General features: G+C 58.9%; 55 protein-coding genes. 30 read left to right on the forward strand and 25 right to left on the reverse strand.

The window, feature by feature from the left end; genetic code table 11:
• Positions 1–135: 135 nt before the first annotated feature.
• On the forward strand, positions 136–1227 hold the full coding sequence (locus AC1DSG_RS02795) for an aminopeptidase (RefSeq protein WP_477789485.1): 1092 nt from the start codon (positions 136–138) through the stop codon (positions 1225–1227).
• 107 nt (positions 1228–1334) lie between these two features.
• On the opposite strand, the gene AC1DSG_RS02800 is transcribed toward AC1DSG_RS02795, so the two are convergent.
• Complete coding sequence (locus AC1DSG_RS02800; protein WP_477789486.1) at positions 1335–1985, reverse strand: HAD family hydrolase; 651 nt, start codon at positions 1983–1985, stop codon at positions 1335–1337.
• Positions 1986–2010: 25 nt separating this feature from the next.
• Positions 2011–2556: a gamma carbonic anhydrase family protein gene (locus AC1DSG_RS02805; protein ID WP_477789487.1), complete on the reverse strand. Its 546-nt coding sequence runs from the start codon at positions 2554–2556 to the stop codon at positions 2011–2013.
• Positions 2557–2618: 62 nt separating this feature from the next.
• On the opposite strand from AC1DSG_RS02805, the gene prlC reads away from it, so the two are divergent.
• Together prlC and AC1DSG_RS02815 are read left to right on the forward strand one after the other, a co-directional pair.
• Positions 2619–4697: an oligopeptidase A gene (gene prlC / locus AC1DSG_RS02810; protein WP_477789488.1), complete on the forward strand. Its 2079-nt coding sequence runs from the start codon at positions 2619–2621 to the stop codon at positions 4695–4697.
• Positions 4694–4981 carry a YheV family putative zinc ribbon protein gene (locus AC1DSG_RS02815; protein WP_007947910.1) on the forward strand — a complete coding sequence of 96 codons (288 nt, stop codon included), beginning with the start codon at positions 4694–4696 and terminating at the stop codon, positions 4979–4981. The genes prlC and AC1DSG_RS02815 overlap by 4 nt, the downstream gene beginning before the upstream one ends.
• A gap of 55 nt (positions 4982–5036) precedes the next feature.
• Here AC1DSG_RS02815 and AC1DSG_RS02820 read toward each other — a convergent pair whose 3' ends face one another.
• Both AC1DSG_RS02820 and AC1DSG_RS02825 read right to left on the reverse strand, forming a co-directional pair.
• Entirely contained in the window at positions 5037–5684 is a 648-nt protein-coding gene (locus tag AC1DSG_RS02820; protein ID WP_477789489.1) for a dual specificity protein phosphatase family protein, read from the reverse strand.
• Between the two features lie 216 nt (positions 5685–5900).
• Complete coding sequence (locus AC1DSG_RS02825; RefSeq protein ID WP_223520545.1) at positions 5901–6203, reverse strand: hypothetical protein; 303 nt, start codon at positions 6201–6203, stop codon at positions 5901–5903.
• A 193-nt stretch (positions 6204–6396) separates the two neighbouring features.
• Here AC1DSG_RS02825 and AC1DSG_RS02830 point away from each other — a divergent pair, with 193 nt between their 5' ends.
• From AC1DSG_RS02830 to AC1DSG_RS02840, 3 genes are all read left to right on the forward strand, one after another.
• On the forward strand, positions 6397–7455 hold the full coding sequence (locus tag AC1DSG_RS02830) for a PA0069 family radical SAM protein (RefSeq protein ID WP_477789490.1): 1059 nt from the start codon (positions 6397–6399) through the stop codon (positions 7453–7455).
• A gap of 242 nt (positions 7456–7697) precedes the next feature.
• The gene (locus tag AC1DSG_RS02835) at positions 7698–8429 is read left to right on the forward strand and encodes a carbonic anhydrase (RefSeq protein WP_477789491.1); all 732 of its coding nucleotides are present in this window, start codon (positions 7698–7700) and stop codon (positions 8427–8429) included.
• Between the two features lie 93 nt (positions 8430–8522).
• A complete protein-coding gene (locus AC1DSG_RS02840; protein WP_477789492.1) occupies positions 8523–10049 on the forward strand; it encodes a SulP family inorganic anion transporter in 1527 nt (508 codons plus the stop codon).
• Positions 10050–10171: 122 nt separating this feature from the next.
• Here AC1DSG_RS02840 and AC1DSG_RS02845 read toward each other — a convergent pair whose 3' ends face one another.
• Positions 10172–10822, reverse strand: coding sequence for a hypothetical protein (locus tag AC1DSG_RS02845; protein ID WP_477789493.1), 651 nt, complete (start codon positions 10820–10822; stop codon positions 10172–10174).
• Positions 10823–11193: 371 nt separating this feature from the next.
• Between AC1DSG_RS02845 and coxB the strand changes: the two genes are divergently transcribed.
• From coxB to AC1DSG_RS02865, 4 genes are all read left to right on the forward strand, one after another.
• Positions 11194–12321, forward strand: coding sequence for a cytochrome c oxidase subunit II (gene coxB / locus AC1DSG_RS02850; protein ID WP_477789494.1), 1128 nt, complete (start codon positions 11194–11196; stop codon positions 12319–12321).
• Between the two features lie 82 nt (positions 12322–12403).
• Entirely contained in the window at positions 12404–13996 is a 1593-nt protein-coding gene (gene ctaD / locus AC1DSG_RS02855) for a cytochrome c oxidase subunit I (protein WP_477789495.1), read from the forward strand.
• A 117-nt stretch (positions 13997–14113) separates the two neighbouring features.
• On the forward strand, positions 14114–14665 hold the full coding sequence (locus tag AC1DSG_RS02860) for a cytochrome c oxidase assembly protein (protein ID WP_477789496.1): 552 nt from the start codon (positions 14114–14116) through the stop codon (positions 14663–14665).
• A gap of 25 nt (positions 14666–14690) precedes the next feature.
• A complete protein-coding gene (locus AC1DSG_RS02865) occupies positions 14691–15578 on the forward strand; it encodes a cytochrome c oxidase subunit 3 (RefSeq protein WP_477789497.1) in 888 nt (295 codons plus the stop codon).
• A gap of 57 nt (positions 15579–15635) precedes the next feature.
• On the opposite strand, the gene AC1DSG_RS02870 is transcribed toward AC1DSG_RS02865, so the two are convergent.
• Positions 15636–15839: a twin transmembrane helix small protein gene (locus tag AC1DSG_RS02870; RefSeq protein ID WP_007940724.1), complete on the reverse strand. Its 204-nt coding sequence runs from the start codon at positions 15837–15839 to the stop codon at positions 15636–15638.
• A gap of 70 nt (positions 15840–15909) precedes the next feature.
• Here AC1DSG_RS02870 and AC1DSG_RS02875 point away from each other — a divergent pair, with 70 nt between their 5' ends.
• Genes AC1DSG_RS02875 through AC1DSG_RS02895 form a run of 5 tightly spaced genes read left to right on the forward strand, consistent with a single transcriptional unit; the run spans position 15910 to position 19818 of the window.
• The gene (locus AC1DSG_RS02875) at positions 15910–16650 is read left to right on the forward strand and encodes an SURF1 family protein (RefSeq protein ID WP_477789498.1); all 741 of its coding nucleotides are present in this window, start codon (positions 15910–15912) and stop codon (positions 16648–16650) included.
• Positions 16616–17209, forward strand: coding sequence for a hypothetical protein (locus tag AC1DSG_RS02880; RefSeq protein ID WP_477789499.1), 594 nt, complete (start codon positions 16616–16618; stop codon positions 17207–17209). The genes AC1DSG_RS02875 and AC1DSG_RS02880 overlap by 35 nt, the downstream gene beginning before the upstream one ends.
• A 10-nt stretch (positions 17210–17219) precedes the next feature.
• Positions 17220–18299 (forward strand): COX15/CtaA family protein, encoded by a 1080-nt coding sequence (locus AC1DSG_RS02885; RefSeq protein ID WP_477789500.1) that lies wholly within the window; start codon positions 17220–17222, stop codon positions 18297–18299.
• A complete protein-coding gene (cyoE, locus tag AC1DSG_RS02890; protein ID WP_059181881.1) occupies positions 18287–19186 on the forward strand; it encodes a heme o synthase in 900 nt (299 codons plus the stop codon). The genes AC1DSG_RS02885 and cyoE overlap by 13 nt, the downstream gene beginning before the upstream one ends.
• Positions 19183–19818 (forward strand): SCO family protein, encoded by a 636-nt coding sequence (locus AC1DSG_RS02895; protein WP_477789501.1) that lies wholly within the window; start codon positions 19183–19185, stop codon positions 19816–19818. The genes cyoE and AC1DSG_RS02895 overlap by 4 nt, the downstream gene beginning before the upstream one ends.
• A 189-nt stretch (positions 19819–20007) precedes the next feature.
• On the opposite strand, the gene AC1DSG_RS02900 is transcribed toward AC1DSG_RS02895, so the two are convergent.
• The 3 genes from AC1DSG_RS02900 to AC1DSG_RS02910 are packed head-to-tail and all read right to left on the reverse strand — an operon-like array spanning position 20008 to position 22520.
• The gene (locus AC1DSG_RS02900; RefSeq protein WP_477789502.1) at positions 20008–20778 is read right to left on the reverse strand and encodes a MetQ/NlpA family ABC transporter substrate-binding protein; all 771 of its coding nucleotides are present in this window, start codon (positions 20776–20778) and stop codon (positions 20008–20010) included.
• Between the two features lie 60 nt (positions 20779–20838).
• Complete coding sequence (locus AC1DSG_RS02905) at positions 20839–21513, reverse strand: methionine ABC transporter permease (RefSeq protein WP_477789503.1); 675 nt, start codon at positions 21511–21513, stop codon at positions 20839–20841.
• The gene (locus tag AC1DSG_RS02910) at positions 21513–22520 is read right to left on the reverse strand and encodes a methionine ABC transporter ATP-binding protein (protein WP_477789504.1); all 1008 of its coding nucleotides are present in this window, start codon (positions 22518–22520) and stop codon (positions 21513–21515) included. The genes AC1DSG_RS02905 and AC1DSG_RS02910 overlap by 1 nt, the downstream gene beginning before the upstream one ends.
• Positions 22521–22732: 212 nt before the next feature.
• Between AC1DSG_RS02910 and katE the strand changes: the two genes are divergently transcribed.
• Complete coding sequence (katE, locus tag AC1DSG_RS02915; RefSeq protein ID WP_477789505.1) at positions 22733–24922, forward strand: catalase HPII; 2190 nt, start codon at positions 22733–22735, stop codon at positions 24920–24922.
• A gap of 106 nt (positions 24923–25028) precedes the next feature.
• On the opposite strand, the gene AC1DSG_RS02920 is transcribed toward katE, so the two are convergent.
• Genes AC1DSG_RS02920 through zur form a run of 4 tightly spaced genes read right to left on the reverse strand, consistent with a single transcriptional unit; the run spans position 25029 to position 27831 of the window.
• Positions 25029–25745 (reverse strand): PA5502 family lipoprotein, encoded by a 717-nt coding sequence (locus AC1DSG_RS02920; RefSeq protein ID WP_477789506.1) that lies wholly within the window; start codon positions 25743–25745, stop codon positions 25029–25031.
• Positions 25746–25782: 37 nt separating this feature from the next.
• A complete protein-coding gene (znuB, locus tag AC1DSG_RS02925) occupies positions 25783–26571 on the reverse strand; it encodes a zinc ABC transporter permease subunit ZnuB (protein ID WP_477789507.1) in 789 nt (262 codons plus the stop codon).
• Entirely contained in the window at positions 26564–27349 is a 786-nt protein-coding gene (znuC, locus tag AC1DSG_RS02930) for a zinc ABC transporter ATP-binding protein ZnuC (protein WP_310333288.1), read from the reverse strand. The genes znuB and znuC overlap by 8 nt, the downstream gene beginning before the upstream one ends.
• A complete protein-coding gene (gene zur / locus AC1DSG_RS02935; RefSeq protein WP_477789508.1) occupies positions 27349–27831 on the reverse strand; it encodes a zinc uptake transcriptional repressor Zur in 483 nt (160 codons plus the stop codon). The genes znuC and zur overlap by 1 nt, the downstream gene beginning before the upstream one ends.
• Positions 27832–27897: 66 nt before the next feature.
• Between zur and AC1DSG_RS02940 the strand changes: the two genes are divergently transcribed.
• Entirely contained in the window at positions 27898–28818 is a 921-nt protein-coding gene (locus AC1DSG_RS02940) for a zinc ABC transporter substrate-binding protein (protein ID WP_477789509.1), read from the forward strand.
• Between the two features lie 115 nt (positions 28819–28933).
• On the opposite strand, the gene AC1DSG_RS02945 is transcribed toward AC1DSG_RS02940, so the two are convergent.
• A complete protein-coding gene (locus AC1DSG_RS02945) occupies positions 28934–29884 on the reverse strand; it encodes a homoserine kinase (RefSeq protein ID WP_477789510.1) in 951 nt (316 codons plus the stop codon).
• Between the two features lie 58 nt (positions 29885–29942).
• The gene (locus tag AC1DSG_RS02950) at positions 29943–30233 is read right to left on the reverse strand and encodes a DUF2782 domain-containing protein (protein WP_007947945.1); all 291 of its coding nucleotides are present in this window, start codon (positions 30231–30233) and stop codon (positions 29943–29945) included.
• Between the two features lie 74 nt (positions 30234–30307).
• On the opposite strand from AC1DSG_RS02950, the gene polA reads away from it, so the two are divergent.
• A complete protein-coding gene (polA, locus tag AC1DSG_RS02955; protein ID WP_477789511.1) occupies positions 30308–33079 on the forward strand; it encodes a DNA polymerase I in 2772 nt (923 codons plus the stop codon).
• 300 nt (positions 33080–33379) lie between these two features.
• On the opposite strand, the gene yihA is transcribed toward polA, so the two are convergent.
• Positions 33380–34021: a ribosome biogenesis GTP-binding protein YihA/YsxC gene (yihA, locus tag AC1DSG_RS02960; RefSeq protein WP_033049579.1), complete on the reverse strand. Its 642-nt coding sequence runs from the start codon at positions 34019–34021 to the stop codon at positions 33380–33382.
• A gap of 191 nt (positions 34022–34212) precedes the next feature.
• Between yihA and AC1DSG_RS02965 the strand changes: the two genes are divergently transcribed.
• The 7 genes from AC1DSG_RS02965 to AC1DSG_RS02995 all read left to right on the forward strand — a co-directional run bounded on the left by AC1DSG_RS02965 (position 34213) and on the right by AC1DSG_RS02995 (position 41427).
• Positions 34213–34503: a c-type cytochrome gene (locus AC1DSG_RS02965; protein WP_007947948.1), complete on the forward strand. Its 291-nt coding sequence runs from the start codon at positions 34213–34215 to the stop codon at positions 34501–34503.
• 46 nt (positions 34504–34549) lie between these two features.
• Complete coding sequence (locus AC1DSG_RS02970; protein WP_477789512.1) at positions 34550–35161, forward strand: c-type cytochrome; 612 nt, start codon at positions 34550–34552, stop codon at positions 35159–35161.
• Between the two features lie 200 nt (positions 35162–35361).
• Positions 35362–36003 carry a thiol:disulfide interchange protein DsbA/DsbL gene (locus tag AC1DSG_RS02975; protein WP_477789513.1) on the forward strand — a complete coding sequence of 214 codons (642 nt, stop codon included), beginning with the start codon at positions 35362–35364 and terminating at the stop codon, positions 36001–36003.
• Positions 36004–36017: 14 nt separating this feature from the next.
• Positions 36018–36896, forward strand: a complete 879-nt coding sequence (locus AC1DSG_RS02980; RefSeq protein WP_477789514.1) for an endonuclease/exonuclease/phosphatase family protein — start codon at positions 36018–36020, stop codon at positions 36894–36896.
• On the forward strand, positions 36893–38854 hold the full coding sequence (locus AC1DSG_RS02985; protein ID WP_477789515.1) for a GGDEF domain-containing protein: 1962 nt from the start codon (positions 36893–36895) through the stop codon (positions 38852–38854). The genes AC1DSG_RS02980 and AC1DSG_RS02985 overlap by 4 nt, the downstream gene beginning before the upstream one ends.
• A 104-nt stretch (positions 38855–38958) precedes the next feature.
• The gene (locus AC1DSG_RS02990) at positions 38959–39738 is read left to right on the forward strand and encodes an N-acetylmuramoyl-L-alanine amidase (protein WP_477789516.1); all 780 of its coding nucleotides are present in this window, start codon (positions 38959–38961) and stop codon (positions 39736–39738) included.
• Between the two features lie 75 nt (positions 39739–39813).
• On the forward strand, positions 39814–41427 hold the full coding sequence (locus tag AC1DSG_RS02995; protein WP_477789517.1) for an EAL domain-containing protein: 1614 nt from the start codon (positions 39814–39816) through the stop codon (positions 41425–41427).
• A gap of 7 nt (positions 41428–41434) precedes the next feature.
• Here AC1DSG_RS02995 and AC1DSG_RS03000 read toward each other — a convergent pair whose 3' ends face one another.
• Both AC1DSG_RS03000 and algB read right to left on the reverse strand, forming a co-directional pair.
• Complete coding sequence (locus AC1DSG_RS03000; protein ID WP_477789518.1) at positions 41435–43225, reverse strand: KinB sensor domain-containing domain; 1791 nt, start codon at positions 43223–43225, stop codon at positions 41435–41437.
• Between the two features lie 10 nt (positions 43226–43235).
• The gene (algB, locus tag AC1DSG_RS03005) at positions 43236–44582 is read right to left on the reverse strand and encodes a sigma-54-dependent response regulator transcription factor AlgB (RefSeq protein WP_477789519.1); all 1347 of its coding nucleotides are present in this window, start codon (positions 44580–44582) and stop codon (positions 43236–43238) included.
• Between the two features lie 441 nt (positions 44583–45023).
• Between algB and AC1DSG_RS03010 the strand changes: the two genes are divergently transcribed.
• The 5 genes from AC1DSG_RS03010 (at position 45024) to AC1DSG_RS03030 (ending at position 49181) form a co-directional block, all read left to right on the forward strand.
• Positions 45024–45311 (forward strand): hypothetical protein, encoded by a 288-nt coding sequence (locus tag AC1DSG_RS03010; protein WP_477789520.1) that lies wholly within the window; start codon positions 45024–45026, stop codon positions 45309–45311.
• Positions 45312–45394: 83 nt separating this feature from the next.
• On the forward strand, positions 45395–45559 hold the full coding sequence (locus AC1DSG_RS03015; protein ID WP_003177151.1) for a DUF1328 domain-containing protein: 165 nt from the start codon (positions 45395–45397) through the stop codon (positions 45557–45559).
• Positions 45560–45561: 2 nt separating this feature from the next.
• Complete coding sequence (locus AC1DSG_RS03020; protein WP_477789521.1) at positions 45562–45696, forward strand: hypothetical protein; 135 nt, start codon at positions 45562–45564, stop codon at positions 45694–45696.
• Positions 45697–46398: 702 nt separating this feature from the next.
• On the forward strand, positions 46399–47730 hold the full coding sequence (gene gltP / locus AC1DSG_RS03025) for a glutamate/aspartate:proton symporter GltP (protein ID WP_477789522.1): 1332 nt from the start codon (positions 46399–46401) through the stop codon (positions 47728–47730).
• Between the two features lie 221 nt (positions 47731–47951).
• Positions 47952–49181 (forward strand): nucleoside recognition domain-containing protein, encoded by a 1230-nt coding sequence (locus tag AC1DSG_RS03030; RefSeq protein WP_477789523.1) that lies wholly within the window; start codon positions 47952–47954, stop codon positions 49179–49181.
• A 117-nt stretch (positions 49182–49298) separates the two neighbouring features.
• On the opposite strand, the gene AC1DSG_RS03035 is transcribed toward AC1DSG_RS03030, so the two are convergent.
• The 7 genes from AC1DSG_RS03035 to AC1DSG_RS03065 form a co-directional block, all read right to left on the reverse strand.
• Positions 49299–49925 carry an ABC-type transport auxiliary lipoprotein family protein gene (locus AC1DSG_RS03035; RefSeq protein ID WP_477789524.1) on the reverse strand — a complete coding sequence of 209 codons (627 nt, stop codon included), beginning with the start codon at positions 49923–49925 and terminating at the stop codon, positions 49299–49301.
• On the reverse strand, positions 49922–50860 hold the full coding sequence (locus AC1DSG_RS03040; RefSeq protein ID WP_477789525.1) for an MlaD family protein: 939 nt from the start codon (positions 50858–50860) through the stop codon (positions 49922–49924). The genes AC1DSG_RS03035 and AC1DSG_RS03040 overlap by 4 nt, the downstream gene beginning before the upstream one ends.
• Before the next feature lies 1 nt (position 50861).
• Positions 50862–51665, reverse strand: coding sequence for an ABC transporter ATP-binding protein (locus AC1DSG_RS03045; RefSeq protein ID WP_477789526.1), 804 nt, complete (start codon positions 51663–51665; stop codon positions 50862–50864).
• Positions 51662–52810 carry an ABC transporter permease gene (locus AC1DSG_RS03050; RefSeq protein ID WP_477789527.1) on the reverse strand — a complete coding sequence of 383 codons (1149 nt, stop codon included), beginning with the start codon at positions 52808–52810 and terminating at the stop codon, positions 51662–51664. Before AC1DSG_RS03050 ends, AC1DSG_RS03045 begins: the two co-directional genes overlap by 4 nt.
• Before the next feature lie 54 nt (positions 52811–52864).
• Positions 52865–53893 (reverse strand): DUF5924 family protein, encoded by a 1029-nt coding sequence (locus tag AC1DSG_RS03055; protein ID WP_477789530.1) that lies wholly within the window; start codon positions 53891–53893, stop codon positions 52865–52867.
• 219 nt (positions 53894–54112) lie between these two features.
• A complete protein-coding gene (locus AC1DSG_RS03060; RefSeq protein WP_477789528.1) occupies positions 54113–55501 on the reverse strand; it encodes a M16 family metallopeptidase in 1389 nt (462 codons plus the stop codon).
• A gap of 157 nt (positions 55502–55658) precedes the next feature.
• Positions 55659–57317: a Na/Pi cotransporter family protein gene (locus tag AC1DSG_RS03065; RefSeq protein ID WP_477789529.1), complete on the reverse strand. Its 1659-nt coding sequence runs from the start codon at positions 57315–57317 to the stop codon at positions 55659–55661.
• Positions 57318–57570: the final 253 nt, after the last annotated feature.

The raw sequence follows: 57570 nt of genomic DNA on the forward strand, positions 1-57570 counted from the left end.
GGTCATGGTAGGGCAGTCCAAATCCAGCACAGCCCGTCAGCATCAACAGGGCCCCCGTCAGCATCAACTTGTGCATAGCGCAGCTCCGGTCAGGCGGGATAGTCTTGCGGAAGACTTTCCAAGGATGATTTTATTTTGATCAGGCCGTTTCCAAGCCTTGGCTTACTTGATCGCGTTTTCCGCGTTTTGTTTCCGGGTGTGTTGCTTTTGTTACTCAACGGTTGCGCCAGCGTCAGCTATTACGGCCAGTTGGCCAGTGGTCAACTGCAACTGCTGCGGGCTCGTGAGCCGGTGTCCGAGGTGGTTGCCGATCCCTCCCGCGATCAGAAGCTGCGCGCGCATCTGGCGCAGTCACAAAAAGCCCGGACATTCGCCAGCGAGCATCTGCACCTGCCAGACAACCAAAGCTATCGGCTGTATGCCGACATTGGCCGGCCGTATGTAGTCTGGAACGTCTTCGTCACGCCGGAGTTTTCCCTGACGCCACGGAACCATTGCTTCCCGATCGCTGGTTGCGTCGCCTATCGCGGTTACTACAACCAGAGCGCCGCCCGCGGCGAGGCAGCCGTGCAGCGCCTGCAAGGAATGGATGTATCGATTGGCGGCGTCGAGGCTTACTCGACGCTTGGCTGGTTCAACGATCCGATCATCAGCTCGATGATGGGCTGGGGCGACGAACGGCTGGCGGCGCTGATTTTCCATGAGCTGGCGCATCAACGTATTTATGTAAAGGACGACACTGAGTTCAACGAATCTTTCGCCACCTTCGTCGAACAGGAAGGCACGCGCCAATGGCGTGCGTCCCGCAGCCTGGCGCCAGACAACGGCGCACAGGCACAGCGACGGGATCAATTCACGCAACTGGTGCTGGATACCCGCACGCGCCTTGAAAAGCTTTACGCCCAGCCATTGCCGGCGGATCAAATGCGCCAGCGCAAGGCCGCCGAGTTTGAGCGACTGCGCAGCGAATACCGGCAGTTACGCGATAGCCAATGGGCCGGGGACAAACGCTATGACGCCTGGGTCAACGCGCCGATGAACAATGCCCGGCTGTTGCCGTTTGGGTTGTATGACCAATGGGTGCCGGCGTTTGCCATGCTGTACAGGCAAGAGGGAGGGGATTGGGTGAGGTTTTATGCGGCGGTCGAGAAGTTGGGGGCATTGCCGGTTGGAGAGCGCAAGGCAGCGTTGAAGGCTTTGGCAGAATCTGGAGCTTTCGCTGGCTGAGCGGGCCTCATCGTCGGAACGCCGCCCGGAGCCGGCTCGCTCCCACATTGGATCTGCGGCGTACAACGATCCCTGTGGGAGCGAGCCTGCTCGCGATGGCGATCTGACTAACGCCGCAAAAACGCCTGATGCATCTCATCCAGCGTTTCAAAGTGATAGGTCGGCGCTTCAGCACTCAACTCTTCCCGGCTGCCGAAACCATAACCCACCGCCGCCGCATCCAACCCATTACTACGCGCACCGATCAGGTCATGTTTGCGGTCGCCGATCATCAAGGTGCTAGCAGGATCGAGACCTTCTTCAGCCATCAGATGCGCAATCAACTCAACCTTATTCGTACGCGTGCCATCTAGCTCACTGCCGTAAATCACTTTGAAATGTTTGGCGAAGTCAAAATGTCGGGCGATTTCCCGGGCGAACACCCATGGCTTGGACGTCGCGATGTACAACTGCCGCCCTTGCCCGCCCAAGGTTTCCAACAGCGGGGTCACGCCGTCGAACACGCGGTTCTCGTACAGACCAGTGACCTTGAAACGTTCGCGATAGAAATTCACCGCTTCCCAGGCCTTGGGCTCATCGAATTCGTAAAACTGCATGAACGCCTGCAACAGCGGCGGGCCGATGAAGTGTTCCAACTTTGTCAGATCGGGTTCATCGATGCCCAGTTTGCTCAGGGCGAACTGGATCGAACGCGTGATGCCTTCGCGCGGGTCGGTCAACGTGCCATCGAGGTCGAATAAAACGGTTTGGTAATGCATGACTATTCCTGAGCAGGGGACGGGGTCAGAGCTGGTCGTAACCTTGCGCCAGATGCAGATCCTTGAGTTTCACGTAATTCGCCGCGCTGTAGGTGAAAAAGGCGTTTTCCTTGTCAGTCAGCGGGCGGATCTGTTTCACCGGGCTGCCCACATAGAGGAAGCCGCTTTCCAGGCGTTTGCCCGGCGGCACCAGACTGCCAGCGCCGATGATCACCTCATCCTCGACCACAGCACCGTCCATGACGATGCTGCCCATGCCGATCAGAACCCGGCTGCCCACGCTACAACCGTGAAGCATGACTTTATGCGCGATGGTCACATCGTCGCCGATCAGCAACGGAAAACCGTCGGGGTTGAACGGGCCGGCATGGGTGATGTGCAACACACAGCCGTCCTGAACACTGGTGCGCGCGCCGATGCGGATGCGGTGCATGTCGCCGCGGATTACCGTCAGCGGCCAAACCGAGCTGTCTTCACCGACTTCAACGTCGCCGATTACCACTGCCGAGCCGTCGACAAAAGCGCCTTTGCCCAGCAGCGGCGTGTGGTTCTGATACTTGCGAAGGGTCACGATAGGGTTTCTCTCTGTTGCTGATAGCTGCGGTGAGCGTCGATTGTAATTAAGATGGCCGCATGTTTCTTCCAGCCAAGGTGCCAACCGTGAGCGTGAACAACCCTCTTTTGCAGTCCTACGACCTGCCGCCGTTCTCGGCGATCCGTGCCGAACACGTGCAACCGGCCATTGAACAGATCCTGGCTGACAACCGCGCCGCCATTATCGAGATCCTCAAGACCCAGGGCAAACAACCGACCTGGGCCGGCCTCGTACTGGCGATGGATGAGCTCAATGATCGCCTGGGCGCTGCCTGGAGCCCGGTCAGTCACCTGAATGCCGTATGCAACAGCGCCGAATTGCGTGAAGCCTACGAATCCTGCCTGCCGGCCTTGAGCGCCTATTCCACCGAACTGGGCCAGAACCGCGAATTGTTCGAAGCCTTCGAAGCCTTGGCCAACAGCCCGGAAGCCGCCGGTTTCGATGTGGCGCAGAAAACTATCCTGGAACACTCCCTGCGTGACTTCCGTCTGTCGGGTATTGACCTGCCAGAGGCCGAGCAAAAGCGTTACGCCGAAGTGCAGAGCAAGCTCTCGGAACTGGGCAGCCGCTTCTCCAATCAGCTGCTCGACGCCACCCAGGCCTGGACCAGGCATGTCACCGATGAAGCCACCCTCGCCGGCCTGACCGATTCGGCCAAGGCGCAAATGGCTGCCGCCGCACAGGCCAAAGGCCTGGAAGGTTTTCTGATTACCCTGGAATTCCCGAGCTACTACGCGGTGATGACCTACGCCCACGACCGCGCCCTGCGCGAAGAAGTCTACGCCGCCTACTGCACCCGTGCGTCGGACCAGGGCCCGAATGCCGGGCAGAACGATAACGGTCCGGTGATGGAAGAAATCCTCGACCTGCGTCAGGAACTGGCCAAGCTGTTGGGTTTCACCAGTTTCTCCGAATTGAGCCTGGCCACCAAAATGGCCGAGTCCAGCGATCAGGTGCTGAGTTTCCTGCGCGACCTGGCCAAGCGCAGCAAGCCGTTTGCCGCGCAGGACCTGGAACAGCTCAAAGCCTATGCCGCCGAGCAAGGCTGCCCGGACCTGCAAAGCTGGGACAGCGGATTCTACGGTGAGAAACTTCGCGAACAACGCTACAGCGTGGCTCAGGAAGCCCTGCGCGCCTACTTCCCGATCGACAAGGTGTTGGGTGGCTTGTTCGCCATCGTCCAGCGTCTGTACGGTATCGAAATCGCCGAGCAGAAAGGCTTCGATACCTGGCACCCGGATGTTCGCCTGTTCGAAATCAAGGAAAACGGCCAGCACGTCGGCCGTTTCTTCTTCGACCTTTATGCCCGCGCCAACAAGCGCGGCGGTGCGTGGATGGACGGCGCTCGCGACCGTCGCCGCACAGCTGGAGGCTCGTTGCAAAACCCGGTGGCCAATCTGGTGTGCAACTTCACACCGGCCGACAGCGGCAAGCCTGCGCTGCTGACCCACGATGAAGTCACCACCCTGTTCCACGAGTTCGGTCACGGCCTGCATCACCTGCTGACCCGCGTCGAACACGCTGGCGTCTCCGGCATCAACGGCGTGGCATGGGATGCGGTCGAGTTACCGAGCCAGTTCATGGAAAACTGGTGCTGGGAGCCGGAAGGCCTGGCGCTGATCTCCGGTCATTACGAAACCGGCGAGCCACTGCCTCAAGACCTGCTGCAGAAAATRCTCGCGGCGAAAAACTTTCAGTCCGGCCTGATGATGGTGCGTCAACTGGAGTTCTCGCTGTTCGACTTCGAGCTGCACGCCACCCACGGCGATGGCCGTARCGTGGCACAGGTGCTTGAAGGCGTGCGTGACGAGGTATCGGTCATGCGTCCACCGGCCTACAACCGTTTCCCGAACAGCTTTGCGCACATCTTCGCCGGCGGTTACGCGGCGGGTTACTACAGCTACAAATGGGCCGAAGTGCTGTCAGCCGATGCGTTTTCGAAGTTCGAAGAAGACGGCGTGCTCAATGCCGAGACCGGTCGCGCGTTCCGTGAAGCCATTCTGGCGCGCGGTGGCTCCCAGGAACCGATGGTGCTGTTCGTCGACTTCCGTGGCCGTGAACCCTCGATTGACGCACTCTTGCGCCACAGCGGCCTGAGTGAGGACGCGGCAGCATGAGCGAGGGGCCTGTGATTACCAAAAAACGCTTTATCGCCGGGGCGGTCTGCCCGGCGTGCAGCGAGCCGGACAAATTGATGATGTGGAACGAAGACGAAGTCCCACACCGCGAGTGCGTGGCCTGCGGTTATTCCGACACATTGAATGAACAAGGTCTGTCCGTGCCCAAGGAGTTGGGCACGCGGGTCAATACTTCGGCGCTGAAAGTGCCGGACGCCAAGATTCAGGCTGTACAGTTTTTCCCCAACCCGAAGCTGAAGAAAAAGCCAGACGAGCAACACTGAGTGACCACCACCTTGCGCCTTTGAACCGGGTTCAAGGTGGTGCCCTCCCCCCTGTTTATTCAACGTGAGCGGATTTCAACCAGCTCTTCATCGAACATGCGGCGAACGGGGTGGTGCTGCAATCGCCATTGGCCAACGCGGTGCGAAGTTTGTCGACATCGGCCTGCATCATGTAGCGCACGCCATCCTTGAAATGAGTACTGTCACCAAAGCCGCCCCGCGTCATTTCGTCCAGGGCGTCTTCCTTGCTCCAACCCTGGATCACGACCCGATACATGGCCGCCATCAAGCCCGTGCGATCCGACCCGTGTTTGCAGTGCATCAACACTGGGCCATGGAACTCGGCAGTCTGAATGGCACGAAGGGCTTTAAGGACATCCTCGTCATCTACGTGATTGGTGCGATAGGGCAACTGGACCTGAGTGATACCCGGCGTAGACAACCAGCTTGAATCCGTCTCGGGCAGGAAATTGATGACGGTTTTCACCTTGAGTTTTTCCAGCAACGCAATGACGCCACGGTCAGGCAAGGCGCTGCGGTAGAGCGTCGGGGACATTTGAAAGAGGTTGTATTGCATTTCCACCGGTTGAGCCCATTCCGCCGGACGAGGGGACGTGCTGTCATCCGCATGGACCAGAGTCAGGTTGAAAAATGCGGCCAGTGATATCAGAAACGTCGCAGAAAATAGGCGCAGTCGGGACATGCTCGGGCAACCGTATGGGAATCGGGTGGCTAGGTGTCACAGAGCTTCAGCTCCAAGCAGTCAAAGGCCTGTGAGCCGGCTGTCAAAGAATTGTGAATGGAATGGCTTATCCCGGCTTTATTCGCGACACCTATAAGCCTCTATAAAAACGACACGGAGAAGTTCCGTGTCGTTTATTGCAATCAATACTTATTGATTGCAGGAGTTAAGCTGCTTTCAAGGATTAATAATCTTCGAGTAGGCTTTCGCCAATGCAATCAAAACAACTTTGTCCTGCGCATCGATTGCACCATCGCCGTTGACATCAGGTGTGTTGCCCATGGTAAAGGTGATGCCGCCATCGTTGGACACAGCCTCGCGAGTACTGGAGTCCAGCAGAGAGTAGGTGGGCGCACGGTTTTCAGGGTCATAACCCTCTTCCTTTAACGCGAACTGCATGGAAACCCGAACTTCTTTTGGACTAACGATAGAAGGCGCTTGTAGTTGCAGAAATACACCGCGCTGATTGTAGCCAGACATTTATTAAATCCTTTTAATATTGAGAACACGACAACTTCGTGTGAAGCGAAGAATACTGACAAGACCGATAAAAGTTCTACGCGATTTATGTTTCGCATAATGACGAAACTCATAACTGTCAGGTGCTGAACGGCGCTGGTCGATTCCGCCAAACCCGGATACTGTATGCACATACAGCCAATGGATCTTGTCAATGACTACGCCCTTGCCACCTCGCGGACGCGGCACCGCGACCAATCCGCATAACCGCTTCGCGCCGAATCGTTCAGTGGTCGAGGATGACGGCTGGTATCAGGAAGCGCCCGTCACCCAAGGTACCGAGGTGCGTATCGAAACGGCGAAAACCATCATCACCCGCAACAACTCGCCGGACTTGCCCTTTGATCGCTCGATCAATCCCTATCGCGGTTGCGAGCATGGCTGCATCTATTGCTATGCGCGGCCCAGTCACGCCTATTGGGACATGTCGCCGGGGCTGGATTTCGAAACCAGGCTGATCGCCAAGACCAACGCTGCCGATGTGCTGGAAGAACAACTGAGCAAACGTGGCTATCAATGCGCACCAATCAACCTGGGCTCCAACACCGATCCGTATCAGCCCATCGAGCGCGAGCACAAAATCACTCGCAAAACCCTCGAAGTGCTGCTGCGTTACCGTCATCCGGTGACCATTATCACCAAAGGCTCGCTGATTCTTCGTGATCTGGACCTGCTGGCCGAACTCGCCGAGCAACGCCTGGTGGCGGTGATGATCAGCCTCACCACCCTGGACGACGAACTCAAACGCATCCTCGAACCACGCGCGGCGGCACCGAAGGCACGGTTACGGGCGATCCGTGTGATGCGTGAAGCGGGTATTCCGGTTGGTGTGTTGTGCTCGCCGATGATTCCGATGATCAATGACAGCGAACTTGAAAGCCTGCTGACAGAGGCTCATGCGGCCGGCGCGCAGAGTGCGGCCTACATGATGTTGCGCCTGCCACTGGAAGTGGCGCCGCTGTTTGAAGAATGGCTGGCGGCCCACTATCCCCAGCGTGCCGCCCATGTACTGAGCCTGATCCGCCAGAGCCGTGGCGGTGAGCTGTATGACAGCCGGTTTGGCGCCCGGATGCGCGGCGAAGGTCCCTTCGCCGACCTGCTGGCACAACGTTTCGCCAAAACCATCAAACGCCTGGGGCTTAATCGTCGCGAAGGTTTTGATCTGGACTGTGAAGCCTTCTGTCCGCCGGGTCGCCAGATGTCGTTGATTTGAGGACAATTGGCCTATGGTTGAGGAGTAACAAATGCATGGTACCTTCGGCTGGTCACGTTTTTTGTGACCTGGAACACGCGTTCTAGAGCGTTTGATTCAGTTTGAGTTAAGTTTCGGCCGCTACCTTGTTCATCGAGTGACTGACGGGTCGAGCTTGCGACCTGGATGTTTTTTAAACAGCCACTGACTTCACATCGGACAAAACGGGAAACTTCCCTGACTCCGCCAATGAGGATGAATTCATGAGTGACAAGGATAAACAGCCATCCGCTGCGTCGGCGCAAGCGGTCCCCGAGGCGGAAACCGCCGATGCAGCGCTGCAGCATATCGTTGACGGCTTTTTGCATTTTCATCACGAGGTCTTTCCACAGCAGGAAGAGCTCTTCAAAAAACTCGCCACCGCGCAGAGCCCCAGAGCGATGTTCATTGCCTGTGCCGATTCGCGCATCGTTCCTGAACTGATCACCCAAAGCGCTCCAGGCGATCTGTTTGTAACCCGTAACGTCGGCAACGTTGTACCGCCTTACGGGCAAATGAACGGCGGTGTTTCCACCGCAATCGAGTACGCGGTCCTGGCCCTCGGCGTGCAGCACATCATCATCTGCGGGCACTCCGACTGTGGCGCGATGCGTGCGGTGTTGAACCCGCAAAGCCTGGAAAAAATGCCGACGGTCAAAGCCTGGCTGCGTCACGCCGAAGTGGCAAAAACCATGGTCCAGGAAAACTGTCATTGCGCTGACGAAAACGAAAGCATGCACATCCTCACCGAAGAGAATGTGATCGCTCAGCTACAGCATCTACGCACGCATCCATCAGTTGCCTCACGCATGGCCAACGGTCACCTGTTTATCCATGGCTGGGTCTACAGCATCGAAACCAGCGAAATCAAAGCTTACGACGCGGACCAGGGTTGTTTCCTGCCGCTCGATGGCAGCCATCCGATTCCGGTGGCAACGCCCAAAGCGCGTTTCTAAAACCTCCTAAATCCCCCCGTGTGGTTTAGCCGAGGCTACTGAATTCAGTAGCCCGGCTTCGCCATGCCTGAAAATAACGTCGGGAGCGCCAACATGCGTGCTGCGCAACTTAAAGCTGTTTTGCCACGGGAGCTGCTGGCTTCGGTGGTTGTGTTTCTGGTCGCCCTGCCCTTGTGCATGGGTATCGCCATCGCTTCGGGATTGCCGCCGGCCAAGGGTTTGATCACCGGGATCATCGGCGGTCTGGTCGTGGGTTGGCTTGCTGGCTCGCCGCTGCAAGTCAGCGGCCCTGCGGCGGGTTTGGCGGTTCTAGTGTTCGAACTGGTGCGTCAGCACGGCGTCGCCATGCTCGGACCCATCCTGCTGCTGGCGGGGATTCTGCAATTGGTCGCCGGGCGCTTGAAGCTGGGTTGCTGGTTTCGAGTCACGGCGCCAGCGGTGGTGTACGGCATGCTCGCCGGGATTGGCGTGCTGATCGTGCTGTCGCAGGTGCACGTCATGCTCGACGCGGTGCCCAAACCTTCCGGGCTGGATAACCTGGCGGCCTTTCCAGCCGCGGTGATGCAGGCCCTGCCGTCGTTGGGCTGGAAAGCCGGGTTGCTTGGCCTGTCGACAATGGCAGTGATGTGGCTGTGGGAAAAATTTCGGCCCCATTCGTTGCGCTTCGTTCCCGGTGCGTTACTGGGCGTAGGCCTGGCAACGGTCGCCAGCCTGGTGCTCGCGTTGCAGGTCAAACGTGTGGAAGTCCCCGCCAACCTGGCCGACGCCATCGATTGGCTGAAACCCGCTGACTTGGTCAACCTGGCGGACCCGACGCTGCTGGTCGCGGCATTCGCCTTGGCGTTTATCGCCAGCGCCGAAACCCTGCTATCGGCCGCCGCGGTGGACCGCATGCACAGCGGCCAGCGTTCCGACTTCGACCGGGAATTGTCGGCGCAAGGCGTGGGCAACATGCTCTGCGGTCTCTTGGGCGCGCTACCAATGACGGGCGTGATCGTGCGCAGTTCGGCCAATGTCCAGGCCGGCGCCACCACCCGACTGTCGGCCATCTTCCATGGCCTGTGGCTGCTGGCGTTCGTGTTGTTGCTGTCGAGTGTGTTGCAAAGCATTCCGGTGGCGAGCCTTGCCGGTGTGCTGGTCTACACCGGGTTCAAACTGGTCGATCTCAAGGCATTTCGCGGGTTGGGCCGCTATGGCCGGATGCCGATGTTCACCTACGCGGCGACTGCGCTGGCGATCATCTTCACTGACCTGCTCACAGGCGTGTTGATTGGCTTCGGCATGACCTTGGCCAAACTGGCCTGGAAGGCTTCACGGCTGAAAATCGGCTTGATCGACCTGCCGGCAAAGGGAGAGATGGAGTTGCGGCTGACGGGGGCAGCAACCTTTCTCAAGGTGCCGACGCTGACCCGGGCACTGGGCACTATTCCCGCCGGTACGACGGTGCATGTACCGCTCAATAACCTGAGCTACATCGATCACTCATGTCTTGAGTTGCTTGAGGAATGGGGTCGGGCGAATGCGGCCAAGGGTTCGACACTGCTGATTGAAGCGCGGGGGTTGAAGCGCAGGTTGGAGGGACGGTTGCGTACTACCACCGGCATAGGTGCTGCCGGGTAGATAAATCCATGTGGGAGCGAGCCTGCTCGCGAARGCGGTGTGTCATTCAACGTTGATGTCGACTGATGCACCGCYTTCGCGAGCAGGCTCGCTCCCACAGGGGACGTGTTGGCTCTAAAGGATCAAGCCGCCGGCTGATCCAGTTCCAGGCCTACGCCCAAGCGGCGAGACATGCACGGCCAGCGCTTCCACGCGGCGCCGGTGTCCGGGCTATTGAGCTTCTCACGGTAGGTTTCCACCGACTCCAGTGCAAAACTCTCTTCGTTGAGCATCTCGTCGATTGCGTGATGCACCGCTTCGTCCAGTTGGTTGGCAAATTCCTCACCGATCAATTGGTGAGCAATCAGGTTGGCGACAGTCATGTCCAAGGGGATCAGTGGCTGGCCGAAATGCTTGATGTACAGGTCGTTGACCTCTTCGACAAACCGATGCGCCAGATAGGCTTCGTCCAGCAGGCTGTCCAGACCGACATGCCCGGCCATGATTGCCGGAGGCTGGAGGAAATACTGCTCGGCGATTTTCAGCACCGGTTTGATTTGCGATTCGATACCCGCTTCCCTGGCAACTTCATTGGCTGCGTCCAGCAGTTCTGGCACCTCATCTATGTAGGCATAAACAAAACGCGTCAGTACGCCATTGGCATCGGCCTCCGGCAATTGAATTGCTGGGTGAAGGTGAGGCAGTTTGGTCTGCAGCTGACGTGTCAGCAGGCCGGTCTCTTTCTCGTGTTGTTGGGCTTTTTGGATCTGCTCGCGCAATGCGGCGGTGTTCATGAAAACTCCAGGAAACAACGGCAATGAAATAGGGAAGACATAACTTAGCTGCCTTATGAAAAATGCTAAGACGCATTTGTCATAATTGTTTCATCCCTGAGACGCCTCCGTTATATCGGCTTGCCACCACTCGTCTGCATCCTTCTCCATTCCTGCCCTTGAACGCAAGTCCCAGCTGTTTCAGATCATTTACGCCTTCACATTGCGAGGTAGCAGTCGCTGTCTATACTCGGGTGGGAATGGAGTTAGCTGATGACGCCCGACTGCACACGCAGCAAGGCTCGGCGATTCAAGTTCGTAGTCTGAAAAAGCCGCTCCCTTGCCGCAGGTGAAAGCCGGCGGGATAACAAGAACGATAAGGGGAACCCGCAATGATGCGACATCCACACGTCTGGATGGGCCTCCTGTTGTGGTCGATTTTCAGTCAGGCGCAAGCCGCCTGGACTGTGAATATGGCGCCGGGAGCGACTGAAATCAGTCACGCAGTATTTGACCTGCACATGACCATTTTCTGGATCTGTGTAGTGATCGGCATCATCGTCTTCGGCGCCATGTTCTGGTCGATGATTCTGCACCGCCGCTCTACCGGGCAGGTGGCCGCAAAATTTCATGAAAGCACTACCGTTGAAATCCTCTGGACCATCGTGCCCTTCCTGATCCTGGTGGCCATGGCGGTGCCCGCGACGGCAACCCTGATCAAGATGTATGACGCCAGTGAGCCGGATATCGACATCCAGGTCACGGGCTATCAGTGGAAGTGGCACTACAAATACCTGGKCCAGGAGGTTGAGTTCTTCAGCAACCTGAACACCCCCGCCGACCAGATCCACAACAAGGAAACCAAGGGCGAGCACTATTTGCTTGAGGTCGACAAGCCGCTGGTGCTGCCGATCGGTGCGAAGGTGCGCTTCCTGGTGACCTCCGCCGACGTCATCCACTCCTGGTGGGTGCCAGCCTTCGCGGTTAAGCGCGATGCAATACCGGGGTTCGTCAACGAAGCGTGGACCCGCGTCGAAAAGCCTGGCATCTACCGTGGCCAGTGCGCCGAGTTGTGCGGCAAGGACCACGGTTTCATGCCGATTGTGGTCGAGGTCAAGGAAAAGGCCGATTACGAAAAATGGCTCGCCGAACGCAAGGCTGAAGCCCTGCAACTCAAAGAGCTGACCAGCAAGGAATGGACCCTCGACGAGCTCAAGGAGCGCGGCGACAAGGTCTATCACACCACTTGCGTGGCCTGTCACCAGGCCGAAGGCCAGGGCTTGCCGCCGATGTTCCCGGCACTCAAGGGCTCGAAAATTGCCACCGGACCGATCAAGGATCACTTGAGCATTGTCTTCCACGGCAAGCCCGGCACCGCCATGGCGGCGTTCGGCAAACAGCTTTCGGAAGTCGATATTGCAGCGGTCGTGACCTACGAACGTAACGCCTGGGGCAACAACAAGGGCGACATGGTCACGCCTAAAGAAGTGTTGGAGCTGAAACAGGCGGAAAGCAAATGACCCGGTCTATTGCGTACTTAAGGAACGGATCGGGGCTGCACACCCCGGCCTGCCCAGCCCATCTGTTTGCAGGAGACAGGACATGACGGTTGTCATCGATGAACATGTTCATACCGCCACCGAGCACGCCCACGGCCCCGCCAAAGGCCTGATGCGCTGGGTGCTGACCACCAACCACAAAGACATCGGCACGCTGTACCTGTGGTTTGCGTTCTCCATGTTCTTGCTGGGGGGCTCGTTCGCGATGGTGATTCGTGCCGAACTGTTCCAGCCGGGGCTGCAAATCGTCCAGCCGGAATTCTTCAACCAGATGACCACCATGCACGGTCTGGTGATGGTGTTCGGTGCGGTGATGCCGGCCTTCGTCGGCCTCGCCAACTGGATGATTCCGTTGATGATCGGTGCGCCGGACATGGCGTTGCCACGGATGAACAACTTCAGCTTCTGGCTGCTGCCGGCGGCGTTCCTCCTGTTGGTATCGACTCTGTTCAGCCCCGGTGGTGGTCCGAACTTCGGCTGGACGTTCTACGCCCCGCTGTCGACGACCTACGCACCGGAAAGCGTGACCTTCTTCATCTTCGCTATCCACTTGATGGGGATCAGTTCGATCATGGGCGCGATCAACGTGATCGCAACCATCCTCAACTTGCGCGCCCCCGGCATGACGTTGATGAAAATGCCGCTGTTCGTCTGGACCTGGTTGATCACCGCATTCCTGCTGATCGCGGTGATGCCGGTACTGGCCGGGTGCGTAACGATGATGCTGATGGACATCCACTTCGGCACCAGCTTCTTCAGTGCCGCCGGTGGCGGTGACCCGGTACTGTTCCAGCACGTGTTCTGGTTCTTCGGTCACCCCGAGGTGTACATCATGATCCTGCCGGCCTTCGGCGCCGTMAGCTCGATCATTCCGACCTTYTCGCGTAARCCGCTCTTCGGCTACACCTCGATGGTGTATGCGACGGCGAGTATCGCGTTCCTGTCGTTCATCGTCTGGGCGCACCACATGTTTGTGGTCGGCATTCCACTGGTGGGCGAGCTGTTCTTCATGTACGCGACGCTGCTGATCGCGGTGCCAACCGGGGTGAAGGTCTTCAACTGGGCCAGCACCATGTGGCAAGGCTCGCTGACCTTCGAGACACCGATGCTGTTTGCGGTGGCGTTCGTGATCCTGTTCTCCATCGGCGGTTTCTCCGGATTGATGCTGGCCATCGCCCCGGCGGACTTCCAGTACCAGGACACCTACTTCGTGGTCGCGCACTTCCACTATGTACTGGTACCAGGGGCGATCTTCGGGATCTTCGCCTCGGCCTATTACTGGATGCCGAAATGGACCGGCCACATGTACGACGAAACCCTCGGCAAGCTGCACTTCTGGCTCTCGTTCATCGGCATGAACATGGCGTTCTTCCCGATGCACTTCGTGGGTCTGGCGGGCATGCCACGGCGGATTCCGGACTACAACCTGCAATTCGCCGACTTCAACATGGTCTCCTCGATTGGCGCGTTCATGTTCGGTGCCACGCAGATCTTCTTCCTGTTCATCGTGATCAAGACCATTCGCGGCGGTCCACCTGCACCGGCCAAACCGTGGGATGGGGCTGAAGGCCTGGAGTGGAGTATTCCGTCACCGGCGCCGTATCACACCTTCACCACGCCGCCGGAAGTGAAATGAACACCCTGACCTTTGTAGGAGTGAGCCTGCTCGCGATTCAGGCGACGCGGAGTGCCAGATACACCGCTATCGCGAGCAGGCTCGCTCCCACAGGGTTAATGGTGGAGGTTGGAAATCATGGCTGACTCGATTTCGATGAAGAAACTGGTCACCCGCCTGCTGCTGGTGGTGGTGGCGATGTTTGTCTTCGGGTTTGCCCTGGTGCCGATCTACGACGTGATGTGCAAGGCGTTCGGCATCAACGGCAAAACCGCCGGGCAGTACGAAGGCGAACAAACGGTCGACACTTCGCGGCAAGTGCGCGTGCAGTTCCTGTCGACCAACACCGCTGATATGCCCTGGGATTTCTATCCCAAAAGTGACGAGTTGAGCGCCAATCCGGGGGCCGTGAACGAGATGATTTTCATCGCGCACAACCCGACCGATCGCCCGATGAGCGCCCAGGCCGTGCCGAGCATCGCGCCCAGCGCAGCCGCGGCGTACTTCCACAAGACCGAATGTTTTTGCTTTACCCAGCAAGTGCTGCAGCCCGGGCAACGGATCGAGATGCCGGTACGTTTCATTGTTGACCGTGATATGCCCAAGGATGTGAAGCACCTGACGCTGTCCTACACGCTGTTCGATATCACCGCCCGACATCCACCGGTAGCAGTAAACACTGGCGGCTGAGCGTGCCCGATAAGGAGAACAATAAATGGCAACTCATGAACACTATTACGTACCGGCCCAGAGTAAATGGCCGATCATCGCCACACTCGGCATGCTCACCACCGTGTTCGGCCTGGCCACCTGGTTCAATGACCTGAAAGCCGCGCGGCCGGAATCCCACGGCCCGCTGATCTTCTTCGTCGGCGGACTGTTGGTGGCCTACATGCTGTTCGGCTGGTTCGGTACGGTGATCAAGGAAAGTCGCAGCGGGTTGTACAGCGCACAGATGGACCGCTCGTTCCGCTGGGGCATGAGCTGGTTCATTTTCTCGGAAGTGATGTTCTTCATCGCTTTCTTCGGTGCGCTGTTTTATGTACGCCATGTCTCTGGCCCGGCCCTCGGCGGCGAAGGCGCCAAGGGCATGGCGCACATGCTGTGGCCGAACTTCGAATGGACCTGGCCACTGCTGAACAACCCTGACTCGAAGCTCTTTCCACCGCCCAAGGAAGTCATCAGCCCGTGGGGTTTGCCGCTGCTCAACACCGTGCTGTTGGTAAGCTCCAGCGTGACCGTGACCATCGCTCACCACGCGCTGAAAAAAGGCCATCGCGGCGCACTTAAACTCTGGCTGGCGCTCACCGTATTGCTGGGCTGCGCATTCCTTTTCTTCCAGGCTGAAGAATACATGCACGCCTACCGTGAACTGGGCCTGACCCTCGGTTCCGGCATCTACGGCGCGACGTTCTTCATGCTCACCGGTTTCCACGGCGCCCACGTGACCATGGGCACGATCATCCTGTTTGTGATGTTGATGCGGATCATGCGCGGGCACTTCGATAACGAGCACCAGTTCGGCTTCGAGGCGGCGACTTGGTACTGGCACTTCGTGGATGTGGTGTGGATCGGATTGTTCGTTTTCGTCTATGTGCTCTAAAGCTTCAAGCTTCAAGCTTCAAGCTTCAAGCTTCAAGCTTCAAGCTTGAGCTTGTAGCTACCACGGAACGTGGGACACCAACTGGCCGCTGAAGAAACCCCAGGCAATCAAGCCGACGGTGGCGGCGGCCAGTGCAACACGAACACTCAAGGCAATGACGAGGCGGTTCGAACTGCTGTCGTCCTTGACCAGAAAAAACAGGCCGCTGAACAGGCTGACAACCGTGGCAATCAGCATCAGGACGATGGCTGCTTTGAGCATGGTGAGACTCCGGGGGAAAGGCGATGCACTTGAGTATAGCTATCGCGACTGCCGACTTTTTGGCCACGCCATGAAGCGTTTCCGGCCGGGCATCGTGCCGACACTTGTGGTCGCGCTATTGCTGCCGTTGCTGGTGTCGCTCGGGTTCTGGCAACTGAGCCGGGGCGCGGAGAAAAGCGCGCTGCTGCAAAGCTACACCGAGCGCCGTGCCGCCGAACCAATGGCCAGTACCGAACTGCAACACACCGAGGATCCGGCCTTCCGCCGGGTTCGTCTGCACGGCCAGTTCGATGCCGGACACAGCCTGTTGCTGGATAACCGTCAGCGCGACGGCAAGGTTGGCGTCGAACTGCTGCAACCGTTTCAGGATCAAGCGACCGGGCTCTGGCTGCTGGTCAATCGTGGCTGGTTGCCGTGGCCGGACCGACGTACCCCGCCGCAGTTCACTACACCGACTCAGGCCCTGAGTCTCGTTGCCTGGGTCTACGTCTCCCCCGGCACCACCTTCCAACTGCACGCCGATCCGAATACCACCACATGGCCACAACTGGTGACCGCCATTGAACCGGCCAAACTGTGGACAACGCTGGATCGTGAAGGGTTTGCCTACGAATTACGTGAAGAAACCGGCCCGGCGTCCTATCAGGCCGATTGGCCCGTAGTCGCCACAGGCCCGGAAAAACACATCGCTTATGCCGTGCAGTGGTTCGCCATGTCGATTGCCCTGTTCGGCCTCTATCTCTATCTCGGCTGGCACAACGCAAAGGAGAAACACCATGGGAGCGGCCATGAATCCACCCAGCATGTCTGAGGCGAAAACGTCGGCGAGTCGGCGCAAAGGTCGCTTGCAGTTACTGCTGATCCTGTTCGGGGTGATCGGTCCGATGATCCTCGCCACCGGCATGTACAAATTGCAGTTCTGGGTACCGGAAGGTCGCAGCTTTCACGGCGAACTGATCGGCAACGGCCAGACCCGCGCCGACCTCGGCGTGCAGGCACAAGAGGATCGCTGGCAGCTGCTGGTGACCGCACCGAAAGAATGCTCGGTGGATTGTCAGCAACTGGTGTACCTGGCGCGGCAGATCCAGATCGGCCTTGGCCGTGATGCCGGGCGCGCCAGTCATGCCTTGGCCGCGGCACAACCGCTGAGCAGTGAGTACGACGCCAAGCTGACGCGCGAGTATCCTCAATTGCAACGCTACCCAATGGACCTGACCACCTTCAGCAAGACGACTGGCGACAAAACTGTGCCGCAACTGTGGATCATCGACCCTCACGGAAATCTGGTGCTGCGCTACGACCCGACGGTGAAGGGAAAGGATCTGCTCAACGACCTGCGCCATCTGCTGAAACTGTCGAACATCGGATAAGGGCATCGTCATGGCCAAACCTGGATTTCGCCTCGCGCTGTTTGCCACCTTGCTGGCACTGATTGTGGTGCTACTTGGCGCCTACACCCGCCTGACCCACGCCGGCCTCGGCTGCCCGGACTGGCCAGGTTGCTACGGTTTTATCAGCGTGCCGAAAAGCGAAGCCCAACTGGCCCATGCCGAACTGCATTTTCCTGACGCACCGGTGGAAGCCCACAAGGGCTGGAACGAGATGGTTCACCGCTACTTCGCCGGCACGCTGGGGCTGTTGATCTCGGTGCTGGCAGGTCGCGCCTGGGTTCATCGCCGCCATCCGGGGCAACCGGTGAAGTTGCCGTTGTTCCTGCTGGCCGTGGTGTTCGCCCAAGCCGCGTTCGGCATGTGGACGGTGACGCTCAAGCTTTGGCCGCAAGTGGTCACCGGGCATTTACTCGGTGGTTTTGCGACATTGAGCCTGCTGTTTTTGCTGTCGTTGCGATTGTCCGGCGTGATGCCGGCGCTGACCGTGCCACGGCGTTTGCAGTACTGGGCGACCGCCGGGTTGCTGCTGGTGATCCTGCAAATTGCCTTGGGTGGCTGGGTCAGCTCCAACTACGCAGCGGTGGCCTGCATCGACTTCCCCACCTGCCACGGTCAATGGCTGCCACCGGCTGATTTCGCCAACGGCTTTCACCTGACCCAACACATCGGCCCCAATTATCTCGGCGGGCAACTGGACAGCGATGCTCGCACCGCCATTCATCTGACTCACCGTATCGGCGCGCTGCTGGTCACGCTCGTATTGCTCGGGCTGGCCTGGCAACTGAAAGTCGTCGGCATGACACGCCTTGCGGGGCTGGTGCTGATCGCGCTCGCCGCCCAAATCACCCTCGGTATCAGCAACGTGATGTTCCACCTGCCGCTGCCAGTGGCCGTCGCTCACAACGCGGGCGGCGCGGCACTGTTGCTGACAATGGTGCTGGTCAATTATCACGCGCGAACCAGTCTGGTTCGGGTCAAACAGCAATCCCCTGCACGCTGGCGCTTCAGCCCGCGTAAACACTCGGCCGGGCCCATAACAATAAAAGGAGAGATGCCATGGCGACGCTGATCGGCGAACGTCACAGTCAGGCAATCTGGCGTGACTATCTGGAGCTGACCAAGCCGAAAGTGGTGGTGCTGATGCTCATCACCTCGCTGGTCGGCATGTTCCTGGCGACTCGCGCCGGGGTGCCGTGGACAGTGCTGGTGTTCGGCAATCTGGGGATTGCTTTGTGTGCCGGCGGAGCGGCGGCGGTCAACCATGTGGTGGACCGGCGCATTGATGCGGTCATGGCTCGCACGCACAAACGTCCGTTGGCCGAAGGCCGGGTATCACCGGCGGCGGCGCTGACGTTTGCCTTGGTGTTGGCGGTGCTGGGCCAGGCCGTACTGCTCGCTTTCACCAATGCGCTGACCGCGTGGCTGACCCTGGCTTCGCTGCTTGGATACGCGGTGGTCTACACCGGTTTCCTGAAACGCGCGACTCCGCAGAACATCGTCATCGGCGGCCTGGCTGGTGCCGCCCCGCCGCTGCTCGGCTGGACCGCCGCCACCGGCCACGTCAGCGCCGAACCGCTGCTGCTGGTGCTGATCATCTTCGCCTGGACCCCGCCACACTTCTGGGCCCTGGCGATCCACCGCAAAGAGGAATACGCCAAGGCTGACATCCCGATGCTGCCGGTGACCCATGGCGAGCACTACACCAAGGTCCACATCCTGCTTTATACCTTCGCGTTGCTGGCCGTCAGCCTGATGCCCTACGTGATCCACATGAGCGGCATGCTCTACCTGATTTGCGCGCTGGGGCTGGGCGCAAGGTTTCTGCAATGGGCCGTGGTGCTGTACCGTGGCACTCGGCCGCACGCGGCGATCAACACGTTCAAGTACTCTATTTATTACTTGTTCCTGCTGTTTATCGCGCTGCTCGTAGACCACTACTTATTGTTGAACCTATGACTCGAACCCAGAAAACTGTTTTCATTCTTGTCGCCCTGATCGCACTGGTCCTGGGCCTGACCATCAACAAAGTGCTGTCCGGTAAAGGCCAGGGCGACCCGACGGCACTGATCGACGCAGGCATCATCTTGCTGCCGCAAAGCCGCAACCTGCCGGACGTGAAGATGACCGATCAGGACGGCAACCCGGTGACGGTCAATCAGCTGAAGGACAAGTGGAGCTTGCTGTTCTTCGGCTACACCTTCTGCCCGGACATCTGCCCGACCACCCTCGCCCAACTGCGTCAGATCAAGAGCGAACTGCCACCGGAAGCGGCGGCCAAGTTGCAGGTCATCCTGGTCAGCATCGACCCGAACCGCGATACCCCGAAGCAACTCAAGCAGTACCTGGGCTACTTCGATCCGCAGTTCAAAGGCCTGACCGCTTCCTCGGTTGATGACATTCAGACGCTGGCCAACGCGGTGAGTATTCCCTTTATTCCGGCGGACACCAGCAAGGCCAATTACACGGTGGATCACAGCGGCAACCTGGCGGTGATCGGGCCGGACGGCACGCAGCGCGGGTTTATTCGGGCGCCGTTGAACAATGCGAAGTTGGTGGCGCAGTTGCCGGTGATGTTGAACCGCAAATAAGCGACATAAACCCTGTAGGAGCCYGGCTTGCCGGCGATGGCGATCTCAGGGACGCCATCGCCGGCAAGCCAGGCTCCTACAGGGGTCGGTGTTTCAGGCATAAAAAAATGGGGCGCATTCAATGCGCCCCAATCGTTCCCACGCTCTGCGTGGTAATGCAGCCAGGGACGCTCTGCGCCCCCTTCAATTTCAGAACGCCGGCAATACCGCGCCTTTGTACTTCTCGAGGATGAAGGCTTTGACCTCCGGGCTGTGCAGCGCAGCAACCAGTTTCTTCATCGCTTCGCTGTCCTTCTCGTCCGGACGGGCCACGAGGATGTTCACGTAAGGCGAGTCGTTGCCTTCGATGACCAATGCATCCTTGGCCGGATCAAGCTTGGCTTCCAGCGCGTAGTTGGTGTTGATCAGCGCCAGGTCGACCTGAGTCAGCACGCGCGGGATCGTCGCGGCTTCCAGTTCACGGAATTTCAGGTCCTTGGAGTTCTCGGTGATGTCCTTCACGGTCGACAGGATGTTGTTCGAATCCTTCAACTTGATCAGGCCAGCCTTGGCCAGCAGCAACAGCGCACGGCCGCCGTTGGTGGCGTCGTTCGGGATCACCACATTGGCGCCGCCCGGCAACTCGGTCAGAGCCTTGTACTTGCTGGAGTAAGCGCCCAGCGGTTCCAGGTGCACACCGGCCACGGCGACCAGGTTGGTGCCCTTGGCCTTGTTAAACTCATCGAGGTACGGCTGGTGCTGGAAGAAGTTGGCGTCCAGACGTTTTTCCGCCACCTGCACGTTCGGCTGAATGTAGTCGGTGAAAACTTTGACCTTCAGGTCCACACCTTCTTTGGCCAGAGCCGGTTTCACGAATTCGAGGATTTCTGCGTGCGGAACCGGGGTGGCCGCGACAGTCAGGGTGTCGGCGTGGGCGGAAAAGGCTGCAACAGCAGCGAACGCGACGAGTAGTTTCTTCATTCAGCTAACTCCATATGAGGCGCCCGTTTGGCGCCTGCCAGCGAATGGCCGGCTCATGTCTTACTTACGGGAAAAATGGACAACCAATTTATCGCCAACGGTTTGCAGCACTTGAACCAGCACCAGCAGCAACACCACCGTCACCACCATCACATCTGTCTGGAAACGCTGGTATCCGAACCGGATCGCCAGGTCGCCCAGACCGCCAGCGCCGACCACACCGGCCATCGCCGTGTAGGACACCAGTGTAATCGCCGTCACCGTAATCGCCGCGTAAATGCCCGGACGAGCCTCTGGCAGCAAGGCATTGGTGATGATCTGCCGCGTCGTCGCGCCCATGGCCTGGGTGGCTTCGATGATGCCGCGATCCACTTCACGCAGCGCGGTTTCCACCAGTCGCGCGAAGAACGGCGTGGCGCCCACCACCAGTGGCGGAATCGCACCGGCGACACCCAGCGACGTACCAGTGATCAGCACGGTGAACGGAATCATCACGATCAGCAGGATGATGAAGGGCAGCGAACGCAGGATGTTCACCACCAGCGACAGCATCGCGTAGACGCCTTTGGCTTCCAGCAACTGACGCGGGCTGCACAGGAACAACAGCACGCCCAGAGGCAAGCCGAGCAACACGGTGAACAACAACGAACCGCCGAGCATCAGCAACGTGTCGCCGGTGGCCAGCCAGATTTCGAACCAGTCGATATTGGCGAAGAAAGCAGTCAGGGCTTCCATTAGCGCAGCACCTCCATGTGGACGTCAGCCGCGGTGAAACGGGCAAACGCCGCGTCCATGTCGCCACCGGTGACGGCCAGGGTCAATTGCCCGTAGGGGATGTCTTTGATGCGGTCGATGCGACCGGCCAGGATGCTGTAGTCCACACCGGTTTCCCGGGCGACAGTGCCCAGCAACGGCGCGTAGGTCGCGTCACCCTGGAAGGTCAGACGCACGATACGGCCCGGCACATGAGCGAAGTCGTCGCGCTGCTCGCTTTCGTCGATCTGCTCGTCTTCTTGCACAAAGCGCTTGGTGGTCGGGTGTTTCGGATGCAGGAACACCTGGGCCACCGAACCTAATTCGACGATCACACCGGCGTCCATCACCGCCACCTGGTCGCAAACGCGGCGGATCACGTCCATCTCGTGGGTGATCAGGACGATAGTCAGCTTCAGCTCGCGGTTGATCTCGGCCAGCAATTGCAGAACCGACGCAGTGGTCTGCGGGTCCAGAGCGCTGGTGGCTTCGTCGCACAGCAGGATTTTCGGCTTGGTCGCCAAGGCGCGGGCAATGCCGACGCGCTGCTTCTGGCCACCGGATAACTGTGCCGGGTACTTCTTGGCGTGGTCGGACAAACCCACCCGCGCCAGCAATTCGGCCACGCGCAGGTCGATCTCGCTGCGCGACAGTTCGCCCGCCAGGGTCAGCGGCAACGCAACGTTGTCGGCAACTGTCTTGGACGCCAGCAGGTTGAAGTGCTGGAAAATCATCCCGACTTGCTGACGGAAGCGCCGCAGGCCGTTGGCATCCAGCGCAGTCACTTCTTCGCCGTCGACGAAGATCTTGCCGCCGCTGGAGTTCTCCAGGCGATTGATCAGACGCAGCAGGGTACTTTTTCCTGCACCGGAATGACCGATCAGGCCAAAGACCTGGCCGTTCTCAATCGTCAGACTGGTCGGATGCAGGGCGGGAATATCCTTACCGGCGACGCGGTAGGTTTTGTGGACGTTTTGAAACTCGATCACGTAGCGAACCTTGTGGGGCGCGTTAGAAAAGGATCAGCGGTTAGCCGGGCGCGCATTTTAGCCTGTCCGTATAGAGGTTATTAGCATTTATTCCGCATTCAACCTTTGATTTGGCAATAACGCGATCAAAGGTCATAAAAAAGGAACGGCTAAAAACCCCATCAGTCACTAATAAGGCAACTCGACTACGCCCCCGGTGCCGTGCCTGGGGAATGCACAAGAATCCTGGCTACGGCGGGAATCGCAACGAGGAGTTTAGACTGATGAGTAACAAGAAGCCTRCCCCCACCCAAAGCGCACTGGCCGGTACCGACACCCTGGACCGCGGCAACACCAATACCAAGCTCGACAGCCTGGAAAAATTTCGCTCCGACGCCACCGAACAGGCCCTGCGCACCAATCAGGGCGTGAAGGTTTCGGACAATCAGAACACCTTGAAGGTCGGCGCCCGCGGGCCTTCGTTGCTGGAAGATTTCATCATGCGTGAGAAAATCACGCACTTTGACCATGAACGCATTCCCGAGCGCATCGTCCACGCTCGCGGGACCGGGGCGCATGGCTATTTCCAGACTTACGAAAACCATTCCACGCTGACCAAGGCCGGTTTCCTACAGGATCCGGGCAGGAAGACTCCGGTATTCACGCGATTTTCCACGGTGCAGGGACCACGCGGGTCAGGCGATACCGTGCGGGACGTGCGAGGTTTCGCCGTGAAGTTCTTCACCGACGAAGGCAACTTCGATCTGGTGGGCAACAACATGCCGGTGTTTTTCATTCAGGACGCGATCAAGTTTCCGGACTTCGTACACGCAGTGAAACCGGAGCCGCATAACGAGATCCCTACGGGCGGCTCGGCTCACGACACGTTCTGGGACTTTGTCTCGCTGGTGCCCGAATCGGCGCACATGGTGATCTGGACCATGTCTGATCGGGCCATCCCGAAAAGCCTGCGCAGCATGCAGGGTTTCGGCGTGCATACGTTCCGGTTGATCAACGCCGAAGGCAAATCACGCTTCGTCAAATTCCACTGGCGCCCCACCGCCGGCACTTGCTCGCTGGTATGGGATGAGGCGCAGAAGCTTGCCGGTAAAGACACCGACTTCCACCGTCGCGACCTCTGGGAAGCCATCGAGATGGGCGATTACCCGGAGTGGGAACTGGGCGTGCAAATCATCGAAGAAGAAAACGAGCACAGTTTCGACTTCGATATCCTCGACCCCACCAAGCTGATTCCTGAAGAAATCGTGCCCATCACGCCCTTGGGCAAAATGGTGCTCAACCGCAACCCGGATAACTTCTTCGCCGAAACCGAGCAGGTCGCGTTCTGCCCTGGTCATATCGTGCCGGGAATCGACTTCTCCAACGATCCACTGCTGCAAGGTCGACTGTTTTCCTACACCGATACGCAGATCAGCCGACTCGGTGGGCCGAACTTTCATGAGATCCCCATCAACCGGCCGGTGGCGCCGTTCCACAACGGTCAGCGGGATGCACTGCACCGCACCACCATCGACAAGGGGCGCGCAGCTTACGAACCCAACTCCATCGACGGCGGTTGGCCGAAAGAAACCCCGCCCGCCGCACAGGATGGCGGTTTCGAGAGTTATCCGGAGCGGATCGACGCCAACAAGATCCGCCAGCGCAGCGAATCGTTCAGCGACCATTTCTCTCAGGCGCGGCTGTTTTTTCACAGCATGAGCAAGCACGAGCAGGAACACATCATCTCCGCCTACAGCTTTGAACTCGGCAAGGTGGAGCGTGAGGCGATTCGCGCGCGTGAGGTGAACGAGATCCTGGCCAATATCGATCTGGATTTCGCCACGCGTGTGGCCGTCAATCTTGGCTTGCCCACGCCGAAAGCCGGGACCGTCGAGGTGCCAAAAACATCTCTGGACCGCTCGCCAGCCCTGAGCCAGGCCAATTTGCTGCCGGGCAACATCAAAACCCGAAAAGTGGCAATTCTTGCGGCCAACGGTGTCGATGGTGCGGCAATTGATGCTATGAAGAAGGCATTGGAGGCGGAAGGCGCGCACGCCAAATTGTTGGGGCCAACCTCAGCACCGGTGAAAACCACCGATGGCAAAACGTTACCGGTGGATGCTTCGATGGAAGGTTTACCTTCAGTGGCATTCGACGCGGTGTTTGTGCCGGGTGGCGCGGCTTCGATCAAGGCATTGAGCGGCGATGGTGTGGCGCTGCATTACCTGTTGGAGGCATACAAACACTTGAAGGCGATTGCACTGCATGGCGAGGCGAAGCAGTTGCTGGATGTGCTTAAGCTGGAGGCTGACGCGGGATTGATCGTGGGGGCAGATGCGAAGTTGATCAAGCCGTTTTTTGCGGCGATCGGGCAGCATCGGGTTTGGGATAGGGAGCCCAAGGCCAAGGCGATTCCGGCTTGAGGTTTTATATCGGTAGTTAGGACGCTATCGCGAGCAGGCTCACTCCCACATTGGATTTGTGTCGATCACATAACCCCCTGTGGGAGCGAGCCTGCTCGCGATGCTTTTAAGGCTTGCGCGGGCTCAGAACCATCTGCGCCTGAACATTGCGCAATATCTGCTTTTCCAGCTTCAGTTCAAAATCCGCATCCAGTTTCTCCACCCGCTTGGTCAGCAACGTCGCCAGCCAGGGATAATCATCGGTGCGCGGCACCTGAATGCTCACGTCGCAGTTAAAATTCACCACATCGGCGGCGATGGCATCGAGTTGGCGTCTAAGTTTCGCCATATCCGTGATATTCAATGCAACCGTAGTGCTTTYGGCCGTCGGATCAATAACCTTCGCCTTGGGTTGGGCTTCAGCGGCTTGAAGATCGGCTTCCGCTTTATCCAGTTCGGCTTTGCGGGCAGTGACGATGGCATTGTTCACCCCGCCCGTCAGCGCCGGGGCTTTCGGCATAAGGGCCCGAGCGCGACTCAACGCGGTGGCGGCGGCATTCACATCGCCTTTTTGCAGCACGATCTGGCTACGGCGCAGATACGCCTCGGCCAGTTGCCGTTGGTATTGCTCAAGGGTTGGATCGTTGGGTGACTGGGCCTGCAAGGCGGCCAATTGATCTTCGGCGGTGGCCAACTCGTCGCTGGCGAGGCTTTGTTCCAGCTGCGTGATGGCCGCAGCCCGGGACTCAGAGACCTCTGGGGCCGCCGGTGGCGTGCTWTGGCAGGCGCCCAGCAGCAAAGAAAATGCGACAAGGAGCAGATAACGGGAGGCGAACAACTTCATTCCTGCGACTCTCTATTTGCGCAAAAAACGAGCAAGTCTACACCCCTCGACGGGGCAGGACAAAACTCAGCAGAAACAGTGCGGCAGCCGTCACAACAATCGAGGGGCCCGCCGGTGTGTCCTTGAACCATGACAGCGACAGCCCGCCGCAGACCGCGAGCATGCCCAACAGGCTCGCGCCCAGTGCCATCTGCTCCGGTGACCGGGCGTGTCGTTGCGCCGCAGCCGCCGGGATGATCAACAGCGACGTAATCAGCAATACACCGACGATTTTCATCGCGACAGCAATCACCACGGCGATCAAGAGCATCAGGGTCAGGCGCAACGACGCCACCGGCAATCCTTCGACCCTGGCCAACTCCTCATGCACCGTGATGGCCAGCATTGGCCGCCACAACGTCACCAGCAACGCCAATACGGCCGCGCTGCCACCCAGGATCCAGGCCAGATCGGACGGGCTGATCGCCAGCAAGTCGCCGAACAGATACGCCATCAGGTCGATCCGTACTTCGTGCATGAAGCTTAGTACCACCAGGCCCAGGGAGAGCGTGCTGGGCGCGAGAATTCCCAAAAGCGTGTCAGACGCCAGCGGTTGGCGTTGTTGCAACGTCACCAGCAACACCGCCAACAGCAAGCAGCCGACGGTCACCGCAACGGTCGGGCTGACATCCAGCAAGAATCCCAGCGCTACGCCGAGCAAGGCCGCGTGGGACAAGGTGTCGCCGAAATAGGCCATGCGCCGCCAGACCACGAACGAGCCCAGCGGGCCCGCCACCAGCGCCAAGGCCAAACCTGCAAGCAGGGCGTAGAGCAGAAAATCAGCCATGCTTGCAGCTATCTCCGTGAACGTGGGGTTGAGCCGCCGAGGCCGCTGTGACCACCGAGCCATGCAGATCATGGGCGTGGTCGTGATGGTGGTGATAAATCGCCAGGCTTTGGGCGTTCTTGCCGAACAGCTCGACGAATGCCGGATCGCCGCTGACCTGCTCAGGATGCCCGGAACAGCAGACGTGGCGGTTGAGGCAAACCACCTGGTCGGTGGTGCTCATGACCAGGTGCAGGTCGTGGGAAACCATCAGCACGCCGCAACCGTGACGGTCGCGCAGTCGCGTAATCAGGTTGTAAAGTTCTGCCTGGCCCGCCACGTCGACGCCTTGCACCGGCTCGTCGAGCACCAGCAGTTCCGGCTCACGCAGCAGCGCCCGGGCCAGCAGCACGCGCTGCATTTCACCGCCGGAAACACTTTGCACCGGGCTGTCGATCACCTGTTCGGCGCCGACCTCCTTGAGTGCCGCCAACGCCATTGCGCGGTCCACGCCCGGCACCAGCCGCAAAAAGCGCAGCACCGACAGCGGCAGCGTTGGATCGACGTGAAGTTTTTGCGGCATGTAACCCACGCGCAGTTTCGGCTTGCGCCAGACGCTGCCGCTGGTCGGCTTCAACAGGCCGAGCACCGCGCGCACCAGCGTGGTCTTGCCGGCACCGTTAGGGCCGATCAGGGTGACGATCTGCCCCGGCTCGACACTCAGCTCGATGTTATCCAGCACACTTTGCCCGGCAAACGTGACAGCAACCTGCTCGAGACGGATCAGCGCGTTGCTCATCAAACCCCCTGGCAACCCGAACAGAGACCGACCACTTCAACGGTCTGGCCTTCGACTACAAAACCGACATCCTTGGCACTCATCACAATCGAGTCACTGATGGACTTCTGTTCGAGCTCAATGGCGGCGTGGCATTCGCGGCAAATCAGGAACTGCCCCTGGTGGGCGTGCCCCGGATGATTGCAGCCGACGAAGGCGTTGAGCGAGGAGATTCGGTGCACCAGGACGTTTTCCAGGAGGAAATCCAGTGCGCGATACACGGTCGGCGGCGCGGCGCGACGGCCGTCCTGCTCACTGAGCACCGCGAGAATGTCGTAGGCACCCAACGGTTTATGGCTTTGCCACACCAGCTCCAGCACTCGCCGGCGCAACGCGGTCAGACGCAATCCCTGGCGTGCGCACAAGGCATCCGCCTCAGACAATGCGCTATGCACGCAATGAGAGTGGTCGTGGGGACGGCTGGCAATCGGTGTTTTAGGCATGAGCGGCGACGAGTTTTGTGAGAGACGTTATTATGTTACTCGTTCTCGCCTCTTCGAGTGGTCATCGTGTCCCGACTTTTTTCTATTTTTGTCGCATTTATCGCAAGTTTTTTGCTGATAGGTTCAGCGCATGCCGAGGTCAAAGTCCTCACCACCATCAAACCCCTGCAATTGATTGCCGCCGCAGTGCAGGATGGCGTGGCGGTTCCGGAAGTGTTGCTGCCACCGGGCACTTCGCCGCATAGCTATGCCTTGCGCCCTTCCGACGTACGAAAAGTGCAATCGGTCGATCTGCTGTACTGGATCGGGCCGGACATGGAAGGTTTCCTGCCGCGCGTGCTGAATGGTCGTGCGCTGCCGAGCGTCGCCGTACAGGATTTGCCGGGGCTGAAGTTGCGTCGCTTCGCTGAAGACAGTCACTCCCACGCAGAAGAAGCGGATGAGCATGACCACGATCACCGCCCTGGCAGTCTGGACGCGCATTTGTGGTTGTCACCGACGAATGCCCGGGTGATTGCTGCAAAAATGGCCGTTGACCTGAGTGCTGCCGACCCGACAAATGCGGCGCGTTATCAGAGCAACCTCAAGGCGTTCGGCGAACGACTGGACGCGCTCGACCTGCGCCTAAAGGCGCGGCTGGCAGGGATCGCAGACAAACCGTACTTCGTGTTCCACGAAGCGTTCGACTACTTCGAAGACGCCTATGGCCTGAAACACACCGGAGTATTTAGCGTCGCTGCCGAAGTCCAGCCCGGCGCCCAGCACGTCGCGGCGATGCGCGCGCGGTTGCAGGAAGTGGGCAAGACATGCGTGTTCAGTGAGCCGCCCTTACGCCCGCGCCTGGCGGAAACGCTGGTATCGGGTCTGCCGGTGAAACTGGCGGAACTGGATGCGCTGGGCGGGTATACGCCGGCGACCGCCCAGGGGTATGAGCAGGTGCTGGAGAAGTTGGGGAATGATTTGGCGGGGTGTCTGGAGTCGCTCTAGATTTTGTTCGGCTTCGCCTCAATCGCGAGCAGGCTCGCTCCCACAGGATCTTTAGTGGACACAACATCTGTGTTCACATCGGTCAACTGTGGGAGCGAGCCTGCTCGCGATGTTTTTAAAGGGCAAACGGCAGCGGTGTGCTGACCTTCTGCCGCTGCGCCAACCGCAACTGAAACTCCATCGGGTCGTGAATCAACACGTCCTGCCCGGCAAATGACTTCGCCGCAATCAACCGTGACAACCAAAACCGCACACACGCCACGCGCAGCATCGTCGGCCACAGTTCGGCTTCAGTCGCCGTGAACGGACGCAACGCCGCATAAGCCCCCAGCAAGGCCCGCGCCCGCGGCCCATCGATCAACCCGTCTTCGTCCGAACACCAGTCGTTCAAGGCAATCGCCACGTCGTAGAGCATCGGCCCCGAGCAGGCGTTGTAGAAGTCGATCAACCCGGTCAGGTGCGTGCCTTCGAACATCGCGTTGTCGCGGAACAGGTCGGCGTGGATATTGGCGCGCGGCAGCGCCAGAATTTTCACCTTCTGTTCGGCGATTTCATCCAGCGCCCGTTTCAGCAAATCGCTTTGCTCGGCATTCAGATGAGAAAGAAACTGCGTGCCTTCCTCCAGCATCCAGTCCAGACCACGATCGGTTTTACGCTTGATCATGTTGGCCTGGGTCGCCAGGTGCAGGTGTGCAAGCAACTCACCCACCTGGGTGCAGTGCTGCGCGTTGGCTTGCTTGATGTGCTTGCCGGCGAGTCGCGGTTGCAGCAGCGCAGGTTTGCCGGCCAGTTCGCGCAGGGCGACGCCATCGGTGGTGCGCAGGGCGTAAGGCACAGGCAAATCGGCCTCATGCAGGACATCGAGCAGTTCAATGAAGAACGGCATCTCGTCGACCGGACCGCGCTCGACCAGAGTCAGGACGAACTCGCCCTGCTCAAGACTGATAAAGAAATTGGTGTTTTCGCTACCGGCAGCAATCCCCTGGAAATCAAGCAGGCGGCCGAGGCCATAAGGGGCGAGAAAGGTTTCCAGCTCGGGCCGAGCCAGGGGGGTGAACACAGACATGGTTAAAACTGCCAGTACGGGCGCCGCTGGTGAGCCAGCGCCAATTGAAATTAAGAAACTACTTCCACTCAAAGATTTTCCACGCCGGAATCAGCATATCCGGCTGATCCGAGCGGATGAAGTTTGCATCTGTACCATCGGCGCGTACCAGAAAATATGGCGGTGCGCCTTTCGGTGTGACCTTGATCGCATACAGGAAACCATTTTGACGGTACTCCTGAATGACCTTGTCCCCTTCCGTGCGGATCGTAACTTCCGGCTCCGCTGTCGGCGCATCGTCCGCCGCCATGACGGCTAATGGAACAGTTGCAAACAAGCCAGCCAGCAACAGGCGATTTAGTGTGCGCATGATAACCTTGTCCCTTTGTCGTCAACGGTCCCGCTATTCTAGCGCCGGACCCGCCGAAAAGGTTGATCCTGCTCATGAGCCAAGCCCCCCTCGTCCTGGTGGACGGTTCTTCTTACCTGTACCGCGCCTTTCACGCGCTGCCACCGCTGACCACGTCCAAAGGCCTGCCGACCGGTGCGGTCAAGGGCGTATTGAACATGCTCAAGAGTCTGCGCAAGCAGTACCCGGACAGTCCGTTCGCGGTAGTGTTCGACGCCAAGGGTGGGACATTTCGCGATGACATGTACGCCGAATACAAGGCCAACCGTCCGAGCATGCCCGACGACATGCGTGTGCAAATCGAGCCGTTGCACCAGAGCGTGATCGCCCTTGGCTTCCCGCTGCTGTGCGTCGAAGGCGTCGAGGCCGATGACGTGATCGGCACCCTGGCCCGCAGCAGTGCAGCGGCGGATCGCCCGGTGATCATCTCCACCGGCGACAAAGACATGGCGCAACTGGTCGACGGCCACATAACCTTGGTCAACACCATGACCGGTAGCAGTATGGACGTGGAGGGCGTGAAGGAGAAATTCGGCGTCGCTCCCGAGCAGATCATCGATTATCTGGCACTGATGGGCGACTCTTCCGACAACATCCCGGGCGTTCCGGGTATTGGCCCGAAGACCGCTTCCGGCTTGTTGGTGGGTGTAAATGGCGGCCTGACCGAACTGTATGCACAGCTCGACATCGTCCCGACCCTGCCGATTCGCGGCGCGAAAACCCTGCCGGCCAAGCTCGAAGAGCACAAGGAGATGGCGTTCCTCTCCTACCAGCTGGCAACCATCAAGATCGACGTGCCGCTGGACATCGGCCTCGATGACTTGCAAATGGGCAAACCGGATCACGACAAGCTCGCTGAGCTGTACACCTTGCTGGAGTTCAAGAGCTGGTTCGAAGACAACCAGCGCGACGCCAAGCGCTCCGGCCAGGAAGTGACCGCGCCCGTGGTTGAAGAAGTCGTCGCCGAGACCGAACTCAAATACACCACGATCCTCACCCAGGCTGATTTCGACCTGTGGCTAAAGAAGCTCAACGACGCCAAGCTGATCGCCTTCGATACCGAAACCACCGGCATTGATGCGCAGCAGGCGCAACTGGTCGGCCTGTCGTTCGCTGTACAAGCCAACGAAGCTGCCTACATCCCCCTGACCCATTCCTACATGGGCGTACCGGATCAGCTGGACCGCGACACCGTGCTTCGCGCACTGAAACCGATTCTGGAAGACCCGAACAAGCTCAAGGTTGGCCAGCACGCCAAGTTCGACATGAACATCCTGGCCAACTGCGCCATCGGCGGTGATCAGAGCTGCGGTATCACTGTGCGGGGCATCGCTTTCGACACGATGCTCGAATCCTACGTGCTGGACTCCACGGCGACCCGCCACGACATGGACAGCCTGGCGCTCAAGTACCTGAATCACACCACTACCAGCTTCCAGGACATCGCCGGCAAAGGCGCCAAACAGTTGACGTTCGACCAGATTTCCCTGGAACTGGCCGGGCCTTACGCCGCCGAAGACGCCGACGTGACGCTGCGCCTGCACCAGACGTTGCAGGAAAAGCTCAATGCCATCCCGAGCCTGAGCAGAGTCCTCAGCGAAATCGAAATGCCGCTGGTACCGGTGCTGGCGCGGATTGAACGCCAGGGGGCGCTGGTCGACGCCAATCTGCTGGGCATTCAAAGCGTGGAACTGGGCGAGAAAATGGTCGCCCTCGAGCGTGAGGCATTCGCCATCGCCGGCGAAGAATTCAACCTCGGCTCGCCCAAGCAATTGGGCGTGATCCTGTACGAAAAACTCGGCCTGCCGGTCCTCAGCAAAACCGCCAAGGGCCAGGCCTCCACCGCCGAAGCCGTGCTGGCGGAACTGGCCGAGCAGGATTTCCCGCTGCCCAAAGTGCTGATGCAGTACCGCTCGATGAGCAAGCTGAAAAGCACCTACACCGACCGCCTGCCGGAACAGATCAACCCGCGCACCGGCCGGATTCACACTTCCTACCATCAGGCCGTGGCAGCCACCGGGCGGTTGTCGTCCAGCGATCCGAACCTGCAGAACATTCCGATCCGCACCGCCGAAGGCCGTCGCATTCGTCAGGCGTTTGTTGCACCCACAGGTTACAAATTGCTGGCGGCGGACTACTCGCAGATTGAACTGCGGATCATGGCCCATCTGGCCAAGGACGAAGGGTTGCTGCACGCCTTCCGCAATGATCTGGACGTGCATAAAGCCACGGCGGCCGAAGTCTTCGGCGTTGAACTGGCGGATGTGACCACCGATCAGCGTCGTAGTGCCAAAGCGATCAACTTCGGTTTGATCTACGGCATGAGCGCGTTCGGCCTGGCCAAGCAGATCGGTGTTGATCGCAAGCAGTCGCAGGCGTACATCGACCGTTATTTCGCCCGTTACCCAGGCGTGCTGCAATACATGGAGCGCACTCGCGCCCAGGCGGCCGAGCAAGGTTTTGTTGAGACGATCTTCGGTCGCCGTCTGTACCTGCCGGAAATCAACGCGAAAAACCCGGCCCTGCGCAAAGGTGCCGAGCGCACGGCGATCAACGCCCCGATGCAAGGCACGGCAGCGGACATCATCAAGAAAGCCATGGTGGCCGTGGATAACTGGCTGACTTCGTCAGGCCTCGACGCCAAAGTCATCCTGCAGGTGCACGATGAATTGGTTCTCGAAGTGCGTGAAGATTTGGTCGATCAGGTTCGCGAGGAGATTCGCATCCACATGAGCGACGCTGCGAAGCTGGATGTGCCGCTCCTGGTAGAGGTTGGGGTCGGAAATAACTGGGATGAGGCTCACTGAGCCTTCTGAACTGGCGTTTTCTGCTGTGGCATAGCGCCGCAGCAGAAAGCGCGGAGCGCTTTATATCGAAAAATCCTTGGGTTTATTTCCAATGGATTTGGAACTTCTTCGGAACTAAACCCGTCAACTACCACTCAGAGTTACTGAATGGCTGGTGAAGCCCTTCGATGCTCCTATGTTGTGTTAAGTGTTGGCAGATAATCTGGACCCCGCCCTAGCGGTCCGGAACTTGAGCCCCGGAACTTCCTCCTCCCCATAGAAGTCCGGGGTTTTTTTTTGCCTGCCAATTGCCTCAATGCCTTACTCGGCAGCCTCGGAACCTTTGTCCGCCAGCTCCATCCAGCCTGCCAGCACAGTGTAGGCGTCTTCCAGACCCAGGCGTTTTGGCGCCGAGAACAGCTGAATACTGACTGCATCCCCCCAGCCCTTACGGATATCGGCCTGAACTTTGAGCAGGACGTTTTTCGCCGCGCCGTACGTCAGCTTGTCGGCTTTGGTCAGCAAAATATGCATCGGCATGCCGCTGGCGACAGCCCAATCGAGCATCAACAAGTCGAAGTCGGTCATTGGATGACGGATGTCCATCATCAAAATCAGACCTTTCAAACTCTCGCGACCACCCAGATACGCTTCCAGGTGACGCTGCCAGTGCAGCTTCAGCGGGATAGGTACTTTTGCGTAACCGTAACCCGGAAGGTCGACCAGACGACGATCATCGTCTAGCTTGAAGAAGTTCAAGAGCTGCGTGCGCCCCGGGGTTTTCGAGGTTCGCGCAAGACTGGCGTGCGTCAGGGTGTTCAGCGCACTGGACTTGCCGGCGTTGGAACGGCCGGCGAAGGCCACTTCAAAGCCTTCATCGTCCGGGCATTGATCGACTTTGGCAGCGCTGAGCATGAAGGTGGACTGTTGGCACAGGCCGAGGATGGGATTCTTGAGTTGCATGGGATTTCCGATGTGGGCGGCGCCGGGAATGGACGCGGCAAGCGGTGTCGTTTCCGTTTCAGTGACGCCAGTATATAATGCCGCAGATTTTGTGTGCGCTTTGTCCCAGCGTAGGATGAAGATCACGAGAGCGATTGACCTTGATTGCGCACTAGAACGCAACATGCTCTCAACCCTGAAAAGGTCGTTTTATGACGAAATGGCTGCTAGCTGCCGGTGTCTTGATGCCGCTTTACAGCGCTCAGGCTACACAGGATCCGGAAGCTGTGTACAACCGTGTTTGTGGTGCCTGTCATTCCGGCCAACTACCCATGGCCCCTCAAAAGGGCGATCAGGAAGCTTGGACGCCGAGGTTGGCGAAAGGTATGGAGACGCTGGTGCAACACGTGACCCAGGGTTTCAAGGCGATGCCGCCGCGTGGTTTGTGCATGGACTGCAGTGCCGAGGATTACCAGGCAATCATCCAGTGGATGAGCGAGTGATTCCGGTCCATAACTCTTTAACCCTTAGCCGTAGTTGGATTAGCTGATGAACAAATTGATCGTGAGTCTGCTGTTGACCGTGGGGATCTCCGGCATTGCCCATGCTGCAGGTGATGCGACTGCTGGTCAGGCGAAAGCCGCAGTATGTGGCGCCTGTCATGGCCCGGATGGCAACAGCATGGCGCCTAACTTTCCAAAACTGGCAGGCCAGGGTGAACGCTACCTGACCAAACAGCTGCACGACATCAAGTCGGGCAAGCGCACCGTTCTGGAAATGACCGGGCTGCTGACCAACCTGAGCGATCAGGATCTGGCTGATATCGCTGCCTACTTCGCCAAACAGAACGGCAGTGTTGGCGCCGCCGACCCTAAAATCGTGGCCCGCGGTGAAGCCTTGTTCCGTGGCGGCGACCTGGCCAAGGGCCTGCCAGCCTGCACCGGTTGCCACTCTCCAGACGGCAAGGGCAATGCGGCCGCCGGCTTCCCCCATCTGGGTGGCCAGCACGCTCAATACGTCGCCAAGCAACTGACCGATTTCCGTAAGGAAGAAGGCGGACGCACCAACGATGGCGATGCCAAAACCATGCAGACCATTGCCAAACGACTGAGCGACGAAGATATCGCCGCCGTGTCCAGTTACATTCAAGGCCTGCACTAAGGCCGGTTGATCGAGCGTTGCGAGCGATGAACATCTCTTGCAACGTTAACGCTCGATTAATCCGTCGCAGCAAGTATAAAAAGGGTGGCTTAGGCCGCCCTTTTTTGTGGCCGCTGCCGTTACACTACAGAACTCAAGCCCGCCAGGACCTGTCTGAAAACAGGTCGCGCGAGGCGACCAAAATTGTCCAGGAGTAAAGCATGCGTAATCTGATCATCAGCGCCGCATTCGTCGCTGCCAGCCTGTTCGGCATGACGGCCCAAGCCGCCGAAGCCCCAGCCGCCCCTTTTGTCGAACTGACCAATCCGGTTCCGGTCGCCGTGCCTGGCAAAATCGAAGTCGTGGAGCTGTTCTGGTATGGCTGCCCGCACTGCTATGCGTTCGAACCGGTGATCAATCCTTGGGTCGAGAAGCTGCCCTCCGACGTGAACTTCGTGCGTATTCCAGCCATGTTCGGCGGCCCGTGGKATGCTCACGGCCAGATGTTCCTGACTCTGGAAGCCATGGGTGTCGAGCACAAGGTTCACGCCGCGGTTTTCGAAGCAATCCAGAAAGAACACAAGAAACTGGTCACTCCAGAAGAAATGGCAGAGTTCCTGGCCACTCAGGGCGTCGACAAGGACAAGTTCCTGGCCACCTTCAACTCCTTCGCCATCAAGGGCCAGATCACCAAAGCCAAAGACCTTGCGAAGAAGTATGAAATCTCGGGCGTACCGACCATGATCGTCAACGGTAAATACCGCTTTGACGTGGGCTCTGCCGGCGGTGCCGAGCAAGCCCTGAAACTGGCCGATACACTGGTCGACAAAGAGCGAGCGGCTAGCAAGGCTGCCGCCAACTAAGCGAAGCGACTGCCATGCGCCGCTGGGGAACTGAACGCGTTGTTGGCCTGCATGATCCACGGGTCAACGAACATCACCTGGAGTCGACGGGCTTGCCCGCAGACAGTCGTCTGCGCTTGCTCAGCTTTAATATCCAGGTCGGCATCAGTACCGAGCGGTATCGGCATTATCTGACCCGAGGCTGGCAACACTTGTTGCCGCACACCGGGCGTGCCGACAACCTGCAAAAAATCGGCAACCTGCTGGGCGACTTCGATCTGGTCGCCTTGCAAGAAGCCGATGGCGGCAGCCTGCGATCAGGCTACGTCAATCAAGTCGAACACCTGGCGCAGCTCGGCGCCTTCCCCTACTGGTATCAACAACTCAATCGCAACCTCGGACGCCTCGGCCAGCACAGCAATGGCGTGCTCAGCCGCTTGCGCCCATGGGTGATTGAAGATCACCCGCTGCCGGGGCCCAAGGGTCGCGGAGCGATTCTGGTGCGCTTCGGCGAAGGTCCGGAGGCATTGGTGGTGGTCATGATGCATCTGGCGCTGGGCGCTCGCGTGCGCAGCCTGCAACTGGCCTACATCCGCGAGTTGATCGGCGGCTATAAACACCAGGTGCTGATGGGCGACATGAATACCCATGCCAGTGACTTGCTGCAAAACTCCCCGTTGCGTGACCTCGGGCTGCTCGCACCGCAACTGGAAGCAACCTTCCCCAGCTGGCGCCCACAGCGCTGCCTGGACCACATTCTACTTAGCCCGACGCTGACCCTTGAAAAGGTCGAGGTCCTGGCACAGCCCATTTCCGATCACCTGCCAGTCGCGGTAGAGATTCGTCTGCCGGGTTCGCTCACTGCGGATGCATTACCCGCGTTGAGCCCTGCCCCGCGCGGACCCCATGAATGAGCGACGAAACACAGCGCTGGAAAGAGAAATACCTCAAAAGCATCGAACAACTGGAAAAGCTTGAACGTCGCTGGGATGCCCGGCTCGACCTGCTGCGCCGTGGGCTGGTGCGTAGCACGCTGGCTGCTGAAGGTACTGACCGCGCCGTCGACCAATGCATGGAAGAGATGCGCGAAGTCGTGCGTACCGATGACATGGACGCTGGCCTGGCGGCCCTGCTGCCGCGACTCGAAAAAGCCGTGCTCGATTCAGAGCAGCGCCGGGAAACCCGAGTCAATCAAACCAGCGCCGCACTGACTGCGCTGGTCGCGCAACTGCAATCATTGCCGCTGCCGCGGGAAGTGAGCCGGCCGCTCAAGAGCTTTGCCAAAAAGCTCGAAGAAAGAGCCAGTCAGGCCCGCGAAATTCCGTTGCTGCTCAGCGAACTGAGCGGTCTGCAAGGCAAAGCCTTGAGTCAGTTGGAGAAACCTGCGGAGCCCGAGCAGCCCGGTTTTTTGCAGAGACTGTTCGGCAGCCGCGACGCTGACGAGGAAGTGCAGCAGGTCGTCGCTCCTGCCGCTTACACAGCCGCTGCGCAGCCTGTGGAGCCGGCTGCCGAGATTGCGCATGTTGATCACGCATCGAATGAGGAGCGACCGTCAGTCACACAACCAGCGGCACCCATCTGTGAAGGGGGGGTACTTGTCCCGCCCGCCCTTGAGGCAGTCGCTGCCTATGTGCCAACTCCGGAATCACAAACGGCTTCGGACAATGAACACCAGGAAGAGCCCACCCTTCCCCTCCTCGCACCCGCCACGCTGATTCAACCGGCAATCAATCCTGATGAGCTGACCCCGGCATTCACGGCCATTGATCCTGAGCACCGCGATCCAGATATCCTTCTCTACGCCTTGCCCGACTCACCGGAGCCGTCATACAGCTCGGTTGCCAGACACATCGAAAACACACTGCTGGGCCTGCTCGACGATCTGACATTACCGGAACGCTACCGACCACAAGCTGAAGCGATGCGTGATCGCCTGCAAAATGGTTTGAACTGGTATGAATTGATTCCGATCCTCGACGATCTAGCGACCTTGATGCTGGCGATAAATGACAATGGCCAGCACGAATTCGAAGCCTATTTACAGCAACTCAATGAACGCCTGGAGTCCTTCCAGAGTAACTTGCAGGCTGCCAGCGAAGGCCACGCCGACAGCCGCTCTGCGGCGCGCCAGATGGATACGCAGATCCGCGAACAGGTCGACGGCTTGCACAGCAGCATGCAGGAAGCGGCGGACCTGGATGACCTCAAGCTCGTCCTGGAGAACCATCTTGAAGGTCTGCTGGGCACCATGGATCACCACAAGCAGCAGCGTGACGAACGTGAACAAGCGGTAGCCGCACGGTTAAACAGCCTGGCTGAACGGGTGGCGCACATGGAGCAGGAAGCGCTGGGTTACCGTGAACACCTTGAAGAGCAGCGGCAGAAAGCGCTGATCGATCCGCTCACCGGCCTGCCCAATCGAGCCGCCTGGAGTGAACGCCTTGATCACGAAGTCGGCCAATGGAAACGGCACGGCAATACCCTGTTGCTGGTCATGCTTGATCTCGATCACTTCAAAAGTATCAATGACAACTATGGTCACCTGGCAGGCGACAAGGTGCTGAAAATCATCGCCAACGTGCTGCGCAAGCGCCTGCGCGGCACCGATTTCATCGCGCGATTTGGAGGTGAGGAGTTTGTGCTCCTGATGCCCTGCACGGTGCCGGCAGTGGGCGCAAAACTGCTGGAAACCCTGCGCGCCTCAATTGAAGCCTGCCCTTTTCACTTTAAAGGCGAGCGCGTAACCATCACAATTTCCATGGGCCTTACGGCGCTAAAACCCGGCGAACATACCGACATGGCACTCAAAAGAGCCGATCAGGCGCTGTATCGCGCCAAAAATGCCGGGCGCAATCGGGTGGAGGTCGGATAACGGCCATTTTGTTCGATTTTGTTTAAAACAGAGCATTTGCCGTCGACACTCAAAACAGTACGTTACACTGTTGCATTACTGTCTCGCGTGTACTGCCTCCTGCCATGAAATATCTTGCTCTCATTACGTCTCTGCTGCTGTTGGCCGGTTGTGCCAGCGGCCCCCGTATCGACACCAGCCACCCTTCGACCAATTACGACAGTCGTATCCAGTTCGTGGTGCTGCATTACACCAATGCCTCGCTGGAGCGCTCACTGCAATTGCTGACCCACGGAGAAGTCAGCAGTCATTACCTGATTGGCGACGACAAGGGCGCCACCATCTACAAGCTGATGGACGAGAATTTTCGCGCCTGGCACGCGGGCGAAAGCGAATGGCAAGGCAGAACCTGGCTGAACTCCAGCTCCATCGGTATCGAAATCGTCAACCCGGGCTTCAAAGACACTCCCACCGGACGCGTCTGGTATCCCTACAGTGAAGATCAAGTGCAATCGTTGATCGTCCTGCTCAAAGACATCAGCAAGCGTTACAACATCCATCCTCGCGCCATCATCGGCCATAGTGATATCGCGCCAATGCGCAAGCTCGACCCCGGTCCGCTGTTCCCTTGGAAACGCCTGGCCGCCGTAGGCATTGGAGTCTGGCCGAACGAGCAAGCTGTGGCGCGCCAGCAAGCGCAATTCGCAGCGCAATTGCCGAGCATCAGCTGGTTTCAGGGGCAACTGGCCAAACTGGGTTATGCCACGCCACAAACCGGTGAACTGKACGTAGCGACGCGCCATGTGTTGGCGGCTTTTCAGTTGCACTTTCGCCCTTCCCGCTTCGACGGCACACCAGATGCTGAAACGGCTGCCCTCCTCCAGGTCCTGAATCAGACAAAATAATGGCGCTCGTCCGACGGTAAGAGCTTTTTCCCAATCAGCAGCTATAACTCATTGGTAATTCTTCGGATATTAATAATGACTGTAGCGCGCGAGACACTCCGTAGCTGGTTCTATCGCCCCTGGTTTTTGGCGATGTTGGCGGCTGCCCTGAGCGCGACGTTATTGATCACCGGTAGTTTGTTCGTGGCGATGCATCAGGTTGAACAGAACGAAAGCGAGGAAATGAATGCTCAGGGCGAGCGCTTCCTCGCTCGCCTCGAACAGCTGTTCGGGCAGCTGCGCGAAAGCCTCGACGACCTCGAAGCCCAGCCGCTGCGAGGCTGCGATGCCGAATTGATCGCAACCTTGCAACAGGTCAGTTTCAATTACCGCTTCGTTTACGAAGCGGCTTACGTCGATGATTCACGCTTGTGCTCCAACCGTCCTCGCCAGGAAGGGCTTTCGCTGCTGCGACCTCCCGACATCAAAGGCCCCACCTACAGCTATTGGCTGAACACCACCACCGAACCCGATGAAAATCGTGCTGCGCTGATGCTTGGAAGGGGAAATTTCCGGGTGGCAACGTCTCGCGGACATTTGACCGACATGGTCGACCTGTCGCCCGGAAGCAGCCTGCTAGTGGTGCTGGACCACGGCACTCGCGCCATTCCCGTCCTGGGTGCTGCCCAAGCCTGGCCACCGACGGAATCCTGGACCCCCAAACGCCGCGACGCACTGCAAGTCACGCAAACCCGTTTGATTTACCACATGCCGACCAACAATCCGGAATACCAACTGGTATTGATCACACCGCGCAGTGTCATGCACGTGCCGGCGGTGTGGTGGTGGCTGCTTCCTGCCAGTCTGATGCTGGGCGTCATTGTTGGTTTTCTGGTGTTTCTGCTGGTACGCCAGCGCCAGTCGCTGGACGCCGAACTGCACGGCGCCATACGGCGAGGTGAGCTTCAAGTGTTGTATCAACCGATCTTCGATCTCGACAGCCGCAACTGTGTCGGTGCCGAAGCGTTGCTGCGCTGGCGGAGGCCAGACGGCACATTGACCAGCCCCGACCTGTTTATCCCCATGGCGGAAAACACCGGCCAGATCCGGCAGATGACCGATTTCGTACTGCAACGGTTGCTCGAACAACTGGGGCAACTGCTACGCGCCAACCCGCAGTTGTACATCTCGGTAAACCTTGCCGCGTGCGATGTGATGGTGCCCCGTATCGGTCAGGTGATGGCCCGCTTGCTGACGCTGCACCGGGTCGCGGCACAGCAGATTGCATTCGAGGTAACAGAACGAGGATTGATCGATGTGGTGGTGGCCCGGGAAAATCTGCAAGCGTTGCGCGATGTCGGGCATCAAGTGCTGATCGATGACTTTGGCACCGGCTATTGCAGCCTCGCTTACCTGCAAACCCTGCCGGTGGATTGCCTGAAGATCGACAAGGCGTTTATCGACGCACTGGGCCATGACGCCGCCAGTAGCGGCGTCGCACCGCACATCATTCACATGGCACAAGCGCTGCAACTCAAGGTGATCGCCGAAGGCATCGAACATGAAGCGCAGGCAGCGTTTCTATGCAGTGAAGGGGTAAAGTTCGGTCAGGGCTGGCTGTTCGCACATGCCTTGAGTTCCGTGCAGTTAATCGAACTGATTACCCGCGGCCGTCGAAAGGCGGGCCGGCGCATGAGTGACGAGGCGTGAAAGCGGCTTAAACCGCCAGCGCCATGTAGAACTGCGTCCCCTGCCCCGGCCGTGAATAGACGCCCATCCGCCCACCGTGCAGTTGCACGATTTCCTTGCACAGCGCCAAACCCAGCCCCGCACCGCCTTTCTTGCGGCCGACCTGGACAAAGGGCTCGAAGATTCGCCCTTGCTGACCATAGGCAATCCCTTCGCCGTTGTCCTCGACACTGATAATCACCCGCTCGCCATGGCGTCGGGCCTGCAACCGAATCAGCCCTTCCCGCCCGGTATGGCGCAAAGCGTTGTCGATCAGGTTGTCGAGCACTCGGTCCAGTTGCGGTTGATCAGCCTGCAACCGGGGCAGCGGCCCTTGCACTTCTACTCGCAATTCGATGCCCTGCTCCGTCGCAGCCTCGGCAAAGCGGGCATGGGCCTGCGCCAGCAGATCCTCGATGGAGCATGGGGCCAGGGACAGTTTCTGCAATCCGTTCTGGTAGCGAGAGAAGTTCAGCAGGTCGTTGATCAACTGCATCAAGCGCTGCATTTCTTCATTGACGGTATCCAGCAGGTCGGCTTCGCGAGAATCCTGTGGAAATTTCGCCCGCTCACGAAACAGGCCGAAAGCCATGTGCATGCCAGTCACCGGCGTTCGCAACTCATGGGAAGCCCGCAAGACAAACTCGCTGCGCACCCGTTCGAACGCGCGCTGTTCGGTGACGTCATGTAACACCATCACCGCGCCGAGAATATGACCTTGGGTATGGATGACCGGCGTCAGGCTGTAGGTCAGCAACCTCGACTCACCATCGACCTCAATACTCAAGTCTTCCGGCGCACGCTCCAGCGTTCCGCCACGCAGCACCAGCTGCAGCTGTTCATCCAGTTCGGGACGTTCAAGGGCCGCGCCCAGTCCCTGACCCAGGCGATCGGTGTCCCAACCCAATTGGCGCTGAGCCACCGGATTGAGGTGTTCGAGATGACCTTCGCGATCAATCATCAACAATCCGTCGTCGATGCTGTCGAGCACGGCTTGCAGGCGTTGTTGACCGGCGAGCAGCTCGTCGATATTGGTAGCTTGGTGCTCACGTAGTGCCTCGGCCATGATCCCGAAACGCCTGGTCAGCAGGTTCAGTTCCACGGCGGACGAAATCGGCAGGGTCACCTCGAAATTGCCCTGGCCAATATTGTCGGCGGCCTGGGCCAAGGCTTCGATCGGCTCACCAAAACGTCGGGCAATCGCGTGAGCAGTCACAAATCCAATGATCAGCACCGCCAACCCCACCAACCCCAACAGGCCAGCCACCAGCAATGCGCGCTCGCGAGACTGGCGCTCGGTGTCAGTGATGTTATCCAGCGCGCGCTTGTGTTCTGTGAGCAGACCGTTACGCAACGTGTTGAATTTTTCCGTGAGTGCTTCGTTGCCACTCAATACCTTGGCCGGATCAGAGGCCTGGCCGTAGGCTTGAAGAAAATCCAGATAGTCATCCTTGGCCTGTTCGAACCCATATGGGCCACCATTGCCGGATTGTTCGAGGGCAATGCCTTCATCGAGTAACTGGATGTAGTGCTGCCTGGCCACCTCGAACTTGGCGGGATCGGGCTTATCGCTGACCATGACCATCAATTGATCGCCCAGGGTCTGACGCAGTTTCAGCCCCAGGTCGAGGGTGGCGAAGTTGTTGCGAACGAGCGCTTCTTGGGAGCCTGCCATCTGCATCACGCTGACCAGCCCGAGCAAGAGCCCGAGCAATGCCACGGTGATCAGTGCAGAAATACTCAGGAACAGCCGAGTACGCAGCTTCATCGCCAGTTTCATCGGTTACAGCTCACAAGTTGTATTGCTTGCGTTTGCGGTACAGGGTCGAGGCATCAATGCCCAGGGTCTTTGCCGCCTGATCCAGCGTATCCGCCGTGGCGAGTACTGCACCGATGTGGGCTTTTTCCAACTCATCCAGGCTCAACGCCGCGCCAATGCGCGGTGCGTTATTAATCGGGGTCTCGGCCATGCCCAGGTGACTGATCTCCACCCGCTCCTGCGGACAAATAATGCTCGCCCGCTCCACCACGTTACGCAGCTCGCGAATGTTGCCGGGCCAGCGATAACCCAATAGCGCCTCACGGGCTTCATCGCTGAAGGCCCGGGCCGGGCGCGCGTACTCCTTGACGAAACGGGCGAGGAAACGGTCAGCCAAGTTGAGGATATCTTCACGACGTTCCCGCAGCGGTGGCAGGTGCAAGGTGATGACGTTCAGGCGATAGAGCAAGTCTTCGCGGAATCGCCCGTCCCGCACCATGTCTTCAAGGTTCAGGTTAGTCGCTGCAAGAATTCRTACATCGGCGCGGCGGGTCACTGGATCACCGACCCGCTCGTATTCCTTGTCCTGAATGAACCGCAGCAATTTTGGCTGCAACGTCAGAGGAAAATCGCCGATCTCGTCGAGAAACAGCGTTCCTCCGTCAGCCTGATTGACGCGCCCGAGTGTGCTTTCGCTGGCACCGGTAAAGGCACCACGACTGTGACCAAAGAGTTCGCTTTCCATGAGTTCAGCGGTCAAGGACGGGCAGTTGATCGTGACGCAGGACTTCTTCTGGCGCTTGCTCCAGCCGTGAATGGCCTGGGACAGCTCACCTTTACCGGTGCCGGACTCGCCCAGAATCAGAATGTTGGCATCGGTACCGGCGACCTGGCGGGCGGTTTCGAGCACCACTTTCATCGCTGGGCTGTGGGAGTCCAGACCATCCTTGGGTTTACGCACTTCACCTTCAAGGGCTTCCAGGCGAGCAGACAGTTGCCGCACTTCCAACTGCTTGGCGGTGGCCAGACGTAATTGATCGGGGCTGCACGGCTTTACGAGGTAGTCGGCGGCCCCTGCCTGAATCGCATCGACAGCGGTGTCCACGGCCGAGTGCGCGGTGACGATTACCACACGCATCCATGGCGCCTGGATACGCATTTGGGCCAGCACGTCCAGACCATTGTCCTCACCCAGGCGCAAATCAAGGAAGCACAGATCGAACACTTGACGCTGCAACAAGGCATCCGCCTGGGCAGCGCTGGTCGCGGTGGAGACGCTATAGCCTTCGTCTTCAAGGCAATAGCGGAAGGTTCGCAGGATAGCGGACTCATCGTCCACCAGCAGAATGCGGCCTTGATTCACCATGGCTGATTCCATGTTCCTGCGCTCCTTTAATGATTGATCTTGGTTAGTCCCGGATAAATCGGGCAAGTTGCATGGTCGATTCTGATCCATTCCAGCGCCAGTCGGGTAGCTATCTGCCGCCATCCTGCCTAATCCGCTGAATTGTCGGGTTTTTTATCTAAACATTGAGATATAGGAGAAAGCTCGCCTCCCTTTCTGACATCTGCGCCCGCCGCTCAATTCAAAAATATTAAAACGACCCACGAATTGATCGTGCATTTCGCACGACCGAGGAAGAGTCATCGTGCAGGATGCGTCGCAACCGATTTCCATAATCTTTATAACTATTTGATTTTATTGATTTTTATACGAGCAAAAAAGCTGGCATGCAGGCTGCAATGGCTTGGGTAATCAGGGCATTTTCTATACGACGCCCTCTAACAAGATCACCACCAAAGTGGGAGGAGCTTCAGGATGAATCGCTACCGTGCCGCCCAACTGCGTATCTCGCCACTGCATATCCAGCAAGGCTTGTTTGCTGTGCTGGCGATGCTGATCACGTTGATCGCCGGCCAACAGATCCTTCGCTGGGAGCAGAGCCAGCAACCAGAGGCGCCACACCTGTCGATTCAACATCCAACTCAAACCCACTTCAGCGCCGCCAGCAGCAACCTGGCTGACATCGTTCCCATGCGAATGATGGACGTCGACCAGGCTCAGCCTATGGATGAGATGCCGCGTCAGGAGCGCTGGGTATTTTAGATAACCGAACTTGGCGTGCTCTGTGCGCCGGGACAAGCACCACCAGTGACACCTCTAAATAATGAAGCGTAAGGAGAATCACCATGTTGAGCTGGGCAATCACATTCTTGATCATTGCCATCATCGCTGCAGTATTGGGCTTCGGTGGTATCGCGGGCACCGCCACGGGTATCGCCAAGATTCTCTTTGTCGTGTTCCTGGTGATGTTCATTGCTTCCTTCTTCTTTGGCCGTCGCGGTCGAGGCTGAACATGAGCGTTCTGTTCAAGACACTGGCACCCGCCCTACTCCTGGGCGGTAATGCCATGGCGATGGCGGCCAGTGATGGCCAAAAGCTTCAGGGTTTGCTGATGGATCAGCTGAAGAAAAATCCGAACGGGTACTGAATTCGTCATATGAAGGAAGCACCATGCTTCTTTCTACTGCGCTACCCGAGGAAGGTAGACGCATGACCATGGGGTCGGGACGTTCTGACTGTTACAGGGTCGGAGTGACCTACGGGTACAGGGAGTGCCTGCGCAAGGGCCGGGTCAGGCAAAAGCTGCGACGCAAGTTCGCCGGGTCATTGGACTCGACGAATTTGCGAAGAGCTTCACTCGCTAAAAGCACTATCCATGAGCGTTCTGCTCAATTATCGCTATGCTACTTCTGCTAACTTCCCGGAAAAGCATTTCGCGGTGTTTCTTTGCGACCGTATATCGAGAATATGCCTGCACATGGCAACGATTTTTTCGCGCTAAACGTAGGTTTTTTCTGAAGTTTTAGCCTTGAATCGCTCGCGGGACAAATACCCGGACCGCCGCAGGAATGGCCGGTTCACGGTACTTATTGCTGCCGAAATGTCGTATTAAATTGGTTGGGACGCCAGTTTCATTTAGAAAAGTTCATGCCGATTCTGCATAGGGTAGGCGTTTACGGCATTAGACGTCGCCTCCTTGCATGGGAATAGTTGCGCCTTTTTTCGCCTGCCAGAGAGCCATAACAAGCGCTCCGGGGCTCCTTATACGGGGGCAGATGCACACACTTTTTCGCCACAAGCGTTCCTGTGACTGCCTCTGCCTGAGTCAAACGCAAGTAAGGGTAAAGATATGAAGAAGGCAAAGCTTAGCCTCGCCTGGCAGATCGTCATCGGTCTGGTATTGGGGATTGCAATCGGTGCGCTGCTCAACCATTTCAGTGCCGAAAAAGCCTGGTGGATCAGCAATGTCCTGCAACCGGCAGGCGATATCTTTATCCGTCTGATCAAGATGATCGTGATCCCGATCGTCATCTCCTCGCTGATCGTCGGTATTGCTGGCGTCGGCGACGCAAAGAAACTCGGTCGCATCGGTCTGAAGACCATCATCTACTTCGAGATTGTCACCACCATCGCCATTTTGGTGGGTCTGGTGTTGGCCAACCTGTTCCATCCGGGCAGCGGCATCGACATGAGCACCCTCGGTACCGTGGATATTTCCAAGTACCAGGCCACCGCTGCCGAGGTTCAGCATGAACACGCGTTCGTCCAAACCATCCTCAACCTGATCCCGTCGAATATCTTCGCGGCCATGGTCCGCGGCGAGATGCTGCCGATCATCTTCTTCTCCGTGTTGTTCGGCCTCGGTCTGTCGAGCCTGCAATCGGACCTGCGCGAGCCGCTGGTGAAGATGTTCCAGGGCGTCTCGGAAAGCATGTTCAAAGTCACCCACATGATCATGAACTACGCCCCGATTGGCGTGTTTGCTCTGATCGCGGTGACCGTGGCCAACTTCGGCTTCGCCTCCCTGCTGCCGCTGGCGAAGCTGGTGGTGCTGGTGTACTTCGCCATCGCTTTCTTTGCCTTTGTGGTGCTGGGCCTGATCGCTCGCCTGTTCGGGTTCTCGGTGATCAAGCTGATCCGCATCTTCAAGGATGAACTGGTGCTGGCCTACTCCACCGCCAGCTCGGAAACCGTGCTGCCGCGCGTGATCGAGAAGATGGAAGCCTACGGCGCGCCGAAAGCCATTTGCAGCTTCGTGGTGCCGACCGGTTACTCGTTCAACCTTGACGGTTCGACCCTGTACCAGAGCATCGCGGCCATCTTCATTGCCCAGCTGTACGGCATCGACCTGTCGATCAGCCAGCAGTTGCTCCTGGTGCTGACGCTGATGGTCACCTCCAAAGGCATCGCCGGCGTACCGGGTGTGTCCTTCGTGGTATTGCTGGCCACGTTGGGCAGCGTAGGGATTCCACTGGAAGGCCTGGCATTCATCGCTGGCGTCGACCGCATCATGGACATGGCCCGTACCGCGCTGAACGTGATCGGCAACGCCCTCGCCGTGCTGGTCATCGCACGTTGGGAAGGCATGTACGACGACGCCAAGGGCCAGCGCTACTGGAACTCCCTGCCGCACTGGCGCAGCAAGGAAAAGTTGCCGGCTGGCGAAATTTCCAAGAACTAATAGCTGAACCCAGTGGAGTCTGGCTTTTATGTGGGAGCCAGCCTGCTGGCGATAGCGGTGTATCAAACAACAGAGATGTTGAATTTTCCGGCCTCATCGCCAGCAGGCTGGCTCCCACAGTGACCTGAGCAAGCCACACAAACAAACCCCGGAGAAATCCGGGGTTTGTCGTTTCTGGCTACCCCGCTATCATTCGCCGCATCTTCCGGGGGATTTGACTGATGCTTAATGGCCTGTGGCTTGGCTTCTTCATCGTGGCTGCCGTTTCGGCGCTGGCGCAATGGCTGATCGGCGGCAACGCCGGGATCTTTGCGGCGATGGTGGAAAGCATTTTCGCCATGGCCAAGCTGTCGGTGGAGGTTATGGTCCTGCTGTTCGGCACCCTCACCCTCTGGCTGGGCTTTCTGCGGATTGCCGAGAAAGCCGGGATCGTCGAATGGCTGGCCAAAGCGTTGGGCCCGTTGTTCCTGCGCCTGATGCCGGAAGTGCCGCCCGGTCACCCGGCCATCGGCTTGATCACGCTGAATTTCGCCGCCAACGGCCTGGGCCTGGACAACGCCGCCACACCGATCGGCCTCAAGGCGATGAAGGCCCTGCAGGAACTCAATCCCAGTGCCACTGTGGCCAGCAACGCGCAGATCCTGTTCCTGGTGCTCAACGCCTCCTCCCTGACCCTGCTGCCGGTGACGATCTTCATGTACCGCGCCCAGCAAGGCGCGCCCGACCCGACGCTGGTGTTCCTGCCGATCCTGCTGGCCACCAGTTGCTCGACCATCGTCGGCTTTTTGTCGGTCGCGTTCATGCAACGCCTGCGCATCTGGGACCCGGTGGTGCTGGCGTATATGATTCCCGGCGCCCTGGCCCTCGGTGGCTTCATGGCGCTGCTGGCGACGCTCTCAGCCACCGCTCTGGCCGGTCTGTCGTCGATCCTCGGCAACCTGACGCTGTTTGGGCTGATCATGCTGTTTCTGATCATCGGCGCGTTGCGCAAAGTGAAGGTCTACGAAGCATTCGTCGAAGGCGCCAAAGAAGGCTTCGACGTGGCCAAAAACCTGTTGCCGTACCTGGTGGCGATGCTCTGCGCGGTGGGTGTGCTGCGGGCGTCCGGCGCGCTGGACTTTGGTCTGGACGGGATTCGGCACCTGGTGGAGTGGGCCGGCTGGGACACACGCTTCGTCGACGCGTTGCCGACGGCCATGGTCAAACCGTTCTCCGGCAGCGCCGCGCGGGCGATGCTGATCGAAACCATGAAAACCTCCGGTGTCGACAGCTTCCCGGCGCTGGTGGCAGCCACGGTTCAGGGCAGTACCGAAACCACGTTCTATGTGTTGGCGGTGTACTTCGGCGCGGTGGGCATCCAGCGAGCGAGGCATGCGGTGGGGTGTGCGTTGTTGGCTGAACTGGCCGGAGTGCTGGGCGCAATCGGGGTTTGCTACTGGTTCTTCGGCTGACCCGGATTCCTTGTAGGAGCGAGCTAGCTCGCGAAGGCGTAGTGTCAGGCGACAGCAATGTTGAATGACACTACGCCTTCGCGGGCAAGCCCGCTCCTACAGGGGTCCGTGTTGGCTTTAAGGTCTCGCGGGCAATGCGGCTTTCTGCCCTTGCTCAACCGCCCAACTCACCACTTGCACCGTCAATTGATCGCTCGCCTGGCCAAACCCGGCAACCACCGCGGGCACTTTCACATCGCTCAATGGCTGGCGTACTTCGAAGCGGCGGCTGGCGAGGATTCGCTGGTCGTAACCGCGCACCAGCACCGCATCCAGACTCACGACCACGCTGGCAGCCGAGCCCTGATACTCGGTCTGAAATGCCTGCAAGTGTCCACCCAGCTCCAGATCCGTCTGGAAAATGCTGTCATCGGTGCTCAACAGCGGCACGCGACCGTCCCGCTGGAAACCGTCCAGCAGACGATTGCGCAACAGTACCGGGGCCGGGTCGCTCCAGCGTGTGCCCTTGTAGCTGCTGATCAGATCGCCTTGGGGAATCACCGCGATGTTCGGGCTGTTCAACGCGTCGCTGGCCTGGAGTTTGGTCAGGCGCAGCGACCAGCGTTGCGGCGTGCCATGACTGGACGACGCATTGCCCTGGGCCGAAGGCAATCGATAGACATCGAAGGGCTCGGACTTGGGCAGGATCGAGCACGAACTGATCAGCATGAAGCCGGCGAGGAGGGCGATACGAGTCAGCTTCATGGCGTGAATTCCTTGTTCTTGTCACGGCCCAGCAGGTAGCCGCTGGGGTTTTCCTCAAGACGTTGAGAGATGGCGCGCAACGAAGTCAGGGTTTCGCGCAGTTCGCGAATCGCCGGGGCCAGGCCATTGAGCCCCTGCATGCCGCTGTTGAGCGACTCCTGATTGGTGGCGAGCAGCTTGTTGATTGTCGAGCTGCTCTGTTCCAGCGACTTCATCGCCTGCTCGGCGCTGCCCAACGCCTGCTTGCCATGGTCGTTGAGCAGGCCGTTGGCATTGCGCATCAGCGCCGTGGTTTGCTCCAGCATGTTGTTGGCTTGTTTGCCCACCGACGCCAGTTGCTGCATCGCCTGACGAATATCGCCACGCTGATCGGCAATCGTCCCGGTGGTTTGCTCCAGGTGCTCCAGGGTGTTGCTGATGCGCTCGATGTTTTCCGCAGAGAACAACAGATTGGCGTTATGCATCAGCGTGTTCACGCCGGATATCAACTCGTTGCTGTCACTGAGCAAGACGGCGATAGGCGAGGGCGAGGCGACAATGGTTGGCAGATGGCCGTCCTTGCCCTTGAGCTCCGGGCTTTGTGGCGTGCCGCCGCTGAGTTGGATGATCGAGGTCCCGGTGACCCCGGTCAGTGCCAGTTTGGCCCTGGTGTCTTCCTTGACCGGGGTGTCACCGCCCAGACGAATTTGCGCCAGCACCCGGCGCGGGTCTTTCGGGTCCAGACGCAACGTCACCACGTCACCGACCTTGATCCCGCTGTACTGCACCGAACTGCCTTTGGACAGGCCGCTGACCGCCTCGTTGAAGACCACTTCGTAATCCTTGAACTCGGTGTCGACGCTGGACTTGGCCAGCCACAAGCCGAAGAGCAGGGCGCCCGTCACCACAATCACGGTGAACAGGCCGATCAATACATGATGGGCTCGGGTTTCCATGTCAGACCTCGTTAAGCTGTTGAGCGGCCGTCAGCGCCGCGCGGCCGCGAGGGCCATGGAAGTATTCGTGAATCCACGGGTCGTCGGTTTCCGAGACCTTGTCGATGGCGTCAGCCACCAGCACTTTCTTCTGCGCCAGCACCGCCACCCGGTCGGTGATGGTGTAGAGCGTGTCGAGGTCGTGGGTCACCAGGAAAACACTCAGGCCCAGCGCATCGCGCAGGGTCAGGATCAATTGATCGAACGCCGCCGCACCAATCGGGTCGAGGCCGGCGGTGGGTTCGTCGAGAAACAGGATGTCCGGGGCCAGCGCCAGCGCACGGGCCAGCGCCGCGCGCTTGATCATGCCGCCAGACAGCGCAGCGGGGTATTTGTCGGCGGCCGACAGCGGCAACCCGGCCAGCGCCAGTTTGACCGCGGCCAGATGCTCGGCGTCTTCACGGCTCAGGCCGGCGTGTTCGATCAAGGGCAGGGCAACGTTTTCGGTCACGGTCAGCGAAGTGAACAGGGCGCCTTGCTGGAACAGCACGCCGAAACGCCGTTCAACCATCGAGCGTTCATGCTCGGACAAGGTCGGCAGGTTTTTGCCGAAGACCTTTACCACCCCCTCACTGGGCTGACGCAAGCCGATAATGCTGCGCAGCAGCACCGATTTACCGCTGCCGGAACCGCCGACCACGGCGAGAATTTCACCTTTGTACAGATCGAGATCGAGGTTTTCGTGCACGCTCTGACTGCCGAAGCGATTGCACAGCCCACGGACTTCGATCACCGCCTCAGAAGGCGCTCGGGGTAAGCGACTCACCAGCCCATCTCCATGAAAAACAGCGCGGCCACGGCGTCGAGCACGATCACCACGAAGATCGACTGGACCACGCTGGACGTGGTGTGCGCACCGACAGACTCGGCGCTGCCGCTGACTTTGAAACCTTCAAGACAGCCAATCGAGGCGATCAGGAAGGCGAAAACCGGTGCTTTGACGATCCCCACCAGAAAATGCTGAACCCCGATGTCCGATTGCAGCAGCGACAGGAACATCGCCGGCGAAATATCCAGCGACACCGCACACACCACGCCGCCGCCAATAATCCCCGAGAGCATCGCCAGAAAGGTCAGCATCGGCAGCGCCACCAGCAGGGCCAGGACGCGCGGCACCACGAGCAACTCCATGGGGTCGAGGCCCAAGGTGCGGATGGCATCGATTTCCTCGTTGGCCTTCATTGAGCCGATCTGCGCGGTGAACGCACTGGCGGTGCGCCCGGCCATCAGGATCGCCGTCAGCAACACCGCGAATTCGCGCAGGAACGAAAAGGCCACCAGATCCACGGTGAATATTGTGGCGCCGAAATTGGCCAATACCGTCGCCCCGAGAAACGCCACCACAGCGCCCACCAAAAAAGTCAGCAGGGCGACGATGGGTGCGGCATCAAGGCCGGTTTGTTCGATGTGCGCCACCATCGGCGTGATGCGCCAACGCTTGGGTTGTAACAGGCCGCGAACGATGGTTTCCAGAATCAGACCGACGAAGCCCAGCAGTTGCAGGGTGTCCTGCCAGACCGTATCCACCGCGACGCCAATTCGGGTCAGCAATTGAATACTGACGCTGATTTCCGGTTCCTTGACCGGCACACAGAAATTGGTCATTGAGCTGTAGATGGTCTGCAGCAGCGCGCGATCGGCGGTGGTCAGGGTGCAATCGGGGTGTTCGGCGGATCGGCCTACGCGCTCGGGCCCTAGCAGCTCCACCAACAGCGAGGCACCGGCGGTGTCGAGGGCGCCGAGGCTGTTGAGATCTATGTGGGTGTTGTCGTCGTATTGACCGCGAAGTTGTTCGCACAGGCGCTTGAGATCGGCGTAATGGACAAGCGTCCAGTCACCCGTGACCCGCAGCTGCGCAGGGGAGTGAGAGGCGTCCAGTTGGGCATTGCCGGCCATTGTGCTGCTGGTCATAAGCTCCGTGCTTGTTCAGTTATTACGCAGAGCTACGTAATAGCACGAACCGCGCTACTTTTCTTTGGTCGGTGTGCTGTCCGTGACCTTGAAGCGCAACACGCCGATGACTTGGCCATCCTCGGTCAACACCCGGACCTGCCATTTACCCGCCGGGTTACCGGGGAAATTCTGCTTGTGCGTCCAGGCGCGGTAGCCTTCCTTGCGCCCACCGTGGATATCCAGCGGGATGCGGTCGACTTCTTTGCCGTTGAATTGCCACACGTGATAAATCCGCTCATCCAGACCGCGCGGGGCGTTGATTGCGGTGTAGGCGTACAGGCCGCCACCACGGATCTGCTCGGCACTGACTTCCTCCAGGCTGGCACCGGGTGTGCGGTCCTGCATTTGCGTGCTGATCGCTACGTCGGTCATCCACAAGGTCGCCGGCGGCACCCACGAGCGCAAGACCCAACCGAGGGCGCCGACGCCCAGCGTGATACTCAGGATCGCCAGGGCGTTGCGCACCGTACGAATCGGGAAGATCGACGCCAGGCTCGGGAACGACAGCAGCACGGCGGCACCCAGTGCCAGTTTGAAACTCTGGGACGTGGTGAGGTGCATGATGACGGGCAGGGCGGTCAGCAACGCGGCAAACAGCGTCAGGGTATGCAGCGCCAGGAACGCCCAGCGCCGAGGTGCCAGCCATTTGTAGTAGAGCGGGTCGATGATGGAAATCAGCGCCGCCATACCCAACAGCCCGGTGAAGAACAATTGGCCGCTGTTCCAGGTGGTGGTGATGAAAAAGAACGGCAGGACGAAGAACAGGCTTTCCTGGTGGATCATCTGCGTGGCGTAACGCAGCAGTGGCTGGGGAATTTCGCGCTTGAAGATTTTGGCGAATAGCTTGGTGAGGCTGTTTTCCAGCATCAGCCAGACCCAACTGAGCACCATGATGATGGTGATCCAGGTCGCCAGGCCTTGTTGGCGATCCACCAGGATGAAGCTGCCGACACCGGAGATGAAACCACCGAGTGCAATGACCCCGGGGTAGCGCTTCATCAATTCCAGAATGCGCTGGAAGTATTGGGACAGGATCGGCATTCGGCGGTTCACATTCATCGTAGGAAATTTCCTCGACAGGTTACCCGCCGGGGGGCTGCGTGGCGAGGCCCACAGTCCGGCCCAGGAGCCTTTGTAGCAGCTGCCGAAGGCTGCGTTCGRCTGCGAAGCAGTCGTCAAACCATTCATCAAGGTGTATCTGGAACATCTGACATAACGGATTGCGCCTGCTKCGCAGYCGAACGCAGCCTTCGGCAGCTGCTACACAGGTGGTGGTGTCCTTCGGTGGAGGCGCCAGCCCAATAGTCCGAGCAGCAGTAACCCAAACACCCCGGCAATCACGCCGATCAACTGGTCATCACCCATCAGCGGCTTCTCAATCCGCAAATACCCTGGTTGCAGCAGCAATTCGCGCAAAGCCTTGTTGGCGTCCTCCAGTGTCACGCCTTGCAGTTCCCTGGCCGGGTTGGCGAAACGTCCGTGCTCATACTCCCCCAGGGCACTCCAGTAATAATCGGCCAATGCGCTATTGCCTTGCACGGCCCAGGATTGACGGGCAATGGCGGCCTGTTTCAGGCGGTTGAAGGTGTCGGCGTCGAGTCCGTCCTTGAGCAACTGGGCTTTCAACTCATCGAGAACCTGCTCAGCCTGCGGCACATCATCGCGCTCAAGATCGGCGTTCAGGCTCATGAAGCCCACACCGCCAAACAGCTCACGCTCGGCCGAGGGCCCGTAAGACAAACCGTGAACCAGGCGCATCTGGCGATAAAGCGCCCAGTCCAGATAGTCCTTGAGCAGGTCGAACGTTTCGTCTTGCTGATCCTCCAGCACCGGCTCCGGCACCAACCAATGCAACTTGGCCCCACCACCGACGAAACCGCTACTGAGCGTGCGCTCATGGGCAGCACTGGCCTGGATTTCCGGCAGGGGCAGGTGATCGCTCGGGTCGACCGCCTCAAGCTCACCCCAGGCCCGCTCCAGATAGGCCGGCAGCAACCGCTCGAGGTCACCGACCACGATCAGGGTCATGTTGTTGGGCGCGTACCAGAGCTTGCGCACCTTATCCAGTTGCTCGTGGGTCAGGTGATCGACTTCGGCGCGCTCCGGGCATTTGAGGCCCAGCTCCACCGCCAGTTGATTGCTCGCCGTGTGGCCGAGGTCCTGACGATCCAGCCAGCGTTGCAGGTGTGTGTAATGTCCGCCGTCCTCGCGCTCGACCACTTGCTTGGCAGCGTTGATGGCGTTGTCGTCGATTCGGGTCTGAGTCAGCAGCGCCAGCAACAGGTCGAGGACCTTTCGCTGGTTTTTCGCCGGCGCTTCGATGACAAAGGTTGTGTCGGCGTTGCTGGTGAAAGCGTTCCATTCCCCGCCCAACGCCTGCATGCGTTCTTCCAGGCCACCTTCGCCGGTGGCGTCGATGCCACTGAACAACAGGTGTTCGAGCAGATGCGGCAGCTCTTTGTCCTCGCAGCTGAAATCATCCAGGCCAACGCCAATCACCAGACGAATCGCCACATGCCCGCGCTCGGTGCCCGGTTTGAGCAGCAATTGCAAGCCGTTGGGCAGCGTATAGCCCTCGACCTGAAAGCGATCCAGGGCAAACGAAGGAAATGAACCAAGCAACAAACAAGCGAACAACAGACAACGCATAACGAGTTTCCATACGGCTGATTGGCGATCCGTGTTGCTTTCCGGGCAGCCATCGCGGGCAAGCCCGCTCCCACATTGGTTTTGTGGTGGGAGCAAGCCTGCTCGCGAAGCTTTTGAACCGGAACTCAAGTTACTGACTGACCACACTGCCAGACGTTCAAGGCGAATGCGTGATGTCCGCCAAATCGTCGACGGCCAGCGCCCCGGTGTCCGACGTTTCCAGCACCGCATACGCGCTGCTGCAAAACAGCGAGTTCAGACGTTTCATGTCGGCAATCAACTCCAGGTGCAACGAACTGGTTTCCAGACTTTGCACAATCTTACGTTGCAATCGGCTGACATGGGCATGGGCCAGACGCCGTTCCTGTGCACGAAAGCGACGCTTTTCACGCAACAACTGACGGGCGCTTTCCTTGTCAGAACTCAGGAACACAGACAAACCCAAGCGCAGGTTGGTGATTAACTGACTGTGCAGCCCAGCCAACTCCTCCAGTCCAACCTCGGAAAAAGACCGGCGCTGTGAGGTTTTCTGCTGCTGCACCTTGCGCAACATGCGTTCGATCAGGTCGCTGGCGAGTTTGAGGTTGATCGCCAACTCAATGATTTCTGCCCAGCGATGGCTGTCCTGGTCGCTGAGGTCCTCGCGGGGCATTTGCGCCAGATAGAGCTTGATCGCGCTGTAGAGTGCTTCGACATCATCGGTCAGGCGACGCATTTCCTGGGTCACGGCGGTCTGCTTGCCGTGCAGCACATCAAGCATCGCTTCAAGCATGTTGTCGATCAGATCGCCCATGCGCAGGGTTTCCCGGGCTGCATTCGCCAGCGCAAGGCTCGGCGTAACCAGCGCTGTCGGGTCGAGGTGCCGGGGTTTGGCCATTCCGTTGACTTCCGGCCGCTCCGGCAACAGCCAGGCGCACAACCTGGCCATTACCCCGACGCTCGGCAGCAGGATCAAACAACGCGCGGTGTTGTAGAGCAGGTGGAAGCCAATCACCATTTCCTGAGGGCTGAAATCCAGGCTATCCATCCAGTGCACCAGCGGGTCGAGCACCGGGATGATCAGCAGCAAACCGATCAGCTTGTACAACAGGCTACCGAGCGCGACCTGACGGCCGGCGGCGTTCTGCATGCTGGTGCTGAGGAACGCGAGGACGCCACTGCCGATATTGGCGCCAATCACCAGACCGATGGCCACCGGTAGACTGATCACATTGGAGCCGGCCAGGGTCGCCGTCAGCAGGACGGCCGCGAGACTGGAGTAGGAGACCATTGCGAACAGCGCACCTATCAGCGCATCGAGCAGGATGTCACCGGTCAGCGAGGCGAAAATCACCTTCACCCCTTGCGCATGGGTGATCGGCCCGGCGGCTTCGACGATCAGTTGCAGCGCCAGAATGATCAGGCCCAGGCCGATACAGACCCGACCCATCTGCCCGACCCGGGTCTGTTTGCGCGACAGGAAGAAAATAACCCCGACAAAGATCAGCAAGGGCGACAGCCACGACAAATCGAACGTCAGCACCCGCGCCATCAGCGCGGTACCGACGTCGGCGCCAAGCATGGTCGCCAGGGCCGGGGTCAATGCCATCAGACCCTGACCGACAAACGAGGTGACGAGCATGGCGGTGGCGTTACTGCTCTGGACCATCGCCGTCACCACGATCCCGGCGACAAACGCCAGCCAGCGTTTGGACATGTTCCGGCCAATGACATGGCGCAGGTTGGTGCCGTAAACCCGCAGAATGCCGGTTCGGACGATGTGCGTGCCCCAGATCAACAAGGCCACGGCCGATAACAAATTGAGCAGGGTGAGCATACGGGCCCCCTGTGGTGGTCGCGCCCCAAAGGGGCAAGTTTGACGGTGCTGCGCTTTTTTCTACGTTCTGTACTTAAGCTGTAGTTGGCTAACGGTCTCGGCGCCAGCATTGCACAGCTGAAGTCGTGAATGAAACAAAACTGTCATGGAAACAGATTCATGCAGCGATCTTGTTAGCAGCGCAAAAAAAATGTGGGAGCGAGCCTGCTCGCGATGTGGCCTTCACATTCAACATGATTGTTGACTGAAAGAC

The sequence above is a fragment of the Pseudomonas sp. P5_A12 genome, assembly GCF_056400685.1.

Excerpts from the sequence above, each read along its gene's own strand:
- AC1DSG_RS02800 (WP_477789486.1), bottom strand. The coding sequence starts at position 1,985 with ATGCATTACCAAACCGTTTTATTCGACCTCGATGGCACGTTGACCGAC.
- AC1DSG_RS02815 (WP_007947910.1), top strand. The coding sequence starts at position 4,694 with ATGAGCGAGGGGCCTGTGATTACCAAAAAACGCTTTATCGCCGGGGCG.
- AC1DSG_RS02820 (WP_477789489.1), bottom strand. The coding sequence starts at position 5,684 with ATGTCCCGACTGCGCCTATTTTCTGCGACGTTTCTGATATCACTGGCC.
- AC1DSG_RS02825 (WP_223520545.1), bottom strand. The coding sequence starts at position 6,203 with ATGTCTGGCTACAATCAGCGCGGTGTATTTCTGCAACTACAAGCGCCT.
- AC1DSG_RS02830 (WP_477789490.1), top strand. The coding sequence starts at position 6,397 with ATGACTACGCCCTTGCCACCTCGCGGACGCGGCACCGCGACCAATCCG.
- AC1DSG_RS02835 (WP_477789491.1), top strand. The coding sequence starts at position 7,698 with ATGAGTGACAAGGATAAACAGCCATCCGCTGCGTCGGCGCAAGCGGTC.
- AC1DSG_RS02840 (WP_477789492.1), top strand. The coding sequence starts at position 8,523 with ATGCGTGCTGCGCAACTTAAAGCTGTTTTGCCACGGGAGCTGCTGGCT.
- AC1DSG_RS02845 (WP_477789493.1), bottom strand. The coding sequence starts at position 10,822 with ATGAACACCGCCGCATTGCGCGAGCAGATCCAAAAAGCCCAACAACAC.
- AC1DSG_RS02860 (WP_477789496.1), top strand. The coding sequence starts at position 14,114 with ATGGCTGACTCGATTTCGATGAAGAAACTGGTCACCCGCCTGCTGCTG.
- AC1DSG_RS02865 (WP_477789497.1), top strand. The coding sequence starts at position 14,691 with ATGGCAACTCATGAACACTATTACGTACCGGCCCAGAGTAAATGGCCG.
- AC1DSG_RS02870 (WP_007940724.1), bottom strand. The coding sequence starts at position 15,839 with ATGCTCAAAGCAGCCATCGTCCTGATGCTGATTGCCACGGTTGTCAGC.
- AC1DSG_RS02875 (WP_477789498.1), top strand. The coding sequence starts at position 15,910 with ATGAAGCGTTTCCGGCCGGGCATCGTGCCGACACTTGTGGTCGCGCTA.
- AC1DSG_RS02880 (WP_477789499.1), top strand. The coding sequence starts at position 16,616 with ATGGGAGCGGCCATGAATCCACCCAGCATGTCTGAGGCGAAAACGTCG.
- AC1DSG_RS02885 (WP_477789500.1), top strand. The coding sequence starts at position 17,220 with ATGGCCAAACCTGGATTTCGCCTCGCGCTGTTTGCCACCTTGCTGGCA.
- cyoE (WP_059181881.1), top strand. The coding sequence starts at position 18,287 with ATGGCGACGCTGATCGGCGAACGTCACAGTCAGGCAATCTGGCGTGAC.
- AC1DSG_RS02895 (WP_477789501.1), top strand. The coding sequence starts at position 19,183 with ATGACTCGAACCCAGAAAACTGTTTTCATTCTTGTCGCCCTGATCGCA.
- AC1DSG_RS02900 (WP_477789502.1), bottom strand. The coding sequence starts at position 20,778 with ATGAAGAAACTACTCGTCGCGTTCGCTGCTGTTGCAGCCTTTTCCGCC.
- AC1DSG_RS02905 (WP_477789503.1), bottom strand. The coding sequence starts at position 21,513 with ATGGAAGCCCTGACTGCTTTCTTCGCCAATATCGACTGGTTCGAAATC.
- znuB (WP_477789507.1), bottom strand. The coding sequence starts at position 26,571 with ATGGCTGATTTTCTGCTCTACGCCCTGCTTGCAGGTTTGGCCTTGGCG.
- znuC (WP_310333288.1), bottom strand. The coding sequence starts at position 27,349 with ATGAGCAACGCGCTGATCCGTCTCGAGCAGGTTGCTGTCACGTTTGCC.
- zur (WP_477789508.1), bottom strand. The coding sequence starts at position 27,831 with ATGCCTAAAACACCGATTGCCAGCCGTCCCCACGACCACTCTCATTGC.
- AC1DSG_RS02945 (WP_477789510.1), bottom strand. The coding sequence starts at position 29,884 with ATGTCTGTGTTCACCCCCCTGGCTCGGCCCGAGCTGGAAACCTTTCTC.
- AC1DSG_RS02950 (WP_007947945.1), bottom strand. The coding sequence starts at position 30,233 with ATGCGCACACTAAATCGCCTGTTGCTGGCTGGCTTGTTTGCAACTGTT.
- polA (WP_477789511.1), top strand. The coding sequence starts at position 30,308 with ATGAGCCAAGCCCCCCTCGTCCTGGTGGACGGTTCTTCTTACCTGTAC.
- yihA (WP_033049579.1), bottom strand. The coding sequence starts at position 34,021 with ATGCAACTCAAGAATCCCATCCTCGGCCTGTGCCAACAGTCCACCTTC.
- AC1DSG_RS02965 (WP_007947948.1), top strand. The coding sequence starts at position 34,213 with ATGACGAAATGGCTGCTAGCTGCCGGTGTCTTGATGCCGCTTTACAGC.
- AC1DSG_RS02970 (WP_477789512.1), top strand. The coding sequence starts at position 34,550 with ATGAACAAATTGATCGTGAGTCTGCTGTTGACCGTGGGGATCTCCGGC.
- AC1DSG_RS02980 (WP_477789514.1), top strand. The coding sequence starts at position 36,018 with ATGCGCCGCTGGGGAACTGAACGCGTTGTTGGCCTGCATGATCCACGG.
- AC1DSG_RS02985 (WP_477789515.1), top strand. The coding sequence starts at position 36,893 with ATGAGCGACGAAACACAGCGCTGGAAAGAGAAATACCTCAAAAGCATC.
- AC1DSG_RS02995 (WP_477789517.1), top strand. The coding sequence starts at position 39,814 with ATGACTGTAGCGCGCGAGACACTCCGTAGCTGGTTCTATCGCCCCTGG.
- AC1DSG_RS03000 (WP_477789518.1), bottom strand. The coding sequence starts at position 43,225 with ATGAAACTGGCGATGAAGCTGCGTACTCGGCTGTTCCTGAGTATTTCT.
- AC1DSG_RS03010 (WP_477789520.1), top strand. The coding sequence starts at position 45,024 with ATGAATCGCTACCGTGCCGCCCAACTGCGTATCTCGCCACTGCATATC.
- AC1DSG_RS03015 (WP_003177151.1), top strand. The coding sequence starts at position 45,395 with ATGTTGAGCTGGGCAATCACATTCTTGATCATTGCCATCATCGCTGCA.
- AC1DSG_RS03020 (WP_477789521.1), top strand. The coding sequence starts at position 45,562 with ATGAGCGTTCTGTTCAAGACACTGGCACCCGCCCTACTCCTGGGCGGT.
- gltP (WP_477789522.1), top strand. The coding sequence starts at position 46,399 with ATGAAGAAGGCAAAGCTTAGCCTCGCCTGGCAGATCGTCATCGGTCTG.
- AC1DSG_RS03030 (WP_477789523.1), top strand. The coding sequence starts at position 47,952 with ATGCTTAATGGCCTGTGGCTTGGCTTCTTCATCGTGGCTGCCGTTTCG.
- AC1DSG_RS03035 (WP_477789524.1), bottom strand. The coding sequence starts at position 49,925 with ATGAAGCTGACTCGTATCGCCCTCCTCGCCGGCTTCATGCTGATCAGT.
- AC1DSG_RS03040 (WP_477789525.1), bottom strand. The coding sequence starts at position 50,860 with ATGGAAACCCGAGCCCATCATGTATTGATCGGCCTGTTCACCGTGATT.
- AC1DSG_RS03050 (WP_477789527.1), bottom strand. The coding sequence starts at position 52,810 with ATGACCAGCAGCACAATGGCCGGCAATGCCCAACTGGACGCCTCTCAC.
- AC1DSG_RS03055 (WP_477789530.1), bottom strand. The coding sequence starts at position 53,893 with ATGCCGATCCTGTCCCAATACTTCCAGCGCATTCTGGAATTGATGAAG.
- AC1DSG_RS03060 (WP_477789528.1), bottom strand. The coding sequence starts at position 55,501 with ATGCGTTGTCTGTTGTTCGCTTGTTTGTTGCTTGGTTCATTTCCTTCG.
- AC1DSG_RS03065 (WP_477789529.1), bottom strand. The coding sequence starts at position 57,317 with ATGCTCACCCTGCTCAATTTGTTATCGGCCGTGGCCTTGTTGATCTGG.